Source organism: Serratia sp. NCCP-200 (assembly GCF_059697885.1).
Genome location: NZ_BAAKUJ010000010.1, coordinates 57,672 through 113,904 on the forward strand (window position 1 = coordinate 57,672; position 56,233 = coordinate 113,904).

The following is a 56,233-nucleotide window of genomic DNA, read 5'->3' on the forward strand; positions in this document are numbered from 1 at the left end:
TAACTAACATCCGTTTTCATACCGGTGCTCCGCTGGCGACCCGGCAGGAAGATATCCATCTGGCGGTATGGGATGACCAATTACGGCCTGCCGAGCTGAGCGCATTACCTCACGGCAATGAAGTCTCACCGGAGTTCGGTGCCACGCTGGTGGTACAGGTTACCGCATTGGCAGGCAGCCACACACTGCGCCTTTCCGGCCCCGGTATTGAAAAACAACGGGAAATCGCCCCGCCGTTGCCAGCTGCGCTACGGGCTTACCTACTCGAACGGCCTCAGCGCTTCCCGCTAGGTCTGGATATTATCTTGACCTGCGGTGAGCGCCTGATGGCGCTGCCAAGAACCACCCGCGTGGAGGAGTGCTGATGTACGTTGCAGTGAAAGGGGGTGAAAAGGCCATCGAGGCTGCCCATCAACTACAGGAAAATCTGCGCCGGGGTGACGAAGCTGTCCCAGCACTTAGCGCGGAGCAAATCGGTGAACAGCTTGGCTTGGCGGTTGACCGGGTGATGACGGAGGGCGGTATTTACGATCGCCAACTGGCCGCGTTAGCGATAAAACAGGCCAGTGGCGACCTGGTAGAGGCTATTTTCCTGCTGCGTGCCTATCGCACTACTCTGCCGCGCCTGGCCGTCAGCGAACCGCTAGCTAGCGAGAACATGCGGTTGGAGCGGCGCATCTCGGCGGTTTACAAAGACTTGCCCGGTGGCCAGGTGCTTGGCCCGACCTACGACTATACCCACCGCCTGCTGGATTTTGCGCTGTTGGCCAACGGTGAAACACCTCCGGCACCACAGGCCGATGAGCCACTACCAGAGAACTGCGCCCACGTGTTCGACCTTCTCAACCAGCAACGGCTGGCGCTGGCAGAAGAGGATGACGGCAGCACTCCGGACGATATTACCCGCAACCCGCCGGTTTACCCCTGCTCCCGCTCGGCGCGCTTACAGCAGCTAGTGCGTGGCGATGAGGGCTTTCTGCTGGCATTAAGCTATTCCACCCAACGCGGCTATGGCCGTAACCATCCGTTCGCCGGAGAGATCCGCAGCGGTTACGTTACCGTGGAGATCGTGCCGGAAGAGTTGGGTTTCGCCGTCGATATCGGCGAGATCCTGCTGACCGAATGCGAGATGGTGAACGGCTTTGTCGACCCGCAGGACCGGCCTGCGCACTTCACCCGTGGCTATGGGCTGGTGTTTGGCCGCTCGGAACGTAAAGCCATGGCGATGGCGCTGGTGGATCGCGCCCTGCAAACCGCCGAGTACGGCGAGGACGTGGCAGGCCCGGCACAGGACGAAGAGTTTGTGCTGGCGCACGCCGATAACGTGGAGGCCGCCGGTTTCGTCTCCCATCTCAAGCTGCCGCACTACGTCGATTTCCAGGCCGAACTGGAGCTGCTCAAACGCCTGCAGCAGGAATTTGCCGCCCTTCAGGAGACCCGCCATGAGTGAAGTATTGACCGGCTATAACCTCGGTTATCTGGATGAACAAACCAAGCGTATGATCCGCCGCGCCATCCTCAAAGCGTTGGCGATCCCCGGCTATCAGGTGCCGTTTGGTGGCCGTGAGATGCCGATGCCTTATGGCTGGGGCACCGGCGGCATCCAGATCACCGCCAGCATCATTGGCCGCACCGACGTGCTGAAGGTCATCGACCAGGGTGCTGACGACACCACCAACGCGGTCTCCATCCGCCGCTTCTTCCAGCGAGTAGCCGGTGTTGCTACCACTGAGCGCACGCCAGAGGCCACGCTGATCCAGACCCGTCACCGTATTCCGGAAACGCCCTTACAGGCGGATCAAATCCTGATTTATCAGGTGCCCATCCCGGAGCCGCTGCGCTTTATCGAACCGCGCGAGACCGAAACGCGCAAGATGCACGCGCTGGAAGAGTACGGCGTGATGCAGGTGAAGCTGTATGAAGATATCGCCCGCTATGGCCATATCGCCACCACCTATGCCTATCCGGTGAAGGTTAACGATCGCTATGTGATGGACCCATCACCGATCCCTAAATTCGATAATCCGAAGATGCACATGATGCCCGCGTTGCAACTGTTCGGCGCCGGGCGTGAAAAACGCATCTACGCCCTGCCGCCGTTTACCAAGGTGGAAAGCCTGGACTTTGACGACCATCCGTTCAGCGTACAGCAGTGGGAAGAACCTTGCGCCCTGTGCGGCTCGCGCCACAGCTATCTGGATGAGGTGGTGCTCGACGACCAGGGCAACCGGATGTTCGTCTGCTCAGACACCGATTTCTGCCAGCAACAACTCAACCAAGAGGTACCGCACTGATGACTTCCGCTCCATTGAGTGCCACGCCGTTGCTGACGGTCGACAACCTCACCCACCTTTACGCGCCGGGCAAGGGTTTCAGCAACGTGTCATTCGATATCTATCCTGGTGAAGTGCTGGGCATCGTCGGCGAATCCGGCTCGGGTAAAACCACGTTGCTCAAGTCGATCTCCGCCCGGCTGGCCCCACAACAGGGGCAGATCCTCTACCGCCCACAACCGGGGCAACAACAGGATCTGTACGCCATGGCAGAAAGCGATCGCCGCCGCCTGCTGCGCACCGACTGGGGCGTGGTCCATCAGCATCCGCTCGACGGTCTGCGGCCACAGGTGTCTGCCGGTGGCAACATCGGTGAGCGCCTGATGGCTATCGGCCAGCGTCATTACGGTGATATTCGCCAGCAGGCTAAACAATGGCTGGAAGACGTGGAGATCCCGGTTTCTCGTCTGGATGACCTACCCACCACCTTCTCCGGCGGTATGCAGCAGCGTTTGCAGATCGCCCGCAATCTGGTAACCCATCCCAAGCTGGTGTTTATGGATGAGCCGACCGGCGGGCTGGACGTTTCCGTGCAGGCGCGCCTGCTGGATCTGCTGCGCAATCTGGTGGTGGAAATGCAGCTGGCGGCGGTGATCGTCACCCACGATTTGGGAGTAGCACGTCTGCTGGCCCATCGTTTGCTGGTGATGAAGGAAGGTGAAGTGGTGGAAAGCGGTCTGACCGATCGGGTGCTGGACGACCCGCACCATCCGTATACCCAACTGCTGGTCTCTTCGGTTCTGTCATAACACAGGTGAAATCATGACAATTAAAATCCGGGTTGAACACCTGAGCAAAACCTTTGTCCTGCACCAACAACACGGCACCCGCCTGCCAGTGTTGCAGGATGCCAACCTGACCGTCAGCAGCGGCGAATGCGTGGTGCTGCATGGCCACTCCGGCAGTGGGAAATCCACCCTGCTGCGCTCGCTGTATGCCAACTATCTGCCAGACAGCGGCAAGATCTGGATCCATCACCAAAACGACTGGCTGGAGCTGGTTCAGGCCGAGGCTCGTCAGATCCTGGCTGTGCGCCGCCACACCATCGGCTGGGTCAGCCAGTTTCTACGGGTGATACCGCGTATCAGCGCGCTGGAAGTGGTGATGCAGCCCTTGCTGGAATCCGGCGTTGAGCGTAGCGAATGCCGTGAACGTGCCGAAGCCCTACTCAACCAGCTCAACGTGCCGCAGCGCCTATGGCAGTTGGCCCCTTCGACCTTTTCCGGTGGTGAGCAACAGCGGGTGAATATCGCCCGTGGCTTTATCAAGGATTACCCCATTCTGCTGCTGGACGAGCCGACCGCCTCCCTCGACAGCCGCAATAGCGCGGCGGTGGTGAACCTGATCGAACAGGCCAAACAGCGTGGCGCTGCCATCGTCGGTATTTTCCACGACGCAGGCACCCGTCAGCAGGTGGCAGACCGTTTACATACCATGCAGGCCCCACAGGTTCTGGAGACGCCATGATTATCAATAACGTCAAGCTGGTGCTGGAACACCAGATCGTTGCAGGTTCACTGGAAATGACCGACGGCGTGATCCGCAGCTTTGCCGATACCCCAAGCCAGTTACCGCAGGCGCTGGATGGCGAAGGCAACTGGTTATTGCCGGGGCTGATTGAGCTGCATACCGACAATCTGGACAAGTTTTTCACTCCGCGCCCCAATGTGGACTGGCCAGCGCATTCGGCCATGAGCAGCCACGACGCGCTGATGGTCGCCAACGGCATCACCACGGTGCTGGATGCGGTGGCGATCGGTGACGTGCGCGACGGCGGGCACCGGCTGGAAAACCTGCAAAAAATGATCGACGCGGTGATCTACAGCCAGCGAGCCGGAGTGAACCGGGCCGAACACCGGCTGCACCTGCGCTGCGAGCTGCCCCATAGCAGTACCCTGCCGCTGTTCGAACAGTTGATGGATAAACCGGGCGTGTCTTTGGTGTCGCTGATGGACCATTCGCCGGGTCAGCGGCAGTTCGCCTCACGGGAGAAATATCGTGAATACTACCAAGGCAAATATCACCTCAATGACCAGCAGATGAGCGAGTTTGAGGTGGAGCAGATGAGCCTGTCCGAACGCTGGGCCACACCGAACCGCGAGGCGATCGCCGCCCACTGCCGGGCGCGTAATATCGCCCTGGCCAGCCACGACGATGCCACCGCCGATCACGTCAGCGAATCCAGTGCGCTGGGCAGCGTGATTGCCGAATTCCCGACCACCGAAGCGGCAGCCCGGGCCTCGCATCAGCAAGGTTTGCAGGTGCTGATGGGCGCACCGAATATCGTGCGCGGGGGGTCACACTCCGGCAACGTGGCGGCACATCATCTGGCGGCCCTTGGCGTGCTGGATATCCTCTCTTCCGATTATTACCCTGCCAGCCTGTTGGATGCCGCGTTTCGTCTGGCAAACGACGATCGCAACGCTTTCAGCCTGCCGCAGGCGGTACAGCTGATCACCCGCAACCCGGCACGGGCGTTGGGTTTGCAGGATCGTGGCCTGATCGCTGAGGGGCTGCGCGCAGATCTGGTATTGGCCAGGCCGCACGGCGAGCATATCTACGTGCAAAACGTCTGGCGTCAGGGCAAACAGGTGTTCTGATGGCTTATCTCATCTATCTGATGGGCCCGTCTGGGGCAGGCAAGGACAGCCTGCTCGAGCGGCTACGGGCATCTACCGGCGCCGGGCCTCTGGTGGCGCACCGTTACATCACCCGCCCGGCCAATGCTGGCTGCGAGAACCATATCGCCCTAAGCGAACAGGAGTTTCTGCGCCGCCGTGCCAAAGGGTTGTTCGCCCTGGACTGGCAGGCGCATGAGCACCATTACGCCTTTGGTATTGAGGTCGATCTGTGGCTATTGCAAGGGATCGACGTGGTGGTTAACGGATCCCGCGCTCATTTGCCACAGGCGCTGCAACGCTATGGCGCTCAACTGTTGCCGGTTTGTCTGCAGGTTTCCCCGACGGTGCTGCGCCAAAGGCTAGAACAGCGCGGGCGGGAGAACGCGATACAGATCGAGCAACGGCTGGCGCGGGCGGCCGACTATCAGCAGACTCTGCCGGTTGGCTGCCGCCTGTTGGATAACAATGGCGATCTCGGGCATACCCTCGACGCACTGCTGGCCTTAACCACCGGGCAGCCTGCAATGCAGTAAAAAAAGAGGAAACCAACTTGCAACTGACCTTTCTTGGTACCGGCGGCGCTCAGCAGGTGCCTGCCTTTGGCTGCGAATGCCTAGTGTGCCAACGGGCGCGGCGTGAACCGGCATTTCGGCGGCGAGCGTGCAGCGCGATGATCACATTTCAAGGGGAAACGACGTTATTGGATGCGGGATTGAGCTCGTTGGAAAGGCGTTTTGCGGCGGGGGAAATTCAACGTTTTTTACTGACACATTACCACATGGATCACGTTCAGGGGTTATTTCCTTTGCGCTGGGGGTGCGGAAATGCGATCCCGGTCTACGGCCCAGCCGATGAACAAGGCTGTGACGACCTGTTCAAACACCCCGGTATTCTGGCGTTCCAACCCCCGTTGCCCCCCTTTGAAACGGTCGAACTAGGTGGGCTGCACGTCACGCCGTTGCCGTTGATCCATTCCAAACTCACCCACGGCTATCTGATCCAGGCCTCAGGCAAAGCCCTGGCCTATCTGACCGACACCGTCGGCCTGCCGCCAGAAACCACACGCTACCTGCAACAGGTCACTCTCGATTTACTGGTGTTGGATTGCAGCCTGCCGCCGCAGCCACAGACACCGCGTAATCACAACGATCTGCCCCGCGCGCAGGAGATCCAGCAACGCTTGCAGCCGCGGCGTACGCTGCTGACGCACATCAGCCATCACCTCGATTTGTGGTTGATGACCAACGAACTGCCGCCAGGCATGGAGCTGGCATTCGATAATCTGTGCGTTGAGCTATAAACGGTGCGAGCAGTGCAACTGGTCAGATTCTAAAATCTTGACGCCGCTGCCAGGGCTGAAGGCCTGTGTCAGCAGCGTTTGCGCCACATCTTTGGCAGCAACGCCCTTCCATTTGCCAGGCAGCAGGCCGAACAACGGTTGACTGAGCCGCTCCAGCAAACGCGGTTCAGCACGGGAACCGAACAACATTGAAGGACGTACCAACGTCAGGCGCGGCCAGTTCTGCTCACGCAGCGCCTGCTCCATCTGCCCTTTGGTGCGGTTGTACAGAAATAAGGATTTCGAGTTGGCCCCAATTGCGCTCACCACCAGGCAATGCTGCGCGCCGAGGCGCTGCCCGGTAAGGGCCGTTTCAACCACCAATTGATAGTCGACATGGCGGAATGCCTCTGCGCTCCCGGCCTGACTGCGCGTGGTGCCCAGGCAGCAGAATACCGCATCGACCGGCTGTGCCAACTGCGTCAACAACTCGTGCAGATCGCCCCCGACCGGATTGTGCAATTTCGCGTGTGGTGGCAACGTCTTACGCGTGGGAGCAATGACCGAAGTGACCTGCCTATCTGCCAACAACAGACGCAGCAGTTCACTTCCCACCAGCCCGCTGGCGCCTGTGATCAGTACCCGTGCCATATGTTTTCCTCCTCACCCTCTGTTTGCCCAAGGCACAGAAACGCCCGTGGAGACTCTCTAGTTCTTTTACTGCGCCGCTTTCACCTCGGCGACGTACGTCGGTAAATCCCAGGTTCCGCCCGCATGGATTAAACGGCACAGACCGGTGGTGGCTTCGTTGCTTTGACGGAACGCCGTGCCATCCCATACCCAACTGGCAGTGGCCCAGCAATCACCCAACCCACGCCCCTTTTGCCCCATTGAGATTATCCCCTCCTCATAGCCAGAGCCGGAATTGGTCACCAATACCGGAGCCTGCTTCAGGGCGCTGTCGATCACCCAATAACCGTAACCTTCGTTATAGGCCGCCCGCCAACACACGGCGGTGATCAGGGCATGCCCATTACCGAGCGGGGTCAGCGTGATGCCATCCTCGCTTGCGCCATCGTTATCCTCTGGGGACTGCATGCGGTCGCAATCATCCGGTTGCAGCGTCGCCAGCAGTTTAGGTGTCAGCGCGGCGATCTCGGGTGCCGTAAGCGGACGTTCTTCCGCCTTGGGCACCTTCACTGCCTGGATCACCGGGGCAGGAATGGCTGCTGGCACGCTGCTTTCCGGCTTGTCGCCTTTTTTAGTCAAAGCACCAGGCGTGCCGATACGCCCCTGCACATCATCCATCTTCAATAAGGTGGCCGAAGCCCCCTCGCCTGACAGCACGAAAGGTGCGGGGCCGCCTTTAAATTCAACCGTGCCGCTGCCTTTGATTGCGCCGATCAATGCCAGAGTCTGGCTTGCTGACAGGTTCCAGTTTCCCTCCTTGGTCGGTTTGAGCGCACCAACCGCCTTGCCGTTGATCCACAGCCTCAGCTTTGCCACCGCGGCTGAATCACCCTCTTCGTAGTCCGCCAAGGTCACTTCCCCCGTTGGGACAGTGCCAGGGCCAGCAATGCGCGTGATCAGCACCGAACCGTTCGAAGCGCTTGGCTCATCTTCATTAGCGTAGCCCGCCGCACGACAGGTATTGGTGTTGTCACAGGCCAATTCCCAGTTCTTATGGCTAAAGGAAACTCCACTGTCTTGCGCCATCGCCGGGGAAACCAATGCCGCCAATAACGATAAAGCAGCTATCTCGGTGTTTTTCATGCCATCGATCCTTAATATTCAGCTCGATTATCAACGTGCCCAGTGCAGCTTTTTGCCAAAGCCCAGGGTGTTATCGGTCATCTTCACTTCCTGCAACGCGATCTGCCAAATAGGCGCTTTCATCACCTTGGCCACCGGGAAGCGTTTGCAGTAACGCGTTCGGGCCAGTTCGGCCTCGTCCCCGGCCAACAGCGTGATTTCCCCCGCGTATTGTACCCCTTTGATCAGCGCAACGGTCTTGGGCTGCGGCGCAATAGTGCCCACAATCCGGTTGTTGCGTTGCATCAGTTCGCCATGGCGAGTGTGCGGTTCGGTCATCAGCCATAGCGCCATGCGCTCGGCATCGAATACGTAAAAGCAGTTGGCGCACCACATCGCCGTGCCATCACCGGCACAAAGCGTGAGCACATGCTGCTTACTGAGAAAACGGATAATGTGCAGCCGATCTTCGATCTGATCCAACGTAAGTTCTCCTTATCACCTCCGCCATCTTACCTGCAGATTTGAAGACAGTCACAATTAGCGACAAATTATGCTCAACATAAAACTAGCATATTAATTAGCAATTCATGCATCTTTATGCAAGATAAGCCTGACTACAGTAATAACAAATAAAAAACATCCTAGCTTTATTTCTGCTATTACCCGCTTTTATTGAGGATGATTTACAGGAGCTTGGTTAGCCTAAACCAAATTTATCCAGTCCGTTGGTTCCATTTGTAGCAATTACTTCACATATACCCTCACGGTAGATTTCATAGCTATTCACTCCGGTGCATAGAAAATGAATAGTTAAGTATAAATCGCATGATTAACGTGATCTGCATCACTTTATTTCCGTATTTAGGGGATAAAATAGCGCCAAGTCCGAAACCCATAGGTAGATGGAAAATGGAAAACAACAACAGAAAGATGGCTCATATCCGACGAACTACACATATTATGATGATGGCTCACCGCAGCTGCTTTAGCTTTGCCTTTTTTAACTTCAGATAAACTCCCTCCTCTGCGTTCTTATTACGTCTTGCAGCCAGACCTATGCCAACGATCATTCCCTGCGCCTGATGGCGATGGTATCGCTTTGTTTTGCTTAAAAACAGAGTGGATCCGGCATCATTGCAACCTCGTTTAAGAACCCAAAAAATTTCGTCAAAATAAACTCGTAACCTAATTATGTTTTATGAACATGATTACGCTCACGCATACCTTTATTTTAACGAAAATACTTTCTGGCAAAGACCTTATTTGCCGGCGGGATATTTTCGCCTGAAGAATGACAAAAATGAACAAACTAAAAATTGCAGCGAACCCAAAAACTCTCTCTTGCTTTGAAACCACGCGTGAAATTAGCGATGTGCACCACAGCGACTTTAATGACGTAGCCGCCATCGTGCTTTCCGTGGAAGACGTACAGCAAGGCCTGGTGGCACAGCTGGAAGAAACCGGGTTAAACATTCCGATCTTTGTCGCCGTCTGCTGTGAAGAAGAACTGGATAACGCCGTATTACCGGCGCTGAACGGCGTATTTGAACTCTGTGGCAAGAACACTCAGTTCTACGGCAAGCAGCTGGAAGCCGCTGCGGTAAAATATGAAAGCGAGCTGCTACCACCGTTCTTTAATACCCTGACCCAATATGTAGAGATGGGTAACGCCACCTTCGCCTGCCCAGGACATCAGGGCGGTGAGTTCTTCCGCAAGCACCCCGCAGGCCGCCAGTTCTTTGATTTCTATGGTGAAACGCTGTTCCGCTCCGATATGTGCAACGCCGACGTTAAGCTGGGCGATCTGCTGATCCACGAAGGCGCACCTTGCGATGCACAAAAACACGCCGCCAAGGTGTTCAACGCCGATAAAACCTATTTCGTGCTGAACGGGACTTCGGCTTCCAATAAAGTGGTAACCAACGCCCTGCTGAGCCGTGGCGATCTGGTCCTGTTCGACCGTAACAACCATAAGTCCAACCACCATGGCGCGCTGATCCAGGCCGGGGCAACGCCGGTATATCTGGAAACGGCACGTAACCCGTTCGGCTTTATCGGCGGCATCGATGCTCACTGCTTTGAAGAAGGCTATCTGCGCCAGCAAATCCGCGAGACCGCACCGGAACGCGCCAACGACGCGCGGCCATTCCGCCTGGCGATTATCCAACTGGGGACTTACGACGGCACGATCTATAACGCTCGCCAGGTCGTCGACAAAATTGGCCACCTGTGTGATTACATCCTGTTTGACTCTGCCTGGGTCGGCTATGAGCAGTTCATCCCAATGATGAAAGACTGCTCGCCGCTGCTGCTGGAACTGAACGAAAACGATCCGGGGATCATCGTTACCCAATCGGTACACAAACAGCAGGCCGGTTTCTCACAGACCTCGCAGATCCATAAAAAAGACAGGCACATCAAAGGGCAAGATCGTTACTGCAACCATAAGCGTTTCAATAACGCCTTTATGCTGCACGCGTCCACCAGCCCGTTCTACCCGCTGTTTGCCGCACTGGATGTGAACGCTAAAATGCATGAAGGCAAGAGCGGCCAACGCCTGTGGAAAGAGTGTGTGCGCATCGGCATTGAGTCACGCAAAATGCTGTTGGACACCTGCACCATGATCAAACCTTTTGTCCCAGAGCAAATTGACGGTAAACCTTGGCAGTCCTACAGCACCGAAGCCATGGCCAACGATCTGCGCTTCTTTAACTTTATCCCCGGCGAAAAATGGCATGCCTTCGAGGGTTATGAGGAATCACAATACTTTGTGGATCCCTGCAAGCTGCTGTTGACCACACCGGGCATCGATACCACCAGCGGCGAATACAGCAGCTTTGGTATCCCGGCGACCATTCTGGCTAACTACCTGCGTGAAAACGGTATTGTGCCGGAGAAATGTGACCTGAACTCTATCCTGTTCCTGCTCACCCCGGCGGAAGATATCGCCAAAATGCAACATCTGGTGGCGCTGATTGCCCGCTTCGAAAAACACGTCGAACAAGACTCCTTGCTGAGCGAAGTCCTGCCAACCGTGTACAAGAACAACGAAAAACGTTACCAGAACTACACCCTGCGCCAGCTGTGCCAAGAGATGCACGATCTGTACGTCAGCTATAACGTGAAAGAATTGCAGAAGGAAATGTTCCGTAAAAGCCATTTCCCACGCGTCGCCATGGACCCACAAACCGCCAATACCGAATTCGTACGTGGCAAGGTGGAACTGGTTTCTCTCGCTAAAGCCGAAGGCCGAATTGCCGCCGAAGGTGCGTTGCCTTACCCACCGGGCGTGCTGTGCGTAGTCCCAGGGGAAATCTGGGGGGGGTCTGCTCAACGCTATTTCCTGGCGTTGGAAGAAGGGATTAATTTATTACCCGGATTTGCTCCAGAATTACAAGGCGTTTATATCCAGCAGGATGAAGATGGCTGGAACCGGGCTTACGGTTATGTCATGAAAGCATAATTAACTCCAGGGAGGCGGCATATTTTTGCCGCCAGACATACAGAGATATTCCTCGAATTTGAAGCGGAATGGATATGGCTGGAAAAAATTCGAGAAATATAAGAGCGAGAACGATCATGAGCAAATCCAATAATAAGATGGGGGTTGTGCAATTAACGATCCTGACAGCGGTCAATATGATGGGATCCGGCATAATTATGCTGCCAACCAAGCTGGCCGAAGTGGGGACGATTTCTATCGTTTCCTGGCTGGTGACCGCCGTGGGCTCGATGGCCCTGGCCTATGCGTTTGCCAAATGCGGCATGTTCAGCCGTAAATCCGGCGGGATGGGCGGCTATGCCGAGTATGCCTTCGGTAAATCCGGCAACTTTATGGCCAACTACACCTACGGCGTTTCACTGCTGATCGCCAATATCGCCATCGCCATTTCTGCCGTGGGTTATGGCACCGAACTGTTCGGCGTTGCCCTGACACCATTGGGCATCTGTATAGCCACTATCGCCGTGCTGTGGCTGGCTACGGTTGCCAACTTTGGTGGCGCACGCATCACCGGGCAGATCAGCGGGATCACCGTCTGGGGGGTGATTATCCCGGTGGTTGGCATCTCGATTATCGGTTGGTATTGGTTCAGCGGTACCGCTTATCTAGCCGCCTGGAACCCGCATGCGGTGCCTACCTTTGAAGCCATCGGGTCTTCTATCTCGATGACCCTGTGGGCCTTCCTGGGTCTTGAATCTGCCTGCGCCAATACCGACGTGGTAGAAAACCCGGAACGTAACGTGCCTATCGCCGTACTCGGGGGCACATTAGGTGCCGCAGTGATCTACATTGTTTCCACCAACGTGATCGCCGGTATCGTGCCGAATATGGAACTGGCTAACTCCACCGCGCCGTTTGGCCTGGCGTTCTCACATATGTTCAACCCAACGGTCGGTAAAATCATCATGGCATTGATGATCATGTCCTGCGTGGGTTCGCTGCTGGGCTGGCAGTTCACTATCGCGCAGGTATTCAAATCCTCTGCCGACAGCGGCTTCTTCCCGAAAATTTTCTCTAAAGTCAGTAAATCTGATGCGCCAGTGAAAGGCATGCTGACCATCGTGATTATTCAGAGCGTGATGTCGCTGATGACCATCAGCCCGTCGCTGAATAAGCAGTTTAACGTGCTGGTTAACCTGGCCGTAGTGACCAATATTATTCCGTACATTCTGTCGATGGCCGCGCTGATTATTATCCAGAAAGTAGCCAAAGTACCGGAGAACAAGGCGCGTATTGCCAACGTGATTGCCGTGATTGGGGCGCTGTATAGCTTCTATGCGCTTTATAGTTCCGGTGAAGAGGCGATGATGTGGGGCGCTATTGCTACCTTCTTCGGCTGGACGTTGTATGGGTTGGTTTCACCTCGCTTTGAGATGACTGAGAAGAAGGTATGAGTTTTGATTACAAAGGGCGCTGCATGCAGCGCCCATAAAGTTGATGTCTAAATGGGCACTTCGGTGCCCTTTTTGCTAACTCAAATCCGCCCCATTGCTGGCAATCACCTTCTTATACCAGTAAAAGGATTTCTTTCTGGTTCTGGCCAAGGTGCCATTGCCCTGATCATCGCGGTCCACATAGACAAAACCATAGCGCTTACTCATTTCCCCGGTAGAAGCAGAAACCAAATCGATGCAGCCCCAGGAGGTGTAACCCATCACCGGAATACCATCCTCGATAGCGTCCGCCATGGCTTTGATATGCTCACGCAAATAACTGATGCGGTATTCGTCGTCGATCTCGCCCTGCGGGTTGATTTCGTCCTTCGCTCCCAGCCCGTTCTCCACCAGGAACAGCGGCTTCTGGTAACGGTCATACATCATGTTCATAGTAATACGCAGGCCCAACGGATCGATACCCCAGCCCCACTCACTGGCTTGGATATGCGGGTTTTTCAGCGATTTGACGATATTGGCCGCACTGCTGTTATGCTCGTTCATATCAGCCGAGGCGCAGCGGGAGGCGTAATAGCTAAAGGAGACAAAATCGACGCTGTTTTTGAGGATCTCACTGTCGCCTGGCTCCATTGTTATAGTGATACCCTTTTCCTTAAATAGGCGCTTGGTGTATGACGGGTAAGCGCCGCGAGCCTGAACGTCGATGAAGAACAGGTTCTCGCGGTCTTTCTCTAACGCAGCCCAAACGTCTTCGGGTTTACAGGACCACGGGTAGAAATTGCCCCCAGCCAGCATGCAGCCAACCTGATTGTGCGGGTTAACCTCATGGGCGATTTTGGTCGCCAACGCGCTAGCCAACAGTTCATGATGCGCAGCCTGATATTTCACCTGCTCCTGATTATCGCCTGGCTCGAACACCAGCCCCGCGCCGGAGAACGGGCTGTGCAGCAGAATATTGATTTCATTAAACGTCAGCCAGTATTTCACTAGCCCGTCAAAGGCCTCAAAACAGGTACGAGCATAGTGGGTGAAAAACTCCACCATTTTCCGATTGCGCCAAGAACCGTATTCCCGCACCAGATGCATCGGCACATCAAAGTGGCATAGCGTGACCAGCGGTTCGATGCCGTGCTTTTTGCATTCGGTAAACACGTCACGGTAGAAAGCGATCCCTTCCGCGTTCGGCACCCTTTCATCCCCGTTAGGGAAAATGCGGCTCCAGGCGATCGAAGTACGGAATACGCTGAATCCCATCTCTGCCATCAGGGCAATGTCATCTTTATAGCGATGATAAAAATCTATGCCGACATGGCTAGGGTAGAACTCGTCTTCACGCAGCTCAAAGCGTTTTTCCTGGCCCAGCTTTACCGCCAGCCGATCTTTGCCATGAGGGATCATATCCACCGTGGTCAGCCCTTTGCCGCCCTCAAGATAAGCGCCTTCGGCCTGGTTAGCCGCTAGTGCACCACCCCATAAAAAGTCTGCGGGGAAAACAGATGCTGGCATAAGATACCTCTTCTCAAATATGCATTTTTACAACAGGTTATACGGATAACGCGGGCGCCGATTTGGCTTTTTCGCTTTCCGCCTCTTCAGTCACCGGGATATCTTCAAAGCCCAGCAACAGCGTGAGGATAAAGGAAAGCACCACCGCCAAAATCATCACGCCAAACACCCAGACAATGGTCATTGGGTTGGCCGGATCAAAGAACTGCACGCTGGTAAATAGACCCGGAGAGGCCATCGAGTGGCTCGCCAACCCGGCAATTCCGGCCACGCCGCCGCAGACAAAACCACTGATCAGCGCGGCGATAAGCGGGCGCTTCAAGCGTATTGCCACCCCGTAGAGCGCGGGTTCGGAAATCCCGGCCACAATCGCCGATGCCGCAGCGGCCAGCGCCGTCTGACGCAGCTCCGGGTTTTTGGTCCGCCAGGCTACCGCCAACGATGAACCGCCCAGCGAGAGGTTGGCACCAATTTCAGAGGGCATCACCATGCCTTCTTTGCCGGTTTCCGCGATGGTTTGAATGATGGTTGGCGTAAATACGCGGTGCATCCCGGTCATCACCAGCAGCGGCCATAGCCCGCCCATAATCGCTACGGATAACCACCCCAGATAGCTGTGAATGGTGTACACCAGCGCGGAAATGCCGCTACCAATCCAGATGCCCAGTGGGCCAATCAATAGGATGGCGATTGGCGCAGAGATCAGCACGATCAGCATCGGTTTGAGGAAGTTTTTCGTCACGGCTGGCGTGATGCGATCGACCCATCTTTCAATGTAGGAGAGCAACCAGGTCATGAACAACGCCGGGATCACCGTGTAGGTGTATTTTACCGCCGTGACCGGTATGCCCATAAATTCAACCTGTTGGCCCTGCGCGGCTTTCGCCATCAGATCGATAAATGCGGGATGAACCAGTACCCCGGCAATGGCGATCGCCAGCGACATATTGGTTTTGAATTTCACCGCTGCGGAAGCGGCAACCATCACCGGCAGGAAGAAGAACGCCCCGTCGCCAATGACGTTGAGGATAATCAGCGTCGAGGAGCCTTTGCCGAACACGCCGGTCATATCGAGGATCATGGCGAGCAGTTTCACCATCGAGCCGCCGATAATGGCCGGGATCAGCGGTGACATGGTGCCAATCAGCGCGTCCAGGATCCCCGCACCGATACGTTTGAGAGTGATCTTGTTCTTTTCCGGCGCCGGTGGCTTGGCTACCGACCCTTCGGGCAACAGTTTCAACACCTCGGCATAGGCCTGTGAAACGGTGTTGCCAATGATCACCTGGCACTGATTTTCGCTTCTTACCACGCCCAGTACGCCGCCAATTGCCTTCAGCCTGGCAGCATCGACGAGGGTGTCGTCGTTGAGCACAAAGCGTAAACGCGTCATGCAATGAGTCACCGCCGCGACGTTACTCGCTCCCCCAACTGCATCCACTATCGATCTTGATACTGCCGCATAATTCTTAGACATGAGGACAACTCTCATAGATAGGTAACCGGTTTCACATAAGAGTGTTGATATTAAGATTGCAGATCAACTTATAAATTTTTTTATTGTCTATTTTGTGATTGTGATCGACATGAATGGGTTCGAGAAGCTGCAAAGGCTCTGCTCTAATGCGGCGGAATGTGTAGAATGGGGATAATTGTTAAAAGCCGGGAAAACCCTATGTCTACCATGCAGGAAGTGGCAAAAAAGGCAGGCGTCTCAAAAGCCACTGTTTCACGCGTTCTTTCCGGCAAAGGGTACGTCAGTGAAGCCACCAAAGATCAGGTATTTAAAGCCATCGAAGAGGCAGGCTATCGCCCCAACCTGCTGGCGAGAAATCTGGCCACCAATAAATCCCAGTGCATTGGTCTGGTGGTCACCAACACCCTCTATAACGGCAGTTATTTCAGCGAGATACTTTCCCAGGCGGCGCAAAAGCTGGAAGACAACGGCCGCCAGTTGATCCTGGTGGACGGCAAACACAGCGCCGCAGAAGAGCAAGAGGCTATCCGATTCCTGCTCGATTTACGCTGCGACGCCATCATCATCTACCCACGTTTCTTAACCATCGAAGCGATGGACAACATCATTGAGCAGCACAAGCAACCCATCATGGTGGTTAACCGCAGGCTGAGAAAACACCAAAGCCACTGCATCTGCTGCGACCACAAAGGGGCCAGTTTTAAGGCAACAAAATACCTGATTGAGCAGGGCCACAGGAATATCGCCTTTATTACCGGTTCACTGGATTCGCCAACGGCGATTGAGCGACTATCCGGCCATAAAGAAGCCTTAAATCAATACGATATCGAACTGGATGATAAGCTCATCATCAAAGGAAAGTGGACGCCAGCCAGCGGTGCGGCGGCGATGGAGTCCTTGCTCAAGGATAAGATCACCTTTAGCGCGGTACTCTCCAGCAACGATGATATGGCCGTTGGTGCCATCAAGAAATTGAACGAGGCGGGCATTGCCGTGCCCAATGACGTCTCGGTTATCGGCTTCGATAATATTCCAACGGCTCCCTATCTCTCCCCCGCGTTATCCAGCGTTAAAGACCCGGTGAGCGATATGATGAGCGAAGTGATCGACCGGCTGATTGCCATGCTCGACGGCGGCTATCTGTCGAAGGACAACGTTTTTACTTCGGAGCTGCTGGTTAGGGATTCGGTGGGCCCGGGTCCTTTTTGGCATAGGTAACTCTTTGAACCATTACGCAGGCCATTATGAGTGAAATAACCTGGCATCTCTATATGCTGCGAATGCCAAGCGGGATGCTGTACACCGGTATCACGACAGACGTCGCCCGGCGAGCGGCGCAGCATCAGGCCGGTAAAGGGGCTAAAGCCCTGCGCGGCAAAGGGGAGCTGAAACTGGTTTTTCACTGCCAGGTGGGGGATCGCTCGATGGCTTTGCGGCTGGAATATCGGGTGAAACAGTTGAGCAAAAAACAAAAAGAGGAGCTGATAGTGAATCCGCCCCTCTCATTGGAATACCTGCTACCGGTAGTTAAAAGCGACTAAAAGGCGCCGAATACTCCACCAGCCCATTCACACCGCTCAGTGCATCTTCCGCCAACGGATAAACCTGGAATGCGGCTTCCGTTCCTGGCCAGCGGCAATGCAGATCGAACTGGGCAGCCGTTTTAAAGCCGAAGCGCCCGTAGTAAGCCGGTTCGCCCAGCACCACTACGGCAGCATAGCCGAACTCATTCAGCGCATCCAACCCTTCGTAAACCAGCTTTTCGGCCAGCCCTTGACGACGCAGGCTTTCCTCTACTGCCAACGGCGCGAGACCAACCCATTGGCGATCCTCACCCGCAACGTCAACCGGGCTGAATGCAGCATAACCGACCACGCCACCCTCTTCGTCGGTAGCAACGATACCCAGCGTCAACAACCCGTCTTCACGCAGTTGTTGCACCAGCTCGGCTTCGTCATCACGGCCAAAGGCGTTACGCAGCAGCGCATCAATACCTGCGGCATCCACCGGAATTTCAACGCGGATCAGCATGGCTGCGGCACACGGGAAGTTTGCGCCGTGCCCTCCTGCAAACCGGCTTCCACAAAGTCCGCTAACCGCAGCAGCCCAACGCGTAACGGCGTAGGCATCGCATCCAGATCGATAGCATCCATCAGATTTTTTACATACAGGCCCAATTCGGTATCTCCTTCAATCTGCAACCGACGCTGGAAAAACAGCGTGTCGGGATCTTGCTTACGTGCCGCAATCAAGATCAGATCGTTGGCTTCGCCGCTGAAGCTGACGTCCGCCTCAGCCTGTTGGCTCACCACCAGCCTATCGTTTTCTACCGTCATAAACCATTGCAGTGCCAGATCGCGCACTTCAATCTTCAGCCAGCGCGATTCGAGAAATTCTAAATCTCCCTCAGCCAGCGCCTGACGGAACTGCCAGCTCAGCACCTGTTGCAAAACCTGACGCTGCAGAGCAAACGGCGTGAATTTTAACGGTACGCGCAACAGCGACGGCCCTTGACGCACAATGCGTGCTCGTAGTTTTTCCAACACTGTTATTCACTCCTTTCTACTCAGTCTGAGGTTATTTTGCCACATTGCGGCTACGCGTAACCGGTCTATATCAACAAATGGTGCAATTAACGCTCATCTTGCCCTACAGATTTCAAGTTACTGCTTGAATATCAATACGCCAGAAGCTGCCTCAAATCAAAGCTTGTTAACCTCGGGTTCACTAAAATTGTCTCCCCTTTTACATCATTGCCAGGCGAATCAATGGCCCGGCAACGTTTATCACAGCATATACCTGGCCAGGTATATGGCTGGAATCAGGATAGATCTATGGAGCTGCTTTGCCCCGCTGGCAACCTGCCGGCCTTGAAAGCCGCGGTAGATAATGGCGCAGACGCCGTTTACATCGGCCTGAAAGACGATACCAATGCGCGCCACTTTGCCGGGCTGAACTTTACCGAGAAGAAGCTGCAGGAAGCGGCTGACTATGTGCACCGGCATGGCCGCAAGCTGCATATCGCCATCAACACCTTTGCTCACCCCGATGGCTACGCACGCTGGCAGAGAGCCGTGGATATGGCCTCCCAGTTGGGTGCCGACGCGCTGATCCTGGCTGATTTGGCAATGCTGGAGTACGCAGCGGAACGTTATCCGCAAGTGGAGCGCCATGTTTCGGTGCAAGCCTCTGCGACCAATGAAGAAGCCATCCGTTTTTATCAACGCCACTTTGATGTGGCCCGCGTGGTGCTGCCTCGTGTGCTGTCGATGCACCAAGTGAAGCAATTATCACGCACCAGCCCAGTACCGTTGGAAGTGTTCGCCTTTGGCAGCCTGTGCATCATGGCCGAAGGGCGGTGTTACCTCTCCTCTTATCTGACCGGGGAATCGCCTAACACCGTGGGCGCCTGCTCACCTGCCCGCTTTGTACGCTGGCAACAAACACCGCAGGGGATGGAATCGCGCCTGAATGACGTGCTGATCGACCGTTATCAGGACGGCGAAAACGCCGGTTACCCAACGCTGTGCAAAGGCCGCTATCTGGTGGATAACGTGCTCTATCACCCGCTGGAAGAGCCCACCAGCCTGAATACGCTGGAGCTGCTGCCAGAGCTACTGGCCGCCAATATTGCCTCGGTGAAGATTGAAGGCCGCCAACGCAGCCCTGCCTATGTCAGCCAGGTTGCGCGCGTCTGGCGCCAGGCCATAGATCGCTGTATGGCCAACCCGGCTGGCTATCAAGCCGACGCAGCCTGGATGGAAACGCTCGGCGCAATGTCCGAAGGCACCCAGACCACGCTTGGCGCGTACCACCGCAAATGGCAGTAGGAGAAACCATGAAATATGCATTAGGCCCGGTGCTCTACTACTGGCCAAACAGCGAAATAGAAGCCTTCTATCAGCAGGCGATAAGCAGCAGCGCCGATATTATCTATCTTGGCGAGAGCGTCTGCACCAAACGGCGTGAAATGAAAGTAGGTGACTGGCTGGCGCTGGCGCAGGAGATCGCCAAATCGGGTAAGCAGGTGGTGATCTCTACCCTGGCTTTGCTACAGGCACCCTCAGAGCTGAATGAGCTGAAGCGTTATGTGGAGAACGGCGAATTCCTGATCGAAGCCAACGATCTTGGTACGGTGAATATGGCCACCGATCGCGGTTTGCCGTTTGTCGCCGGGCATGCCCTCAATTGCTACAACGCCTACACTCTGCGCCTGCTGCACAAGCAGGGCATGATGCGCTGGTGCATGCCGGTGGAGCTTTCACGCGACTGGCTGGCCAATTTACTGCAGCAATGTGATGAATTGGGGTTCCGCCAGGGGTTTGAAGTGGAAGTGTTGAGTTACGGGCACTTGCCACTGGCCTATTCGGCGCGCTGTTTTACTGCACGCTCGGAAAACCGGGGCAAGGATGAATGCGAAACCTGCTGCATCAAATATCCGCAGGGGCGCATCGTCAATTCTCAAGAGAACCAACAGGTGTTTGTGCTCAACGGTATCCAGACCATGAGCGGTTACTGCTACAACCTGGGCAACGAACTGACCAGCATGCAGGGGTTGGTGGATATTGTACGCCTGTCGCCAAAGGGCGTAGAAACACTGGCGATGCTCGACAGCTTCCGAGCTAATGAGCAAGGTCAGCAGCCGCTGACGTTAACTGACCATACCGAATGTAACGGTTACTGGCGGCGCGTAGCCGGGTTGGAGCTGGTGCAGTAATAACTCATGGGGCCAGCATTCTGGCCCCATGTTTATCAGGAAGTCCGACGTTTACGAAATAGATTGCGCAGCCCCACGCGGTTACGCACGGCTCCAACGCCAATACCAATCAGCGTATAAATCGCCCCCAATAGCAGCAGCATTGCCACGTCCCCGCCAACATCACGCAGCGATAGCCCCATCTGATTCACGCCAGCAATGGCTTTGGTCGCCCAGGTTGAGGGGATCATCGATGAAATCGCCCTGACCCACTGCGGCATCGCTTGCAGCGGCCAGATAGTGCCAGAAAGGTAAAACACCGGGGTGGTGATAAACGACAGCGTCAGGTAGATCATTTCCACGCTGCGCAAGCATTCGGTCACCAGCTTGCCTAGCCCAAGCACCGCAAGCAGGAACGGGAAGGTCAGCAGCAAGATCTCGGGGATCGTCGCAGTCTGTCGATAGCCCAAAACCCAGGGCCACAGCACAAATAACACAATCGACAGGAACAGCCAGATCGGCAGCAGGGCCGATAGCCCCCCCAGATAAACAGGAAGCGACGGCTTGCCGCCCGGCGTTCCTTTCAACACAATGCTGACGCGCACGCAGGCAATCAACAGCGAGTGCTGCAATAACATCACCAACAACCCTGGGAAGATAATCGCCGCAAAGCTGATACCGGGGTTGAATACGTCCAGCGTTTGGCTCTGGATCGGCATCATAATCACCTGAGCCTGCCGTTCACTGAAACCACTTCGCATCAACAGTGAGGTGTTGTACTGGCCCAGCAACTGCTGATAGGCCGCCACCACGTCCTGCTGGATCTGGCCGTTTGCCAGCCGGTTGGTGGCATCACCGAACACCGGGATCTCAATGTTTTTGCCATTGAGGATCTTCTTCTCCAGATCCACCGGCATGATGATCACCGCAAACAGTTTGCGCCAACCCAGATCGCGTTTTGCCTCGTCCAAGCTGTCGTAGGTTTGGATGGCGATCTTCGGGGTGGCATCCAACTGGCGGATAAGCTGGCGGCTGGCAGTGCTGTGATCCTGATCGATCACCGCCACCGGTAGATCCCACACCGTGCGGTTGGCATAAACCGTGCTCATGATGCACAACGACAGGATCAACATCAGCCACATCGGCCGTTCCAACATGCTCGTCAATACTTTGCGGAAGGTGAGCCAATAGCTTTTCATCCCACCGTCTCCTCTTTTGCCAGCCGCTTCAGCAGCCGGTTACGCACCAACAGTGCGGTCACCAACGGGTAGACAATCAGCAGCGCACATACGCTGAGGATGGCGCTGGCGGGCACCTGCCGCAGGAAGACGTCGAACATGGCGTACAGCGCGTGGGTAAGAGGCTCGATATTGGAGATGATGCGTGCGGGTAGCGGCATGGAAAGCTCGGGTACTGCCATGCCAGAGAAAGTCAGTGCAATACTCACCAACATGCCAATCAGGGTGTAGGCGGTAATGGCGCTGCCGGTAAAGGTGTACAGCAACAGGCCGATGCTTTGTGCCGCCATCACGTAGAAGAAACCAATCATCAGCATAAACAGCGGGTTGCCGCTGACGCGAGCGTCAAAAATGCCCACCAGCGCAGCAATCTCAACCATCAGCAAAGTGGTAAAGCACAGGGTGTAAGGGGCCAGTTTCCCCAGCAGGGCCAGGCTAAAGGGCTTGGCTTTCAGCAAGGACTTGCTGCGCGCCATCACGTAAATCATGCAGGTCACCACAAACAGCTGCAGCATATGAATGGTAGCGGCAAACTGCTGATAATAGATATAGCTGCCACTGGCATTGAACAGGCTGCCGTAGTTGAGGGTGACATCCGCCAGCGGCGGCAGCGACTTGCCCATGGCCCCGGCAATGATCGAGCGGTAATTGGCGTTGGCCTCGGTCATCAAGCCGCTGAAATCTTGAGTAGAATACAGCCCGGCACCGTAAAACAGCGCGTTGTAATACAGCACCACGCTCGGCTGATTGCCCGCCAGCGCGTCCGCCTCAAAATCGGCCGGGATAGACAGCAAAGCATAATCCTGCGCGCTACGCAGACGGCGCAACGACTCATCAAGACCGCCGTCATAGGCTTGCACATGGGCATGAGAACCCGCATCCAGCTTGCGGATCAGATTTTTGGATAGCGGGCTGTGATCGTTATCCACCACCGAGACCGGCAGATCGAGCAAGGTCCCTTCCGAGAAGTTACTGCTGATCAGGCCAAACAGGATCAACGGGAAGATCCACCCCAGCCAGTGCACCACCGGCCGGCGAAAAGCGATGCGGCACTCGTTGCTGAACGCGTGGCTGAAGCAGCGCCAACCTGCCCTTACTCTTTCCATTGCCATAAGGTGCTCATCCCTGGGCGCAGGCCATCTATCGGCTGCGACGGATACAAACGAACTTCAAAGGTTTTCAGATCAAAGTCACCGGTGGCTCGCGTGGCACGTTTGGTAGCGTAATCCCCCAACGGGGCGATATAGCGCACTTCTGCCTCGATCGTTTGGTCTTTCAACGCTGGGACGCGCAACTGGACCTTATCCCCCTTGCGGACATGCGCCAGAATATCTTCCCGCAGGTTAAACACGAAATAGGCGTCCGGTACTCGGATCAACGTCATCAACGGGCTGGAGGCGTTGAGCAACTCACCCACTTCTGCCGGGATCGGCCCCACTTCGCCATCAACCGGAGCTTTAACCAGTAGATCATCGGTCTGAGCTTGAATTTCTAGCAGGTCTTGCTCGGAAGCCCGCAGGGCTGCTTCATATTTCTGCCGCAGTTCGATGCGATCGCCATTGATGCCTTCGTCCAAATTGGCTTTGGCGGCCTGCACCTGTTGATAGGCGGTATCACGCGCACGGCGTGAGCTGTCCAATTCAGATTTGGATACGTAGCCTTTACTGGCGACGCTCAGATTACGGTCGTAATCGTGTTGGGCATTCTGGTATTGCGCCTCGGCCTGTGCCAGGTTGGCGCGCAGGTTACGGATGCTTTCTTCACGGGTGCCATGCAGCGATTGATCCAACTGCGCTTGGGCCTCATCCCGCGAAGCCTGCGCCGAACGTAGCTGGGCCATCAGTTCCGGGCTTTCCAGCCGCAGCAGCAGTTGCCCGGTTTTCACATCGTCCCCGCGCTCTACCAGGCGCTCGATCACCCGGCCCTTGGCTTTGGAAGCGACGATCACTTCGGGGGCATCCACTTCGCCCTGCAACAACAAATCCTGATTATGCGCGCGGAATAGCACCGCCATGGCGATAGCTATCCCCATCAGCAGCAGGGTAAACAGCGTCTTCTTTTTCATTACTTCAGCCCCTTGAACATCAGCGTGCAAACAAAAACCATCATAGCTGTAAAAAAACCATTATTCTCATAAGGATATTGCGAGCACATATATCCCCTTTTATAACCGTATTTTCGATTATGCTTTTAACACAAAAAGCATAATCGCTTTTTTAGTTGCAGATCCCTGCAATCGCCCTTTAAGCGATCAACCTGATAAGCACAATGGACGATGAAATGACTGAACACACACGGGTACCGCTTTCGGTACTGGATTTATCCCCGATTCCTCAGGGAGCCAAGGCACGCGATGCGTTTCACTGCTCGCTGGATTTGGCGCAACATGCCGAAAAGTGGGGCTATCAGCGCTACTGGCTAGCGGAACACCACAATATGACCGGCATCGGCAGTGCCGCGACATCGGTATTACTGGGTTATTTAGCCTCCGGTACGCAGAGCATTCGCCTCGGTTCAGGTGGCGTGATGTTGCCAAACCATGCGCCGCTGGTGATCGCCGAACAGTTCGGCACCTTGGAATCACTCTATCCTGGGCGTATCGATCTGGGGCTTGGCCGGGCACCGGGTACCGACCAACGCACCATGATGGCGCTGCGTCGCCACCTCTCTGGCGAGGTAGATAACTTCCCGCGTGACGTGCAGGAACTGCAACATTACTTTGGCGAAGTACAGCCGGGGCAAGCAGTGCAGGCAGTACCGGGCCAAGGGCTACATGTGCCAATCTGGCTGTTGGGTTCCAGCCTGTACAGTGCGCAGTTGGCGGCACAGCTCGGCTTGCCGTTTGCCTTCGCCTCGCACTTTGCGCCAGATATGCTGTTCCAGGCACTGAATGTGTACCGTGAGAACTTTACGCCGTCTGAGCAGTGCCAGCAGCCGCACGCGATGGTGTGTGTCAACGTGGTCGCCGCAGACAGCGATCAAAACGCCCGTTTCCTGTTCACTTCCATGCAGCAGCAGTTTATCAACCTGCGCCGTGGCTCACCAGGCCCACTGCCACCGCCGGTCGATAATATCCACGCGCTGTGGACAGCAGGCGAGCAGTATGGCGTCGATCAGGCACTGCGCATGTCGATCGTCGGTAGCGAAATCACCATCCGCCATGGCCTGCAAAGCCTGCTGCGTGAAACCGGCGCGGATGAGATCATGGTTAACGGCCAGATTTTCGATCATCAGGCGCGTTTACGGTCGTTTGAGATTGTTGCCGGGGTGAAAGGTGATTTAGTGAAGGGATAGGGGTTACATGTTGGTGACGCCCCTCACCCTAACCCTCTCCCACAGGGAGAGGGAACCGATCGAGTATGTTTGAAATTAGTGTGATTCACCTTGGATGAGAAAGCGATCGGGTTTGCCGAGATTGTATTGACTCACCTTGAATGAGGAGACGATCGAGTTTGCTAGGATTATCTCTTTACTGCCAAACGAGCAGGGGCTATCAGCTCCCTCTCCCTTCGGGAGTGGGTTGGGGTGAGGGGGCTCAGCGCTGGATCAGGTAGCGAATGGTTGGCCCATCCTGCTGAATATCCAGCACCTTGTAGCCGTGGTTACGGGCATCGAGTGGAATATTATTGATCGACTGCGGACAGTCGCTGATCACTTCCAGTATTTCGCCCGGTTTCAGCTGCGGCATAGCCTCTAACGTAGCCACCGCCGGATAAGGACAAGGCTCTCCCACCATATCCAACCGGTAATCCGGCACGATCTCGGTCTGTTTCATGCTTCACTCCTTAAATTCACCACCTGCGCATCTGGCTTGGCGCGGAAAAAGCGTTTCTCCCACCACAGCATCGCGGCAAAGGCTATGGCCAGCAGCAGATAGGTCACCAGCAGGCCACCGATCGGCCCGAAGGTATCCAGCAGGTTAATCTTGTCGTAGTTGGTCGCCAGGGCTGGCGCCAGATCGTCCCAGTAGTAGGCTAACAGCGTGGCGCCGATAATGTTGCCCAACCCCACCCACCAGTAATGGACCTGGCCTTCTACCGCACGATACATCCAGCCGGTTTCGCAGCCGCCCGCCAGCACAATACCGAAGCCAAACAGCAGGCCGCCCAGTACCGCATTGGGCCCTGCCCACATGATCTTCGGCGAGACGCCCAATTGCACATAGCTGAAGATGCCGATGGCGCTGACCGCCATGCCGATAATAATCGCTTTGGCCATATGCGTACGGCCAGTGATCCACAGATCGCGGAACGCTGAGGTAAAGCAGATCTGTGCCCGTTCAATCAGCAGACCAAAACCGATACCAAACAGCATGGCAATGCCGAGTTTCGGCGCATCAAATAACGTCCATAATGACCAAGCCACCGTGAGGCAGAAAATCACCATTCCCAAACGGAAACGGCGGCGTGCCTGCTCAGGTTTTTGCGTCAACGGTGAGGCCGCTTTCACTCTTTGCAGCTTGACCGGAATACGGAACATCGGCAGCAAGGTGAATTTGGCACCGAAGTAAGAACCCGCCGCCGTTGCCAGCGCAAAAAACCAGGCATGCAGCGAGAACTGTGGAATACCGGTAAAGAAGGCCGCCAGGTTACACCCCATCGCCAAACGCGCACCAAAACCGGCGATGATGCCGCCAAGCAACGCCTGTGCAATGCGGATGCGGTGCTGTGGCATACGTAATTTGATGTTGTTGGCCCACAGCGCGGCGGCGATACAACCCGCAAACATACCGATTATCATGCGCCCATCGATACGATCGAGTGGTGTGCCCTGTAGGCCGATCACCTTAAAGTAGCCCCACTGCTCGGGGTGGAAACCCAACCACTGCAAGATATGGCCGCCCCAGCGGGTAAATTCACCGGTGACCGCCCAGAAGGTGCCGGTCATGCCGAAATAGTAGGTCGAGAGGATCCCGGCTGCGATCACCGCCGGTAAAGGCGCCCAAAAGCGCACCAGGTATTGAGATTTGAATTGTTGCCAGTTCACGGCAGCTCCTGTGCATCCGTAAGATAAACCTTGCGAATGATACGCCCTTTAGCGGTATTGACTGAGATGCCAGGCAAAAAAAACCAGTCCGAAGACTGGTTTCTTAAGCTGATTAACCGTATACGGTCAAATCAACGGTTATGCATCACCGAAACGACGACGTGGTGCGGCAGGAGCTGCTGCATCGTCACGGCGTGGTGCTGGCTTGTCACGGTTGAAGTTACCGCCACGGCGTTCGCCACCGGCAGCATTACCGCCTTCACGACGCTCACCGAAAGAACGGCGTGGTGCTGGTGCACCTTCGCGACGCTCGCCATTGAATGGACGGGCACCGCCACGGCGCTCACCGCCGTTACCACTGGCAGGACGCTCACGACGCTCATGCGGCTGTGCATCGCCCAGCAGTTGCATGTTCATCGGCTTGTTCAGAATGCGAGTGCGAGTGAAGTGATTCAGGATCTCGCCCGGCATGCCTTTTGGCAGCTCGATGGTGGAGTGGGAAGCAAACAGCTTGATGTTACCGATGTAACGGCTGCTGATGTCACCTTCGTTAGCGATCGCGCCAACGATATGACGAACTTCCACGCCGTCATCACGGCCAACTTCAATGCGGTACAGCTGCATTTCACCCACGTCACGGCGTTCGCGACGTGGACGCTCAGCGCCACCATCACGGCTGTCTGGACGTGCATCACGACGACGGTCGTTGCTACGCTCGCCACCGCGATCGTCACGGTCGTTGAACTCACGACGTTGACGCGGTTTGAACACTGGATCGGGTGGCAGGATCAGAGGACGCTCGCCCTGTGCCATTTTCAGCAGTGCAGCGGCCAGAGTTTCCATATCCAGATCTTCACCCGGTTGCAGCTTAGCCAGCAGCGCACGGTACATATCCAGATCGCTGCTTTCCAGCTGCTGCTGAACTTTAGCGGCAAACTTGGCCAGGCGGCGCTCACCCAGCAGATCTGCGTTTGGCAGCTCGACTTCAGGGATGGTCAGCTTCATGGTGCGTTCGATGTTGCGCAGCAGGCGACGTTCGCGGTTTTCTACGAACAGCAGCGCGCGGCCAGCACGGCCAGCACGACCGGTACGGCCGATACGGTGAACGTAAGACTCTGAATCCATAGGGATATCATAGTTTACTACCAGGCTGATACGCTCAACGTCCAGACCACGAGCGGCAACGTCGGTGGCGATCAGAATATCCAGACGGCCACTTTTCAGACGCTCCAGGGTCTGCTCACGCAGCGCCTGGTTCATGTCACCGTTCAGTGCGGCGCTGTTGTAACCGCTGCGCTCCAGCGCTTCGGCCACTTCCAGGGTCGCATTTTTGGTACGCACAAAGATGATCGCCGCGTCAAAATCTTCCGCTTCCAGGAAACGCACCAGCGCTTCGTTTTTACGCATGCCCTGCACGGTCCAGTAGCTCTGGCTGATGTCTGGACGAGTAGTGATGCTGGACTGAATGCGCACTTCCTGTGGATCTTTCATGAAGCGACGGGTAATACGACGGATCGCTTCCGGCATGGTCGCAGAGAACAGCGCGGTCTGATGTTCAGCCGGGATCTCCGCCATGATGGTTTCTACGTCTTCGATAAAGCCCATGCGCAGCATTTCGTCGGCTTCGTCCAGAACCAGGCCTTTCAGGCCAGAAAGGTTCAGGGTGCCACGTTTCAGGTGATCCAGCAGACGGCCTGGGGTCCCTACTACGATTTGCGGGCCCTGACGCAGAGCGCGCAGCTGCACGTCATAACGTTGGCCACCGTACAGGGCCACCACGTTAACGCCATGCATGTGCTTGGAGAAATCGGTCATGGCTTCAGCTACCTGAACCGCCAGTTCGCGGGTTGGAGCCAGTACCAGGATTTGTGGTGCTTTCAGGGCTGCATCGAGGTTGTGCAGCAGGGGCAGCGAGAACGCCGCAGTTTTACCACTACCGGTCTGCGCCATGCCCAGCACGTCGCGACCGTTCAACAGGTGAGGAATACACTCAGCCTGGATCGGTGATGGTTTTTCGTAGCCCAGATCGGTCAGGGCAGCAATGATCGGAGCAGACAGCCCCAGGTCAGCAAAAGAGGTTTCAAGCTCAGTAGTCATGTACACGTGCCTCATTAATAATGGCAGCCAGTCTACATAACTCGTCGAGAAAATTTTCAGTCATTTTCATTGAAAAGTGTGAACCGGCTCAAATTAGATTATAAAACAGACAAAAAAGCCCTCGCCCGTTAAGGCGATTACTTTGGTCAAAAAACCAATGTAAATCAGGCTGATAAGTGTCCGTCAGCTATTGCTGGTCCGATTCCGATAGGTCGTCTTGTTCTTGGCCCAACAGCGCCAATTCCAACAATGCATAGCGGTGCTCAACAAAGTTATGAACGTTGTTAGCCACCGTCAGTTTGAACAGCGCCGAAGCGGTGTCCTTGTCCCCCAGACTTAGGTAGTGCTTACCTAAATAGAAGTCAGTTTCACTGAGATGCTCAGCGAGCGAAGTGTTATCCGTTGCATCTGCCTTGAGGCGTTCCATCAGCGTTTTTTCGCTGATTTTGCCCAGGTAGAATTCGACAATATTCCATCCCCATTGCCCTCTGTCCGATTTGTCATAACGCTGCTGGAGCGATACGGTAGCCATCTTGGGATCGATTTCTCTCTCCACCAGATAAAGCCACAGCGAACGGAAGGGATCGTTTGGGTCGTCTTGATAAAACGCCTGCAGATCATCCTGCGCCAACGGGAAGCGGCCGCCATAATACAGTGCGATGCCCCGGTTTAAACGCGCGTAATTGTAAGTTGGATCAAGCTCTAGTACAGAATCAAACGCTTCATAGGCAGCATCAAAATTGCCTGCCTGCGTTAAGTAAATGCCCAGGTAGTTGAAAACTTCTGGCATATCAGGACGTATCGCTAGCGCTTGTGAAAAATCATTGCGCGCTAGAGCACGTAAACCTAGGCTATCATACAGCACACCGCGCTCATATAAAAGCTGTGCTCGCTCATCGTCCGTTAATGCCCGGCTGGCAAGTATTTGTTCCATGCGCGCCAGGATGACTTCCTGCTGCAGCGTAGGCTGCAACGGAATAGCCAGAACTTCGTCTTTACGCCAATCATGGTTGCTGCATCCTGCCAGCAATAGTGCTGTCGCAACGTAACACCAGCGCAAGAAAGGCTTCATTTCCCACTCCCGAAGACAAACATTGGATGAACGTCCTGTCCTCCGCTTGCTAATACGCGAGTATCCTACCCACGCGATAAGGACAGCCCCCAACCCTAACGGCAGGGAGCTGTAAAACTGCTGATACAGTTATTCTGCTTCTGGTGCAGGAGCCGCAGCGGATTCTGGCGCTGTGGCTTCTTTGATGCTCAGGCGCACGCGGCCCTGGCGATCAACTTCCATTACCTTAACCGGTACTTCCTGACCCATCTGCAGATAGTCGGTCACTTTCTCAACGCGCTTGTCAGCGATTTGAGAGATGTGCACCAGGCCTTCTTTACCGCCGCCGATGGCCACGAAGGCACCAAAATCAACGATACGGGTCACTTTACCCTGATACACACGGCCAACTTCGATCTCAGCGGTGATCTCTTCGATGCGGCGGATAGCGAACTTCGCTTTGTCGCCGTCGGTTGCAGCAATCTTCACTGTACCGTCATCTTCAATTTCGATGGTGGTGCCAGTTTCTTCGGTCAACGCACGGATGACTGAGCCACCTTTACCGATCACATCTTTGATCTTGTCTGGATTGATCTTGATGGTGTGAATACGCGGTGCGAACTCAGAGATATCGCCACGTGGCGTGCTGATAGCCTGTTCCATCACGCCCAGAATGTGCAGACGAGCACCTTTGGCCTGATTCAGAGCCACCTGCATGATTTCGCGGGTGATACCTTCAATTTTAATGTCCATCTGCAGCGCGGTGATACCCTCGCGACTACCGGCCACTTTGAAGTCCATGTCGCCCAGGTGATCTTCGTCACCCAGAATATCTGACAGTACGACAAAGTTTTCTTCTTCTTTCACCAGGCCCATTGCGATACCCGCAACGGCGGCCTTGATTGGCACACCTGCGTCCATCAGTGCCAGAGAAGCACCACAAACGGAAGCCATTGAAGAAGAACCGTTGGATTCGGTGATTTCAGACACCACACGTACGGTGTACGGGAAATCTTCTGGTTTAGGCATCATAGCTAAAACGCCACGTTTTGCCAGACGACCATGGCCGATTTCACGACGCTTCGGTGAACCTACCATGCCGGTTTCACCAACAGAGTACGGAGGGAAGTTGTAGTGGAACAGGAAGCTGTCGGTTTTCTCGCCCATCAGCTCGTCGATGTTCTGTGCGTCACGCGCGGTACCCAGAGTGGCGGTAACCAGCGCCTGAGTTTCACCACGGGTGAACAGTGCGGAACCGTGGGTACGTGGCAGAACGCCAGTGCGCACGTCCAGACCACGGATCATGTCTTTCTCACGGCCATCGATACGCGGCTCGCCACGCAGCACACGGCTACGTACGACGTTTTTCTCAACGGTGCCGAGGATGTCCTGAATTTCAGACGCGTCCAGAGTTTCGTCTTGCGCCAGCAGAGTTTCCACTACGCTGTCTTTAATCGCATCAACCTGAGCGTAACGCTCTTGTTTTTCGGTGATGTGGTAAGCATCGCCCAGACGGCTTTCAGCCAGCTCAGCTACGCGCGCATGCAGCGCTTCGTTAACTGCAGGTGCCTGCCAATCCCACTTCGGCTTGCCAGCTTCGGCAACCAGAGCGTTAATGTTTTCGATAACGATTTGCTGTTGGTCATGGCCAAACACGACTGCGCCCAGCATCTGATCTTCGCTCAGCACGTCAGCTTCGGATTCCACCATCAGTACTGCACCAGCGGTACCGGCAACCACCAGGTCCAGACGGCTTTCTTTCAGCTCATCGGTAGTTGGGTTCAGTACGTACTGATCGTTGATGTAACCCACGCGTGCAGCACCGATTGGGCCATTGAACGGAATACCGGACAGGCTCAGGGCAGCAGAGGCACCGATCATCGCTACGATGTCTGGGTTCACCTGTGGGTTCACGGAAACCACGGTAGCGATCACTTGCACTTCGTTCAGGAAGCTATCTGGGAACAGTGGGCGGATCGGACGGTCGATCAGACGGGAAGTCAGGGTTTCGCCTTCGCTCGGACGGCCTTCACGACGGAAGAAGCTACCCGGGATACGGCCAGCAGCGTAGGTACGCTCCTGATAGTTCACGGTCAGAGGGAAGAAGCTCTGGCCTGGTTTGGCCTTCTTCTGGCCTACTACGGTGACGAATACTGCGGTGTCATCCATGCTCACCATCACGGCGGCAGTGGCTTGACGTGCCATCATACCGGTCTCAAGCGTCACGGTGTGTTGGCCATACTGGAATTTGCGAATAATCGGAGTCAGCAAAATTTAATCCTTAATTGGGGGCGCGCAATCGTTCTTCGACTCGACACGCCTGTGGTTCACTGACCTTCTCACTACATCCTCGCGACTAATGACAATCCTTATCTCTCATGAGATAAAGCCTCTCATTAGCCGCGCGAACCTCTGTAACGGAAGATCCTCAGTAATACATTAACCTGATTTGCTTATGCTTCCTAGAAGAAAGGGGCCAAATTTGGCCCCTTTCTACTGAAACTTGCTCGATTAGCGACGCAGACCCAGACGCTCGATCAGGCTGGTGTAACGTGCTACATCTTTACGCTTCAGGTAGTCCAGCAGCTTACGACGCTGAGAAACCATACGCAGCAGACCACGACGGCTGTGGTGATCTTTTTTGTGCTCTGAGAAGTGGCCTTGCAGATGGTTGATCTGCGCAGTCAACAGGGCAACCTGAACTTCGGTAGAACCGCTGTCGTTAGTACCACGACCGAAGTCAGCTACGATTTTAGCTTTAGCTTCAACACTTAGAGACATTGTCATACTCCAAAATTATAGATAATAAATACAGGCGCCGATCTCTAATTCAGCAACCCAATGCATAAGCTGCGCCATTCTACTCTTAGCGCAGGGCGATCGCAAGGCGGGCAGGTCAGTCGAAATATTCGACAACCAGGCGGCGCGGCGCGACTCGACCATCATCGGCAATCTCACCAATGCCGATAAATTTACGTTCTTCGCCTTCGGTAATGCGCACCAGACCCGAGGCCGGGGCCCCTGCGGCCTGCACCGGCTGCCCCTGTTTGACGTAACCCGCTACCGCTGGCAGCAGGTTCACCTCAGGGAAATCTTCGGCCGGGCTATCCATCGGCATCAGCAACGGATCGAGCAGTTCGCTCGGCGCGATACTCTGCTCCTGTGCCTGCTCCACTAACGCGTTCAGCTGTTCCAGCGTGACCATGCGGGCGATCGGGTACTTCGCCACTTGCAGGCGGCGCAGATAAATCACGTGTGCGCCACAGCCCAGCAACTCACCGAGGTCATCCGTGATAGTGCGGATGTAGGTGCCTTTTGAGCAGTGAATTTCCAGCTCAAGCTCATCCCCTTCCCAGCGGATAAACTGCAACTCATACACGGTGATGCTGCGTGCTTCACGCGGGACTTCGATACCCTGGCGGGCATATTCATACAGCTTTTTGCCCTGGTATTTCAGTGCGGAATACATCGAAGGCACCTGCTGGATGTTACCCCTGAAGGTGTCCAGCGCGGTATCGAGCTGCGCTTGGGTGAAGTTTACCGGCCGCTCCTGCACGATCTGACCATCGGCATCCGAGGTGTCCGTGCGCTGGCCCAAACGAGCAATCACGCGGTAACGCTTGTCGGAATCGAGCAGATATTGGGAGAATTTGGTGGCCTCACCCAGACAGATTGGCAGCATACCGGTCGCCAGTGGATCGAGCGCGCCGGTGTGGCCCGCGCGGTTGGCATTGTAGATACGCTTTACTTTTTGCAGGGCATCGTTAGACGACAGGCCCTGCGGTTTGTCCAGCAGCAGTACACCGTGAATGTCACGGCCGCGACGGCGAGGGCGACTCATTAAGCCTCCTCTTCATCGCCTGATGCATTGCGACGTTCGGCATCGTTCTTCACTACGTTGGTCACCAGGTTGGACATACGCATGCCTTCAACCAGTGAGTTGTCGTAGGAGAAGGTCAGTTCCGGCACGACGCGCAGGCGCATCGCTTTGCCCAGCAGCGTACGGATATAGCCAGAGGCATCCTGCAACGCTTTAATGCCGTTGGTCACCAGATCCGGATCGTGGTTTTCGGTCAGCACGTTCAGGAAGGTGACGTAAACTTTGGCGTAAGCCAGATCGCGAGACACTTCAACACCTGAAACGGTAGCCATGCCGACACGCGGATCTTTGACTTCACGCTGCAAGATCATCGCAATCTCTTTTTGCATTTCTTGTGCCACGCGTTGACCGCGGCTGAATTCTTTTGCCATTTGGAAACCCTCCAGACAAATCGGGGGGCACAAGGCCCCCCTAAAAACAGATTTAAGCGTTTTTCGAGGCTTAAGCGATAGTACGCTGGATCTCGATGATTTCGAACACTTCGATCATGTCGCCAACGCGCACGTCGTTGTAGTTCTTAACGCCGATACCACATTCCATACCGTTACGGACTTCGTTAACGTCATCTTTGAAGCGGCGCAGGGATTCCAGCTCGCCTTCATAGATAACCACGTTGTCACGCAGCACGCGGATTGGGTTGTGACGCTTGATGTTGCCTTCGGTCACCATACAGCCGGCTACAGCACCGAACTTAGGTGATTTGAACACATCACGTACTTCAGCCAGACCGATGATCTGCTGTTTGTACTCAGGCGCCAACATACCGCTCATCGCCTGCTTCACTTCGTCGATCAGGTTATAGATCACGGAGTAGTAACGCAGATCCAGGCTTTCTGACTCGATCACGCGGCGGGCAGAAGCATCCGCACGCACGTTGAAGCCCAGGATGATGGCGTTGGATGCCGCAGCCAGGGTCGCGTCGGTTTCGGTGATACCACCTACGCCAGAACCCACAATCTTCACCTTCACTTCGTCGGTGGAGAGTTTCTGCAGTGAATCGGAAATCGCTTCACAGGTACCCTGTACGTCGGTTTTCAGCACGATGTTCAGTTCAGAAACTTCACCTTCGGTCATGTTCGCGAACATGTTCTCCAGTTTAGATTTCTGCTGGCGAGCCAGTTTGACTTCGCGGAACTTGCCTTGACGGTACAGCGCAACTTCACGGGCTTTCTTCTCGTCACGCACTACGGTCGCTTCGTCACCCGCAGCAGGAACGCTGGACAGACCCAGGATCTCAACTGGGATAGAAGGACCTGCTGAGGTCACTTCACGGCCCAATTCGTCACGCATCGCACGAACACGGCCATACTCGAAGCCACACAGGACGATATCGCCCTTGTTCAGCGTCCCTTCCTGTACCAGTACGGTAGCCACTGGGCCACGGCCTTTATCCAGGAAGGATTCGATTACCACACCGCTCGCCATGCCGCTACGAACCGCTTTCAGTTCGAGAACTTCGGCCTGCAGCAGGATAGCGTTCAACAGTTCGTCGATACCGGTACCGGCTTTCGCAGATACGTGGACGAACTGAGCTTCACCGCCCCACTCTTCTGGCATAACGCCATACTGAGACAGCTCTTGCTTAACGCGATCTGGATCGGCTTCTGGCTTGTCAATTTTGTTAACCGCAACCACCAATGGCACTTTAGCCGCCTGAGCATGCTGAATGGCTTCGATGGTTTGTGGCATCACGCCGTCGTCTGCTGCTACTACCAGAACCACGATATCGGTCGCCTGAGCACCACGAGCACGCATTGAGGTAAACGCTGCGTGACCTGGGGTATCCAGGAAGGTGATCATGCCGTTTTCGGTTTCTACGTGGTAAGCACCGATGTGCTGGGTAATACCACCGGCTTCGCCAACTGCCACCTTGGTGGAGCGGATGTAGTCGAGCAGAGAGGTTTTACCATGGTCAACGTGGCCCATGATGGTCACGACTGGTGCACGAGACTCGGCACCGGCGCCGGTATCACGGTCGCTCATCAGCGCTTCTTCCAGCTCGTTCTCACGACGCAGGATAACTTTGTGGCCCATCTCTTCGGCAACCAGCTGTGCGGTTTCCTGGTCGATGACCTGGTTGATGGTGGCCATGGCGCCCAGCTTCATCATCGCTTTGATGACCTGAGACCCTTTTACCGCCATCTTGTTAGCCAGTTCGGCAACGGTGATGGTCTCGCCGATCACCACGTCACGGTTCACTACCTGAGCTGGCTTGTTAAAGCCCTGCTGCAGGGTGCTTGGCTTACGCTTGCCTTTACCGCCACGGGTCATGGTGCGAGCTTCTTCGCGGTCTGCTTTAGACTCGGAGAGCTTGTTGCCTTTCTTCTGTTTGGTCGCTTTGCCACCGCGAGTACGGCTACGGCGCTCACCTTCAACTTTGGCGTCGTTTTCGTCTTCGGCAGCACGAGCGTGCTCGGAGGTGGTTACGTGGTAGTCGGCTGTTTCAACCGCAGCACTTGCTGCTTCGGCTTCGGCCCACTTCTCACCGTTTTCTTCGGCCATACGGCGCGCTTCTTCCGCTACGCGTTTGGCGTCTTCTTCCACCTTACGGCGTACTTCTTCTTCCGCTTTACGTTTCAGTTCGGCGGCTTCGGCTTCACGGCGTGCTTTTTCTGCCTGAGCTGGCTTGGTCATTTCGTCGGTATGTTGATTGGTCACTTTTTCTTTTTCCGCTGAATTACGCTTAGCAATCTCCGCGGCCTCACGTTTGGCTTGCTCTTCGGCTGCGCGCTTAGCTTCTGCTTCGCGTTTCGCTAGCTCTTCCGCTTCGCGCCTTGCCTGCTCTTCCGCTTCACGCTGTGCCTGCTCAGCCGCTTCAGCCTGTTGGGCTTCCTGCGGATCGCGATTTACATAAGTGCGTTTCTTGCGGACCTCAATTTGCACCGATTTACTCTTACCGCCGGTGCTCGGAATATTCAAGGTGCTGCGCGTTTTGCGCTGCAACGTGAGTTTGCTTGGCGCACTACCGTGTTCACGGTTCAGGTGCGCCAATAAGGTTTCTTTCTCGTGCTGTGTCACAGAGTCGGTCTCAGACTTGTTGATCCCTGCATCAGCAAACTGCTGTACCAGGCGATCAACCGGTGTCTGTATCTCTGCTGCCAGCGATTTTACGGTTACATCTGTCGTCATGCTGTTCCTTCCTGCTACAGTTATTACGCGTTGTCGCCAAACCAACAGATATTACGTGCGGCCATAATCAGCTCGCCGGCTTGCTCATCGCTAAGCCCTTCAATATCAGCCAGATCGTCAACACCCTGCTCGGCAAGATCTTCCAGCGTACAAACCCCACGCGCGGCCAGTTTAAAGGCCATGCTGCGCTCAAGACCTGGAAGGTTGAGCAAATCATCAGCAGGTTTTTGGTCGCCCAGGCTTTCTTCCTGTGCCAGGGCCAGCGTGGTCAATGCAGCTTTGGCGCGATCGCGCAACGCTTCAACCATATCTTCATCCAGACCGTCGATTTCCAGCAGCTCTTTGATTGGCACGTAAGCCAGTTCTTCCAGAGTAGAGAAGCCTTCTTCGACCAGAACGGTGGCGAAATCTTCGTCGATATCAAGATACTTGGTGAAGGTATCAATGGCGGCATGAGCCTCGGCCTGATGCTTGGCCTGCAGATCGTCCGCCGTCATCACGTTCAGTTCCCAGCGATCATCATCACGATGCTGTTTCAACAGTTGGGAAGCTAAACGCACGTTTTGGCCATTACGGCCGATCGCCTGTGCCAGGTTGCTGGCTTCAACGGCGATATCCATCGTGCACCGATCTTCATCCACCACGATCGAGGCAACATCTGCCGGGGCCATGGCGTTAATGACGAACTGTGCAGGGTTATCATCCCACAGAATGATATCAATACGTTCCCCGCCAAGCTCGCTCGAAACGGCCTGGACGCGGGCACCGCGCATACCGACACAGGCACCGACCGGGTCGATACGCTTGTCGTTGGTTTTCACGGCAATTTTTGCACGGGAGCCAGGATCGCGGGCTGCCGCTTTAATCTCAATCACTTCTTCGCCAATTTCCGGCACTTCGATGCGGAACAGCTCTTTGAGCATATCCGGGCTGGAACGGCTGACGAACAGTTGCGCACCGCGCGCTTCCGGACGTACTGCGTACAGTACACCGCGGATACGGTCACCTGGGCGGAAGTTTTCGCGTGGCAGCATGTCTTCACGGCCAATGACCGCTTCGGCGTTGCTACCCAGATCCAGCGCAATGCTGTCACGGTTAACTTTTTTCACCACGCCGGTGACGATCTCACCTTCGTGTTGGCGGAAGGCGTCAACCACCATCGCGCGCTCGGCTTCACGCACTTTCTGTACGATAACCTGCTTAGCGGTCTGAGTGGTGATACGGTCGAAGGTCACAGATTCGATCTGATCTTCGATATAACCGCCCAGTTCTATGGACGGATCTTCATACTGTGCAGCTTCCAGCGTGATCTCACGCGTTGGCTGGGTCACTTCATCAACGGCAACCCAACGGCGGAAGGTATCGAAATCGCCAGTCTTACGGTCAATGCTGACACGGACCTCGATTTCCTGCTCATATTTTTTCTTGGTGGCGGTGGCTAAAGCGGTTTCCAGGGCTTCGAAAATCTTCTCACGTGGTAGGGATTTTTCATTGGAAACTGCTTCAACAACAGCCAGAATCTCTTTGTTCATCCTAGTTGCCTCATCCAAACTTTAAAAGTGGGGTACCAGGTTCGCTTTCTGAATATTGCTCAGCGCGAACACTTCATCTTTCCCATCCACAGTAACCGTGATCATCTCGCCTTCTACAGACTTGATGATGCCCTGCCATTTGCGGCGGTTTTGTATCGCCATACGCAGAACAACGCTGACTTCTTCACCGAGAAAACGTTGATAGTGTTCCGCGGTGAACATAGGGCGCTCAAGGCCAGGAGAGGAAACTTCCAGGTTGTAAGCGACCGTAATCGGATCTTCGACGTCCAGCACAGCGCTGACCTGGTGGCTGACATCAGCGCAATCATCAACATTGATTCCGTTGTCACTATCAATATAGATGCGTAGTGTCGATTGGCGCGCCCGAATAAATTCGATGCCTACGAGCTCAAAGCCCAACGCCTCTACCGGTGCGGAAAGCATCTCTGTTAATTTTTGCTCTAATGTGGACAAGCCCACCCCCAAGACATAAAAAAAGGGCCTAATAGCCCAGTGATTCTGTTGCCAAATAACAAAAAACCCCGAAAATTCGGGGCTTTATGCAACTGGACCCTGTTTGCCGCAAAGCGGCTTCGGTGCAACTTTCTAGCAAGTGTCATTTTCAAATGTTGATCGAGAAAAGCGGAATTCAATCGAAAAGTGTATTTGAAAATAGACACTTAAAGGAAAGTGGTTGCGGGGGCCGGATTTGAACCGACGACCTTCGGGTTATGAGCCCGACGAGCTACCAGGCTGCTCCACCCCGCGTCCGAAAACGTGGCAAATATTACGCTGATAATTGCAAAAACGCAAGTTATCTCTGGGATTTGGTACCGAGGATGGGACTCGAACCCACAAGCCCGTTAGGGCACTACCACCTCAAGGTAGCGTGTCTACCAATTCCACCACCTCGGTACTGATTTTTACTGCTAACGGCTGTTTCTATTGAGGTCGAAAACAACCGTGTTCAAACTTTTCAGCGGCTTATTGCGGGATATCACTGACCGGTTTAGCGGGTGCTGCCGGAGTGCTGGTCTGCTCAGTTTGCGCTGGCTGACCCAGGTTTTCCCACTCGCTGCCTTTCTTGCCCTGATTGGTGCTCAGGTTGCCCAGGATCAGACTGATGACGAAGAACAGCGTCGCCAGAACAGCCGTCATGCGGGTCATAAAGTTGCCTGAACCGGTCGATCCGAAGAATGTGCCAGAAGCACCTGCTCCGAATGAGGCTCCCATATCAGCGCCTTTACCTTGCTGTAGCATGATCAGAGCGACTAGCCCGATCGATATCAGCAAGAAAATTACCAGAAGAGCTTCGTACATAGTGGTACCTGTATCCTTGCGGGTTCACCGCGTGCCAAATGCTTCTCACCCCAGATGCTTCCAAACTAAAGAAGGCGTGGCGTGTCACTAAAACAGCCCACTGAAGCGGGTGTGAATACTAACCAAAGCCATCAAAACGCGCAAGGGCAATTTGCAACCGCCGATGCGTTTGCGGAAAAAAACAGCAAAAACAGGGCTGTTTGGGAAATTACGCAGGCACTGACAGCGTACCTGCGTAAAAACAGCGTGTTAACCTGCCAGCTTGACCGCATCGGCGATACGGTGCGCCAGCGCGATTACCTGCTGTTCATCTTCACCTTCCACCATCACGCGGATCAGTGGCTCAGTGCCCGATTTACGCAGCAGCACGCGGCCACGACCGGCCAACTCGGCTTCGACCTGCTCTGCAACCTTCAACACCGCCTCTGACTCCAGCGGGTTATGCTCACCGACAAAGCGCACGTTGACCAGGATCTGTGGCAATAATTTCATCCCGCTGCACAGATCGTGCAGGCTCATGTTATTACGCACGATTGCCGTCAACACTTGCAGGCCTGCGACGATACCATCCCCGGTGGTGGTTTTGTCCAGCAGGATCACGTGGCCGGAGTTTTCCGCCCCAATGCGCCAGCCCAGCTCTTGCAGTTTTTCCAGTACGTAGCGATCACCCACCTTGGCACGGGCAAACGGGATGCCGAGCTGCTTCAGTGCCAGCTCTAGGCCCATGTTGCTCATCAGGGTGCCCACGGCACCGCCGCGCAGTTGCCCTTGGCGCAGGCCTTCACGAGCGATAATGTAGAGGATCTGATCGCCGTCGACCTTGTTACCCAGGTGATCCACCATCATCACGCGATCGCCATCGCCATCAAAGGCCAGGCCAACGTGTGCCTGTTCTTCCAGCACGCGCGCCTGCAGTTGGCGTACATCGGTAGCGCCACACTCTTCGTTGATGTTCATGCCATCCGGCTCACAGCCGATAGCGATCACCGTGGCGCCCAGCTCACGCAAAACGCTTGGAGCAATGTGATAGGTAGCGCCGTTGGCGCAGTCCACCACGATCTTCAGCCCGTTCAGGCTCAGTTCGCTCGGGAAGGTGCCTTTACAGAATTCGATATAGCGCCCTGCGGCATCGACAATGCGGCTGGCTTTACCCAACTCGGCAGATTCGACGCAGGTCAGCGGTTTTTCCATTTCCGCTTCAATCGCTTCTTCCACATCGTCTGGCAGTTTGGCGCCATCGATGGAGAAGAACTTGATGCCGTTATCGTAAAACGGGTTATGTGAGGCAGAAATCACGATCCCGGCTTCCGCACGGAAAGTTCGGGTCAGATAAGCCACCGCAGGGGTTGGCATCGGGCCGGTAAACGAAGCAGACAGCCCCGCCGCCGCTAAACCGGCCTCCAGCGCTGACTCCAGCATATAGCCTGAGATACGGGTATCTTTACCGATGATGATTTTACGGGAACCATGGCGCGCCAATACCTTACCAGCCGCCCAGCCCAACTTGAGGACGAACTCTGGGGTTATCGGGCTGTCACCCACCTTGCCACGAATGCCGTCGGTACCAAAGTATTTGCGTTCGCTCATGTTTCTACTATCCCTTAGCTGAAAGTGTTGCCTCGACGACACGCATCGCCTCGACGGTTTCTTTGACATCATGCACTCTGACTATCTGCGCCCCCTGCATCGCGGCAATCACCGCACAGGCCACGCTGCCGATAACCCGCTGTTCGGGTGGGACATTCAATAGCTGCCCAATCATCGACTTACGCGACATCCCCACCAACAGTGGCAAGCCAAAGTGATGAAATTCCGCCAATCGGGCCAGAAGCTGATAATTATGCGCTAAATTCTTACCGAAACCGAAGCCTGGGTCGAGCAACAATTTCTGTTTTGCTATGCCACCAGCAATACAGCGGTCGATATGCTGCTGGAAAAACGCATTTACGTCCGCCATCAGGTCATCGTAATGCGGTGCCTGTTGCATGGTACGCGGCTCGCCTTGCATGTGCATCAGGCAGACTGGCAGACCGCTTTCGGCGGCTGCCTGCAGCGCGCCAGGCTCCTGCAATGAGCGAACGTCGTTGATCAGGTGAGCGCCCGCTTTGGCGGATTCGCGGATCACTCCGGCTTTTGAAGTATCCACCGAGATAAAAATCTCAAACCGCTGCGCCAAGGCTTCCACTACCGGCACAACGCGCTCTATCTCTTCCTCTTCACTGACCTCGGCAGCACCCGGGCGCGTGGACTCGCCCCCCACGTCGATCATCGTTGCCCCCGCCGAAATCAGCGCATGTGCATGCAGCAGGGCATCATTCAGCGAATTATGCCGCCCGCCGTCAGAGAAGGAGTCTGGGGTAACGTTGAGGATCCCCATCACCCGAGGATGGTTGAGATCGAGGATTTGGTCGCGCACGGTTAACTGCATGATTAATCTACCTTGGAGTCAATACAACTGTGTTGCCTGGAGTGGATCCCGCCCCTCTCATCCAAGGAGAGGCAGCAATTTTCAGCCAGCAATAAAAAACCCCGGCTGGCCGGGGTTTTATTTTACGCTACAGCCGATGTTACTTGTCGAGCTGTTCAGACATGGTGTTGCCTGGGTTTGGCGTACGCGGCTCATCTACCGGCGTTGGCGCTTGTGGTTTGCCACCGTTGTCAGAGTTGTTGCTTTTCGCCACGTCGTCCCAACCGGCTGGCGGACGCACATCTTTACGGTTCATCAGGTCGTCGATCTGCGGTGCATCGATGGTTTCATATTTCATCAGTGCATCTTTCATCGAATGCAGGATGTCCATGTTTTCCATCAGCAACGAACGAGCGCGAATGTAGTTGCGCTCAATCAGGGATTTGACTTCCTGGTCGATGATACGCGCGGTTTCGTCCGACATGTGTTTCGCCTTGGCCACAGAACGGCCCAGGAACACCTCGCCCTCTTCTTCCGCATACAGCAATGGCCCCAGCTTCTCAGAGAAGCCCCATTGGGTCACCATGTTGCGGGCGATCGAGGTAGCAACTTTAATGTCGTTCGATGCACCGGTAGAGACTTTTTCCGGCCCGTAAATAATTTCTTCTGCCAGACGGCCACCGTACAGGGTAGAGATTTGACTTTCTAGCTTCTGACGGCTGGCGCTGATCGCATCCCCTTCCGGCAGGAAGAAGGTCACGCCGAGCGCACGGCCACGAGGAATAATCGTGACTTTATGCACCGGGTCATGCTCAGGAACCAGGCGGCCAATGATGGCGTGGCCCGCTTCGTGATAGGCGGTCGATTCTTTCTGTGCTTCCGTCATCACCATGGAGCGACGTTCCGCCCCCATCATGATCTTGTCTTTGGCCTTTTCGAACTCCACCATCGACACCACGCGCTTGTTGCCACGTGCTGCGAACAAGGCCGCTTCGTTGACCAGGTTGGCCAAGTCCGCACCGGAGAAGCCCGGAGTACCACGTGCAAGCACAGAAGCATCAACATCTGGCGCCAACGGCACACGACGTGAGTGCACCTTCAGGATTTGCTCACGGCCACGCACGTCTGGCAGCCCAACCACCACTTGGCGGTCGAAACGGCCTGGACGCAGTAACGCAGGGTCGAGTACGTCAGGACGGTTGGTTGCCGCGATGACGATAATACCTTCGTTGCCTTCAAAGCCGTCCATCTCAACCAGCATCTGGTTCAGCGTTTGCTCACGTTCATCGTGACCACCGCCCAGACCTGCGCCACGTTGGCGACCTACGGCGTCGATTTCATCGATAAAGATGATGCACGGTGCCGCTTTCTTGGCCTGTTCGAACATGTCACGGACACGGGATGCACCCACACCGACGAACATTTCGACGAAGTCAGAACCGGAAATGGTGAAGAACGGGACTTTCGCCTCGCCGGCAATCGCTTTCGCCAGCAGGGTTTTACCGGTACCCGGAGGGCCAACCATCAGCACGCCTTTCGGGATCTTACCGCCCAGCTTCTGGAAACGGCTCGGTTCGCGCAGGTAGTCTACCAGTTCACTCACTTCTTCTTTTGCTTCGTCACAGCCTGCAACGTCGGCAAAAGTGGTTTTAATCTGGTCTTCCGTCAGCATACGCGCCTTGCTCTTGCCGAAGGACATCGCGCCCTTGCCGCCGCCGCCCTGCATTTGCCGCATGAAGAAGATCCAGACCCCAATCAACAACAGCATTGGGAACCAGGAAATAAAGATGGAAGCCAGCAAACTTGGCTCTTCCGGTGGCTCACCAACAACTTTCACGTTTTTGGTTAACAACGTATCCAGTAACTTCGGATCGTTGACCGGGATGTAAGTGGTGTACTTGTTGCTGTCTTTACGGACAACGTTGATTTCACGCCCATTAATGCGCGCTTCACGGATCTGATCTTGGGTCAGTTCGGTCATGAAGGTAGAGTAATCTACCCTTCGGCCATTAGACTCGCTGGGCCCAAAGCTCTGGAATACCGACATCAAAACGACCGCGATGACTAGCCAGAGAATTAGGTTTTTCGCCATGTCACTCAAGGGATTAACCTCATATTACAACTGTGTTAACAAACAGCGTTAGGGTACTACAGTTTCCGCCCTGTCGCTACAATGTACACTTCACGCGAACGTGCGCGAGAAGCGTCTGGCTTACGAATCTTAACCTTCGTAAACAGGGAGCGAATTTCCCGTAGGTACTCGTCAAAACCATCTCCCTGGAACACCTTCACCAGGAAACTACCGCCTGGTGCGAGAACATCACGACACATTTCCAGTGCTAATTCCACCAGATACATCGATTTTGGGATATCGACCGCCGGGGTGCCGCTCATATTCGGGGCCATGTCAGACATGACTACCTGAACCTTACTATCACCTACACGTTCCAACAGTGCCTTGAGGACCAGTTCATCACGAAAATCGCCCTGAAGGAAATCGACGCCAACGATAGGATCCATTGGCAAAATATCACAGGCAATGATACGCCCGTTACCACCAATCTGGGTTACCACATATTGCGACCAACCGCCCGGCGCAGCCCCCAAATCAACGACCGTCATACCCGGTTTGAACAGTTTGTCACTTTGCTGTATTTCATCAAGTTTAAACCAGGCGCGCGAGCGCAGCCCTTTTTTCTGCGCCTGCAGTACATATTTATCGCTAAAGTGTTCTTGGAGCCAGCGACTGGAACTGGCCGAACGCTTTTTATTTGCCATCGAGTATTCCAACTATCCTAAAAAGAGTCTCATGCCAGGTTCGCTTCTCACGTAAACTCAATTCGGTGCAGACCGATTTGGTGATACACATGAGATGGCGGTAGAATGTACCGTTTTCAATCCCAACTTAAGCAAAAAAGACAATGAATCTGAATAATAAACAAAAACAACACCTGAAAGGCCTGGCACATCCGTTAAAACCGGTGGTCATGCTGGGTAATAACGGTCTCACCGAAGGGGTGTTGGCTGAAATTGAGCTGGCTCTGGAGCATCACGAGCTGATCAAAGTAAAAATTGCAGCTGAAGATCGCGAAACCAAAACCCTGATCGCCGACGCTATTGTGCGTGAAACGGGTGCCTGCAATGTGCAAGTGATCGGCAGTACGCTTATTCTTTACCGCCCGTCGAAAGAGCGCAAGATCACTTTGCCGCGCTAATCCGCAATCTGTTTGCTGAGACGGTGCCATGCGCCGGGCTCAGATAAAAGGCCGCTTGCGGCCTTTTTCCTTTCTTTACAAAACCCTGCTGAACTTTTAACCAACTCGGGCGAAATTAAAGATATTCCACTTTCAGGATTTCGTATTCTACATCACCACCCGGGGTTTTGATGACAACAACATCATCCTGCTCTTTGCCAATCAGGCCACGAGCCATCGGTGAGTTGACAGAAATAAGATTTTTCTTAAAGTCTGCTTCATCATCACCCACGATGCGGTAAGTCACCTGATCTTCGCTATCCAGGTTCATCACCGAGACGGTTGCGCCAAAAATCACGCGGCCAGTCTGAGGCATTTTGGTGATGTCGATCACCTGCGCATTGGACAGTTTGGCCTCGATTTCCTGGATACGCCCTTCACAGAAACCCTGCTGTTCACGAGCGGCATGGTACTCGGCGTTTTCTTTCAGGTCACCGTGTTCGCGTGCGGTGGCGATGTCGGCAATGATTTTCGGGCGACGCACACCTTTCAAATATTCTAGTTCTTCACGCAGCTGTTCTGCGCCAAACAAGGTCATCGGGATCTGTTTCATCGTTAAATACCTCTAAATCTATCCTGTTCAAATATACCCGTGGTGTTGCAAGCTAACCGCAGCTCGACATCCCCAGGGCATTAGCGTCATCCTGACGTGTTCGTATGAAATTACGGCAAGCGTTGCGCCTTCCGTCTCCAGGCGATAAACAAAAGAAACCGAGCTCGGAGGTTTGCTCCAAGTCAGCGTCGATTTTGCATTTTGATACGCATTTTAGCCTAGAGTTCCTTAAGGGTCATCGTTTACTTTATCCCTTGATGCACCGTAGTATGACAGCACGTTATCCAGCTGTTACCCCGAGATTATGCGTTTTTCACGAATTGTCAGTGTATTGGCCTGCGCATTTGCTGTTAATGCCCATGCGGCCCCGGTTGAAGATTACACCCAATATTTGCCTGATGGGGCGAACCTGGCCCTGATAGTTCAGAAGATTGGCGCGACCACGCCAACCATCGACTATCACTCACAGCAAATGGCACTCCCGGCCAGCACCCAGAAGGTGCTTACCGCGCTGGCGGCTTTGTTGCAGCTCGGGCCGGACTATCGCTTCACCACGACACTGGAAAGTCAGGGCAACATCACGGATGGCGTGTTGCGTGGCAACCTTATCGCCCGTTTCAGCGGAGATCCCACCTTCAAGCGGCAGAATCTGCGCAATATGGTGGCGGAATTGAAAAAACAGGGAGTGCGCGAAATCAGCGGCGATGTGCTGGTCGATACCTCGGTATTTGCCAGCCATGACAAAGCGCCCGGCTGGCCCTGGAACGATATGACCCAATGTTTCAGCGCCCCGCCAGCAGCGGCGATTGTCGATCGCAACTGTTTCTCGGTTTCCCTTTACAGCGCCCCTAACCCCGGTGAGATGGCGTTTATTCGCGTGGCCTCATTCTACCCGGTCAATATGTTCAGCCAGGTAAGAACGCTGGCGAAAGGCTCTGCGGATGCCCAATATTGTGAACTGGATGTGGTGCCGGGCGAATTGAACCGCTTTACACTGACCGGATGCCTGACCCAGCGCAGTGAACCACTGCCGTTGGCATTCGCCATTCAAGACGGAGCCAGCTATGCCGGTGCCATCCTGAAAGATGAGCTGGTCAAGTCAGGGATCCAGATTGGCGGCCATTTGAAACGCCAAACCCAGCCAGGCATGACGGGCACGGTGATTGCCCAGACGCAGTCTGCACCGTTGCATGACCTGCTGAAAATCATGCTGAAGAAGTCGGACAACATGATTGCCGATACCGTGTTTCGCACTATCGGCCATGAACGCTTTGGCGTACCGGGCACCTGGCGCGCGGGGGCAGATGCAGTACGCCAGGTTCTGCGCCAGAAGGCAGGGGTAGATCTGGGTAACAGCATCGTGGTGGACGGCTCTGGCCTGTCGCGCCACAACCTGCTGGCGCCCGCAACCATGATGCAGGCGTTGCAATATATTGCTCAGCACGACAGCGAGCTCAACTTTATCTCGATGTTGCCGCTATCCGGTTATGACGGCACGTTGCGCTATCGCGGTGGCCTGCACGAAGCCGGGGTCGACGGTAAGGTTTCTGCCAAAACCGGGGCGCTGCAAGGGGTCTATAACCTGGCAGGCTTTATCACTACGGCCAGCGGTCAGCGCCTTGCCTTCGTTCAATATCTATCAGGTTACGCAGTGCCGCCAGAAGATCAGAAACAGCGCCGAGCGCCGCTGGTGCGGTTCGAAAGCCGGTTGTATCGGGATATCTATCAGAACAATTGAGGCCCAAGGGCATGAAGCTACTGATTGTTGAGGATGATGAGTTATTGCAGCAAGGCGTGGCGTTGGCAATGTCCAACGAAGGCTACGCCTGCGATTGTGCGGCCAGTGCTGCGCAGGCCAATAGCCTGATCGTCACCAGCCAGTACAGTATGGTGATCCTCGACCTCGGCCTGCCAGATATCGACGGTGCCACCCTGCTGCGGCAGTGGCGCCGTCAACACATCAGCATCCCGGTGTTGATCCTCACCGCACGCGACGCGTTGCAAGACCGTGTCGATGGCCTGGACGCCGGTGCCGATGACTATCTGGTCAAACCCTTTGCGCTGATTGAGCTGCAAGCCCGGGTTCGGGCGTTAATCCGCCGCTATCAGGGCCACAGCGATAACCTGCTGCAACAGGACGATCTGACACTCAACCTGTCCAGCCAGCAGGTGTATCTGCAACAGCAGGCGATAGACGTCACGCCGAAAGAGTTTGCCATTCTGTCGCGTCTGATGATGCGGGCCGGGCAAACCGTCAACCGTGAGCTGTTGCAACAGGATCTCTATACCTGGAACGACGATCTGGGCTCGAATACCCTCGAAGTCCATATGCACAACTTGCGCCGTAAACTGGGCAAAGATCGTATCCGTACCGTTCGTGGCATCGGTTACCGACTGGAGCCAGCATCTTGATCAGCATGCGCCGTCGTTTGCTGCTGATGTTGGCCCTGATCCTGCTGGTCACTCAACTCATCAGCGCGTTTTGGTTATGGCACGAAAGCCAGGAGCAAATCAGTTTCCTGGTGGATGAAACCCTGTCGGCCAAGGTCCGCAACGAACGGGTCGATACCGAGATTGCCGAAGCGATCGCTTCCCTGCTAGCCCCTTCGTTGATCATGATGGTGGTGACCCTTCTGGCCTCCTTCTGGGCCATCAGCTGGATTATCCGGCCACTGAATCAACTGCAGGAAAAGCTGGAGAAACGTTCGGCAGATAATCTGACCCCTTTGCCAGTATCTAACGACAGCCTAGAGGTGGTGGCGGTCACCAAGGCATTGAATCAGTTATTGTCACGCCTTGACCATACCATCCAGCAGGAACGCCTGTTTACTGCCGATGCGGCCCATGAATTACGCACGCCGCTGGCGGGGATCCGTTTGCATCTGGAACTGATGGAGCAACAGGGGATCACGGGTAGTAAGCAACTGATCGCCCGCATTGACCAACTAATGCACGTGGTTGAGCAATTGCTGATGCTATCGCGCGCCGGGCAGGATTTCGCCAGCGGCCATTACCAGCAGTTTGACTGGGTAACTAACGTCATCAAGCCATTGCAGGGTGAGCTGGAGGAGCTTGCCGCTCTACGCGGGCAAAAGATTGTCTGGCAACTGCCAGCCAGTGCCCCAACCCATGGCGATCCGGTGCTGCTACGCCTGATGCTGCGTAATCTGGTTGAAAATGCGCACCGCTATGGCCCTGAGAAGAGTGTCATTCGTGTTCAGCTCACCCCCGAGAATAATGGGCAACGCTTACAGGTGCTCGACGAGGGACCGGGTATCAAGCAAGAGATGGCGGGAGAGTTGACTCAGGCCTTCCGCCGGATGGATCAGCGTTATGGCGGTAGCGGGCTGGGATTGAATATCGTGATCCGTATCGTTCAGTTGCACCGCGGCTGCCTACGTCTGGAAAACCGCACCGATGCCAGCGGCCTGGATGCACAGTGCTGGTTACCCGATCATATTTTGAATCACTAGCGTCGCATCATCGATTGAGGTTTCAGCAACCTCAATAAACAGCAAGGGCCCGGTTCATCGAACCGAGCCCTTACTTTATTACGCAGAATTACTTCTGGTAGACGATTTCGACGCCTTCGTCGTCATCTTCATCCCAGTCATCATCCCAATCGTCATCCGCTTCAGCTTCCACTTCAGCGATTTGCTCACGGTGGTAATCATCCCACATGAACTCGACTTTTTCTGGCGCGCTTTCTTCGATCGCCATGGCTTTAGGTTGCGTATTGATGAAGTTCATCACGTCCCAGCACAGCGCGTTAACGCCTTCGCGGTTCGCGGCGGAGATCATGTAGTACTTACCTTCCCAACCCATGCCTTCTACGATCGTCTTGGCGCGCTCGGCGGCCTCTTCCTCGTCCAGCAGGTCAACTTTGTTGAACACCAGCCAGCGTGGCTTGTGCGACAGATTCTCGCTGTACTGGTTGAGCTCGTTAATGATGACCTTGGCGTTCTCTACCGGATCGGACTCGTCGATCGGAGCAATGTCCACTAGGTGCAGCAACACGCGACAGCGCTCCAGGTGTTTCAGGAAACGGATCCCCAGGCCAGCACCTTCATGTGCGCCTTCGATCAGGCCAGGAATGTCCGCCACCACGAAGCTTTGTTCATGGTCCATACGTACCACGCCCAGGCTCGGTACCAGCGTGGTGAACGGGTAGTCCGCCACTTTTGGCTTGGCGGCAGAAACCGCGCGAATGAAGGTCGACTTACCGGCGTTCGGCAGGCCCAACATGCCCACATCCGCCAGCAGCAGCAGCTCCAGCAGGATATCGCGCATCTCGCCTTTGGTACCCAGCGTTTTTTGGCGCGGGGCACGGTTTACCGAGGATTTGAAACGGGTGTTGCCCAGGCCGTGCCAACCGCCCTTCGCCACCATCAGACGTTGCTGATGACGGGTCATATCACCGAGGATCTCACCGGTGCCCTGATCCTGCACACGGGTACCGACCGGTACCTTGATTTCAACGTCTTTACCGCGTTTACCGGTACAGTCACGGCTCTGACCATTCTGGCCACGTTCGGCCCGGAAAGATTTTTCAAAGCGGTAATCGATCAGGGTATTCAGGTTTTCGTCTGCCACCAGGTAAACGTCACCGCCGTCACCGCCGTCACCGCCATCTGGCCCACCGTTCGGGATGTATTTTTCGCGGCGGAAGCTGACGCAACCATTACCGCCATCACCTGCCACGACCAGGATCGCTGCTTCATCTACAAACTTCATTTACCGTCTCCGTAACTCATTCACCGGGCCGCTTCAAAGAAGCAACCAGGTTGGTTTCTGCCCGTCGCGGCCACCAACGGTGACCAATTGCGGAAAACATGGCGCCTGCAACCACCACAAAAGCACCTACATAGCCAACGACATTCAATGCCGGGGCGGTAAATACCTGTGGCCAGGCCAGCGCCAATAAATCTGAAAACAGCAGGGTAAACAGGGGAGTCAGCGTGATTAACGCACTCACCTGGGCCGCCTGCCAGCGCGCCATCGCTTCCGCCAGCGCACCATAACCAATCAGCGTGTTAGCACCACAGAACAGCAGACAGGCCAACTGCCAGCCGCTGAGCTGGAAAATCACCGCTGGCTTCGCAAGCGGGAATAACGCGATCGCACATAAAGTGTACAACAAGACCAGGATCTGCGGTGAGGCCAATCGACGCAGTAATACTTTCTGCGCCACGCCATAGGTCACCCAAACCATGGCTGCACACACGCCCAACAATACACCGAGCGTGTAGTCTGTGAACTGAGTGAAGATCTCGATCAGGCTGACGTTGAAAAACAACATCAGCCCGCAGATCAGCATCAGAGCGCCAATCACCTGAGTGATACGCATCCTTTCTTTCAGGATCAATACGCTGGCGAACATCATGCCCACCGGCGAGAGTTGGCCGATAACCTGCGAGGCCGTCGGACTCAAATATTGCAGCGAAGAGCTGAAGAAGACAAAGTTGCCCAACAACCCGGCAGTGGCGATCGCCAGCAACAGCAACCAGCGGGGTTGGCGGAACATTTTCACCGGAGGTAAACGCCCGCGCACTGCCAGGATCATCCCCAGGCCGATGGCGGCAATCGTAAAGCGATACCAGACGATGGTAAACGGCTCCATCACTTCCAGCACTTCTTTCATTGCGATAGGCAGTGCGCCCCAGCAAACCGCTGTGGTGACCGCCAGAAAAATACCAACGCCAGCCTGCTGTTTTTTTTCCATCTTCTCACTGTCTGTGCGTTGTGCCGTCTGGCACAAGCAATCTATAAATGTAAAAAGCCCCGCAACGAATTGCGGGGCTTAACATCTATTTCGTAAGGCTCGAAAAATTATTCAGCTTCGATGCTGATAAATTTACGATTGCTCGGGCCTTTAACTTCGAATTTGACTTTACCGTCTTTCAAAGCAAACAGAGTGTGGTCTTTGCCGCAACCCACGTTGGTACCAGCGTGGAATTTGGTGCCGCGCTGACGAACGATGATGCTGCCTGCCAGTACTGCTTCGCCGCCAAAGCGTTTTACGCCCAGACGTTTAGCTTCTGAATCGCGACCGTTACGAGTCGAGCCGCCAGCCTTTTTGTGTGCCATTAATCCGCTCTCCTAACTTAAGCGCTGATGCCGGTGATTTTAACATCAGTGAACCACTGACGGTGACCTTGCTGCTTACGATAGTGCTTACGACGACGAAACTTAACAATCTTGATCTTTTCGCCACGACCGTGAGCAACCACTTCAGCTTTGATCTTACCGCCATCGACGAAAGGAACGCCGATTTTGATATCTTCGCCATTAGCGATCATCAGAATCTGGTCAAACTCAACCGCTTCACCAGTTGCGATGTCCAGCTTTTCCAAGCGAACGGTCTGACCTTCGCTTACTCGGTGTTGTTTACCACCACTTTGGAAAACCGCGTACATATAAAACTCCGCTTTCCGCGTGCCCAACTGTTCAGTACAGAGCGCGCTATAAATATTCACAATAGGGCGCGAATTCTACGCAATAATCCCGCATATGACAAGAGCAGATTAGGGCCAGAAGGTGAAAAAAGAAGAAAAAAAACACAGTTTCTCTCACAACGTTTATCTGGGCCGATTTTCAAGTACAATCAACAGGACAGTTACCGCCATGTACCGATGTGAGCAGCGTTCTCATCGCGGTCAACAGAAACACAGCTGAAAAAAATACAATGAACCTAGAACAAATTACTGAGTTAACCGCGCAAGATATGGCGGCCGTGAACGCAACAATTCTCGAACAGTTGAATTCCGATGTCACGCTCATCAATCAACTTGGCTATTACATTATCAGCGGTGGCGGTAAGCGCATTCGCCCGATGATCGCCGTTCTGGCGGCACGGGCCTTGCACTATCAAGGCAATAAACACATTGCCGTCGCTGCTCTGATAGAGTTCATCCATACCGCTACCCTGTTGCATGATGACGTGGTGGATGAGTCCGACATGCGCCGTGGCAAGGCGACCGCCAACGCGGCGTTTGGCAATGCCGCCAGCGTGTTGGTGGGTGATTTCATTTATACGCGTGCTTTCCAGATGATGACCAGCCTGGAATCGCTGCGCGTGCTGGCAGTGATGTCCGAAGCGGTCAACGTCATCGCCGAAGGTGAAGTGCTGCAGTTGATGAACGTCAACGATCCGAATATCAGTGAAGAAAACTATATGCGGGTCATCTACAGCAAAACCGCTCGTCTGTTTGAAGCGGCAGCCCAGTCATCAGCCATCCTCTCCGAGGCTAACCCGGCCGAAGAGCAGGCGCTGCAAGACTATGGCCGCTATCTTGGCACCGCATTCCAGCTGATCGACGATCTGCTGGACTACAGTGCAGACGGCGTGACCCTGGGTAAAAATACCGGCGATGACTTGAACGAGGGCAAGCCGACGCTGCCGTTGTTGCATGCGATGCATAATGGCAATGCCGAGCAGTCTGCGATGATCCGTGGCGCGATTGAACAGGGGAATGGCCGCCATCTGCTAGAGCCGGTTCTGGCTACCATGCAGGAGTGTGGCTCACTCACCTATACACGTCAGCGCGCAGAAGAAGAAGCGGACAAGGCGATCGCCGCATTGCAGATTTTGCCCGACTCGCCTTATCGAACCGCCCTGGAAGGATTAGCGCATCTGGCGGTTCAACGAGACTTTTAAGAAATTTAAGTTTCTTAATATTCAAATAGGCCTGCAATGCGGGCCTATTTATTTGCCCTGCTAATGAGATCCAGTAGCCCCGCAGCCCCATTCTCCGCCAGAAAACTCAATAAAACCGCGTATTCGTCAGGTTTCATACCTGCCAGATAGCTCTGCAAACGTACCCAAGGATCGCTATCACAGGAGACGGTATAAGCCGCCGATTCCTCTGCGGCAAGGAGATACCGCTGGGGATACAACTCGTTTTGAGTCGAGAGGGGCAGGCTGCTGATATGATACTCCTTGGTCACCCCCTGCTTGCCAAAACGCCGCTGCCAGCGCCAGTTTTGCTCACGTGCCCGCTTATTGATCCCTTGCGGGGAGCTGCCCAATTCGCCCTTCTCTTTCAGTTCGTTGGCGGTAAACCACTCCTTGTCCATTCCCTCTCCTTGATCTCGGCGTTGCCCCTAACTGACTTATCAGATCTTCCAGTTGCATGAACCACTAATGCCAAAAAGTTAGTTATAACATTAACCAGGCCATTGCCAATAACCAAAAAACTGGCGAAATACTCAAGAAATACTTACCAAACAAGGAGAGGGAAACACAGAGGCGACGCAGAAAGGAGCCTGGTGGGAGCAGCATGCGGCCCCCTTACTAAGTGCAATTCAGCCGAGGAGATTTACTGTTTGTTCTTTTCAGCAATCCAGGCCAGCAGGCTATCCATACCTTCACGCATCAAAAACGCCATCACTTGGCCACGCTCACTGTCTGAAAGCTGGTAATAGTATTCGACCCACACCGCAAGCGGGTCCTGACGCCCGGCCTCATAGATCGCAGGCTCTTCGCGCAATACCAGCAGGTTTTTGACGCCGGTAGGCAAGCTGTCGATATGGTATTCCAGCGCCTTGCCTTGTACGCCTTTGCGGCGACGGCTGAGCCAATTTTCGCGCCGGGCCATTAGGTTGATTCCCTGTGTAGAGGACGGTAATCCTGCGATGCCTATCAGCTCCTTGGCAGCAAACCACTCGTTTTTCATAGCCATGATCTCGGGACAATAGTGTGGCAAGACAAATTTTTCAGAAACCATAAGGTATTTTTGGGAAACTTGGTGGTATCCTAGTTTCTGAATAAACGCTTCACGTTGTTCAAACGATTAATACTGACCTGTTAGTTATACCACTAACAGAACTTTCTCTAATCAAAAAAGGAATGAAAATATGAATCCACGGGACCCAGATTGGCATCCAGCAGACGTCATCGCGGCTTTGAAGAAGAGAGGTACCACTCTGGCAGCGGTTTCACGGGGGGCAGGGCTAAGTTCATCGACGTTGGCCAACGCGTTGTTACGGCCTTGGCCCAAGGGAGAGTGGTTGATTGCTGATGCACTAAACGTACATCCAGCAGAGATCTGGCCGAGCCGGTATTTTGATCCGCTTACCCATCATCTGCGAGATCGGAAAAGTCGAATCAAATCATGATAAACATAAGAAAGCCGCCGGATTCGGCCCGGCGGCTTATCAAAACATCACATTCTGAGGGATCAGTTGTTGATAAACTTCTCGCCCAGTTCGATATCTTTGTGCAGCACGTCCAGCATTTCGCTCAGCGCTTTTTGCTCGAAGGCACTCAGGGTACCGATGTCTTTACGCTCTTCGATACCGTTTTTACCCAGTAGCAGCGGCTGTGCAAAGAAGCGGGCATATTTGCCATCCCCTTCAACATAGGCACATTCCACTACGCCTTTCTCACCGCTCAGCGCACGCACCAGAGACAGACCAAAACGTGCAGCAGCCTGGCCCATAGACAGGGTTGCAGAACCGCCACCGGCTTTGGCTTCAACCACTTCGGTACCCGCATTCTGGATGCGTTTGGTCAAATCAGCCACTTCCTGATCGCTAAAGCTTACGCCTGGGATCTGCGACAGCAGAGGCAAGATGGTCACGCCTGAATGGCCGCCAATCACCGGTACGTTCAGTTCTTCCGGTTGTTTGCCTTTCAGTTCTGCGACGAAGGTGTTGGAACGGATGATATCCAGCGATGTGATGCCAAACAGTTTGTTTTTGTCATACACACCCGCTTTCTTCAACACTTCTGCCGCAATGGCTACCGTGGTATTCACCGGGTTGGTGATGATACCGATGCAGGCTTTCGGGCAGGTTTTGGCCACTTGCTCAATCAGGTTGCGTACGATGCCAGCGTTAACGTTGAACAGATCGGAACGATCCATCCCTGGTTTACGCGCAACGCCAGCAGAAATCAGCACCACGTCCGCACCGTGCAGCGCAGGGGTTGCATCTTCGCCACTGAAGCCTTTGATTTTAACTGCGGTTGGGATGTGGCTTAAGTCAACGGCAACGCCTGGGGTAACAGGGGCAATGTCGTAGAGGGAGAGTTCAGAACCTGAAGGAAGCTGGGTCTTGAGTAGAAGGGCGAGGGCCTGGCCGATACCGCCAGCAGCACCGAGAACTGCAACTTTCATCCTATACTCCTTTATTGTCTTAAATATAAAAGCGCCGTGAATTCTTTGGTCACGGACCTTAATTTATCACGCCTTTAAAAACAACCTCTTAACAGTCGGTTTTAG

General features: G+C 54.7%; 57 protein-coding genes and 2 tRNA genes (1 of these 59 running past the window's edge). 22 read left to right on the top strand and 37 right to left on the bottom strand.

Going from position 1 to position 56,233, the window contains the following annotated elements:
* The 8 genes in view from phnH to phnP are tightly spaced (at most 17 nt apart) and all read left to right on the top strand, a layout consistent with a single transcriptional unit that may run on beyond the window.
* Positions 1 to 365, top strand: the 3' portion of a protein-coding gene (phnH, locus tag AC6HVW_RS23635; RefSeq protein WP_059199560.1) for a phosphonate C-P lyase system protein PhnH. It extends 217 nt beyond the left edge of the window; only the last 365 of its 582 coding nucleotides appear in the window; its start codon lies beyond the left edge, outside the window; its stop codon occupies positions 363 to 365.
* Positions 365 to 1,450: a carbon-phosphorus lyase complex subunit gene (locus tag AC6HVW_RS23640; protein WP_021807490.1), complete on the top strand. Its 1,086-nt coding sequence runs from the start codon at positions 365 to 367 to the stop codon at positions 1,448 to 1,450. Before phnH ends, AC6HVW_RS23640 begins: the two co-directional genes overlap by 1 nt.
* Entirely contained in the window at positions 1,443 to 2,294 is an 852-nt protein-coding gene (locus AC6HVW_RS23645; protein ID WP_497569719.1) for an alpha-D-ribose 1-methylphosphonate 5-phosphate C-P-lyase PhnJ, read from the top strand. The genes AC6HVW_RS23640 and AC6HVW_RS23645 overlap by 8 nt, the downstream gene beginning before the upstream one ends.
* A complete protein-coding gene (gene phnK, locus AC6HVW_RS23650) occupies positions 2,294 to 3,082 on the top strand; it encodes a phosphonate C-P lyase system protein PhnK (RefSeq protein ID WP_024483394.1) in 789 nt (262 codons plus the stop codon). Before AC6HVW_RS23645 ends, phnK begins: the two co-directional genes overlap by 1 nt.
* Before the next feature lie 13 nt (positions 3,083 to 3,095).
* Positions 3,096 to 3,800: a phosphonate C-P lyase system protein PhnL gene (phnL, locus tag AC6HVW_RS23655; protein WP_021807493.1), complete on the top strand. Its 705-nt coding sequence runs from the start codon at positions 3,096 to 3,098 to the stop codon at positions 3,798 to 3,800.
* Positions 3,797 to 4,933: an alpha-D-ribose 1-methylphosphonate 5-triphosphate diphosphatase gene (gene phnM / locus AC6HVW_RS23660; protein WP_186486540.1), complete on the top strand. Its 1,137-nt coding sequence runs from the start codon at positions 3,797 to 3,799 to the stop codon at positions 4,931 to 4,933. Before phnL ends, phnM begins: the two co-directional genes overlap by 4 nt.
* The gene (gene phnN / locus AC6HVW_RS23665; protein ID WP_186486539.1) at positions 4,933 to 5,487 is read left to right on the top strand and encodes a ribose 1,5-bisphosphokinase; all 555 of its coding nucleotides are present in this window, start codon (positions 4,933 to 4,935) and stop codon (positions 5,485 to 5,487) included. Before phnM ends, phnN begins: the two co-directional genes overlap by 1 nt.
* A 17-nt stretch (positions 5,488 to 5,504) precedes the next feature.
* The gene (gene phnP, locus AC6HVW_RS23670; RefSeq protein WP_071681256.1) at positions 5,505 to 6,254 is read left to right on the top strand and encodes a phosphonate metabolism protein PhnP; all 750 of its coding nucleotides are present in this window, start codon (positions 5,505 to 5,507) and stop codon (positions 6,252 to 6,254) included.
* Here the strand turns inward: phnP and AC6HVW_RS23675 are convergent.
* From AC6HVW_RS23675 to AC6HVW_RS23685, 3 genes are all read right to left on the bottom strand, one after another.
* Positions 6,249 to 6,884 (bottom strand): NAD(P)H-binding protein, encoded by a 636-nt coding sequence (locus tag AC6HVW_RS23675; protein ID WP_071681255.1) that lies wholly within the window; start codon positions 6,882 to 6,884, stop codon positions 6,249 to 6,251. The genes phnP and AC6HVW_RS23675 overlap by 6 nt on opposite strands.
* A 66-nt stretch (positions 6,885 to 6,950) precedes the next feature.
* On the bottom strand, positions 6,951 to 8,006 hold the full coding sequence (locus AC6HVW_RS23680) for a DUF1176 domain-containing protein (RefSeq protein WP_186486538.1): 1,056 nt from the start codon (positions 8,004 to 8,006) through the stop codon (positions 6,951 to 6,953).
* A gap of 30 nt (positions 8,007 to 8,036) precedes the next feature.
* Positions 8,037 to 8,468: a YhbP family protein gene (locus tag AC6HVW_RS23685; protein ID WP_021807499.1), complete on the bottom strand. Its 432-nt coding sequence runs from the start codon at positions 8,466 to 8,468 to the stop codon at positions 8,037 to 8,039.
* A 429-nt stretch (positions 8,469 to 8,897) separates the two neighbouring features.
* Between AC6HVW_RS23685 and speFL the strand changes: the two genes are divergently transcribed.
* From speFL to potE, 3 genes are all read left to right on the top strand, one after another.
* Positions 8,898 to 9,002 (top strand): leader peptide SpeFL, encoded by a 105-nt coding sequence (speFL, locus tag AC6HVW_RS23690; RefSeq protein WP_112363015.1) that lies wholly within the window; start codon positions 8,898 to 8,900, stop codon positions 9,000 to 9,002.
* Between the two features lie 286 nt (positions 9,003 to 9,288).
* Positions 9,289 to 11,451, top strand: coding sequence for an ornithine decarboxylase SpeF (gene speF, locus AC6HVW_RS23695; RefSeq protein ID WP_071681251.1), 2,163 nt, complete (start codon positions 9,289 to 9,291; stop codon positions 11,449 to 11,451).
* Positions 11,452 to 11,567: 116 nt separating this feature from the next.
* Complete coding sequence (potE, locus tag AC6HVW_RS23700) at positions 11,568 to 12,884, top strand: putrescine-ornithine antiporter (protein WP_021807501.1); 1,317 nt, start codon at positions 11,568 to 11,570, stop codon at positions 12,882 to 12,884.
* A 75-nt stretch (positions 12,885 to 12,959) separates the two neighbouring features.
* Here potE and AC6HVW_RS23705 read toward each other — a convergent pair whose 3' ends face one another.
* Together AC6HVW_RS23705 and ascF are read right to left on the bottom strand one after the other, a co-directional pair.
* Entirely contained in the window at positions 12,960 to 14,390 is a 1,431-nt protein-coding gene (locus tag AC6HVW_RS23705; RefSeq protein WP_059199552.1) for a 6-phospho-beta-glucosidase, read from the bottom strand.
* Positions 14,391 to 14,427: 37 nt separating this feature from the next.
* Positions 14,428 to 15,867 carry a PTS cellobiose/arbutin/salicin transporter subunit IIBC gene (gene ascF, locus AC6HVW_RS23710; RefSeq protein WP_186486537.1) on the bottom strand — a complete coding sequence of 480 codons (1,440 nt, stop codon included), beginning with the start codon at positions 15,865 to 15,867 and terminating at the stop codon, positions 14,428 to 14,430.
* 198 nt (positions 15,868 to 16,065) lie between these two features.
* Here ascF and AC6HVW_RS23715 point away from each other — a divergent pair, with 198 nt between their 5' ends.
* Complete coding sequence (locus tag AC6HVW_RS23715; protein ID WP_186486536.1) at positions 16,066 to 17,085, top strand: LacI family DNA-binding transcriptional regulator; 1,020 nt, start codon at positions 16,066 to 16,068, stop codon at positions 17,083 to 17,085.
* A gap of 26 nt (positions 17,086 to 17,111) precedes the next feature.
* Entirely contained in the window at positions 17,112 to 17,408 is a 297-nt protein-coding gene (locus AC6HVW_RS23720; protein ID WP_141131017.1) for a GIY-YIG nuclease family protein, read from the top strand.
* Here the strand turns inward: AC6HVW_RS23720 and AC6HVW_RS23725 are convergent.
* Together AC6HVW_RS23725 and ubiT are read right to left on the bottom strand one after the other, a co-directional pair.
* Entirely contained in the window at positions 17,395 to 17,898 is a 504-nt protein-coding gene (locus AC6HVW_RS23725; RefSeq protein WP_024483382.1) for a GNAT family N-acetyltransferase, read from the bottom strand. The genes AC6HVW_RS23720 and AC6HVW_RS23725 overlap by 14 nt on opposite strands.
* Entirely contained in the window at positions 17,892 to 18,413 is a 522-nt protein-coding gene (gene ubiT, locus AC6HVW_RS23730; RefSeq protein ID WP_024483381.1) for a ubiquinone anaerobic biosynthesis accessory factor UbiT, read from the bottom strand. Before ubiT ends, AC6HVW_RS23725 begins: the two co-directional genes overlap by 7 nt.
* Before the next feature lie 288 nt (positions 18,414 to 18,701).
* On the opposite strand from ubiT, the gene ubiU reads away from it, so the two are divergent.
* Both ubiU and AC6HVW_RS23740 read left to right on the top strand, forming a co-directional pair.
* Entirely contained in the window at positions 18,702 to 19,697 is a 996-nt protein-coding gene (gene ubiU / locus AC6HVW_RS23735; RefSeq protein WP_071681248.1) for a ubiquinone anaerobic biosynthesis protein UbiU, read from the top strand.
* Positions 19,698 to 19,705: 8 nt separating this feature from the next.
* The gene (locus AC6HVW_RS23740; RefSeq protein WP_186486535.1) at positions 19,706 to 20,584 is read left to right on the top strand and encodes a U32 family peptidase; all 879 of its coding nucleotides are present in this window, start codon (positions 19,706 to 19,708) and stop codon (positions 20,582 to 20,584) included.
* A gap of 35 nt (positions 20,585 to 20,619) precedes the next feature.
* On the opposite strand, the gene AC6HVW_RS23745 is transcribed toward AC6HVW_RS23740, so the two are convergent.
* From AC6HVW_RS23745 to AC6HVW_RS23755, 3 genes are read right to left on the bottom strand one after another with little or no spacing between them, the layout of a single operon-like run.
* Positions 20,620 to 21,762 carry an ABC transporter permease gene (locus AC6HVW_RS23745; protein WP_021179063.1) on the bottom strand — a complete coding sequence of 381 codons (1,143 nt, stop codon included), beginning with the start codon at positions 21,760 to 21,762 and terminating at the stop codon, positions 20,620 to 20,622.
* Positions 21,759 to 22,913: an ABC transporter permease gene (locus AC6HVW_RS23750; RefSeq protein ID WP_186486534.1), complete on the bottom strand. Its 1,155-nt coding sequence runs from the start codon at positions 22,911 to 22,913 to the stop codon at positions 21,759 to 21,761. Before AC6HVW_RS23750 ends, AC6HVW_RS23745 begins: the two co-directional genes overlap by 4 nt.
* Entirely contained in the window at positions 22,895 to 23,866 is a 972-nt protein-coding gene (locus AC6HVW_RS23755) for an HlyD family secretion protein (protein ID WP_021179061.1), read from the bottom strand. Before AC6HVW_RS23755 ends, AC6HVW_RS23750 begins: the two co-directional genes overlap by 19 nt.
* Positions 23,867 to 24,069: 203 nt before the next feature.
* On the opposite strand from AC6HVW_RS23755, the gene AC6HVW_RS23760 reads away from it, so the two are divergent.
* Positions 24,070 to 25,095, top strand: coding sequence for a luciferase-like monooxygenase (locus AC6HVW_RS23760; protein ID WP_071681246.1), 1,026 nt, complete (start codon positions 24,070 to 24,072; stop codon positions 25,093 to 25,095).
* 241 nt (positions 25,096 to 25,336) lie between these two features.
* Here AC6HVW_RS23760 and yedF read toward each other — a convergent pair whose 3' ends face one another.
* The 19 genes from yedF to rlmE form a co-directional block, all read right to left on the bottom strand.
* A complete protein-coding gene (gene yedF, locus AC6HVW_RS23765) occupies positions 25,337 to 25,576 on the bottom strand; it encodes a sulfurtransferase-like selenium metabolism protein YedF (RefSeq protein WP_021179059.1) in 240 nt (79 codons plus the stop codon).
* Complete coding sequence (gene yedE / locus AC6HVW_RS23770) at positions 25,573 to 26,787, bottom strand: selenium metabolism membrane protein YedE/FdhT (protein ID WP_021807513.1); 1,215 nt, start codon at positions 26,785 to 26,787, stop codon at positions 25,573 to 25,575. The genes yedF and yedE overlap by 4 nt, the downstream gene beginning before the upstream one ends.
* A 138-nt stretch (positions 26,788 to 26,925) precedes the next feature.
* Positions 26,926 to 28,884 carry a DEAD/DEAH family ATP-dependent RNA helicase gene (locus AC6HVW_RS23775; RefSeq protein WP_071682899.1) on the bottom strand — a complete coding sequence of 653 codons (1,959 nt, stop codon included), beginning with the start codon at positions 28,882 to 28,884 and terminating at the stop codon, positions 26,926 to 26,928.
* Complete coding sequence (yrbN, locus tag AC6HVW_RS23780) at positions 28,874 to 28,954, bottom strand: protein YrbN (protein ID WP_096335046.1); 81 nt, start codon at positions 28,952 to 28,954, stop codon at positions 28,874 to 28,876. Before yrbN ends, AC6HVW_RS23775 begins: the two co-directional genes overlap by 11 nt.
* A 117-nt stretch (positions 28,955 to 29,071) precedes the next feature.
* Entirely contained in the window at positions 29,072 to 29,956 is an 885-nt protein-coding gene (gene nlpI, locus AC6HVW_RS23785; RefSeq protein WP_021179056.1) for a lipoprotein NlpI, read from the bottom strand.
* Positions 29,957 to 30,085: 129 nt separating this feature from the next.
* Positions 30,086 to 32,206: a polyribonucleotide nucleotidyltransferase gene (gene pnp / locus AC6HVW_RS23790; protein ID WP_021179055.1), complete on the bottom strand. Its 2,121-nt coding sequence runs from the start codon at positions 32,204 to 32,206 to the stop codon at positions 30,086 to 30,088.
* Between the two features lie 240 nt (positions 32,207 to 32,446).
* Entirely contained in the window at positions 32,447 to 32,716 is a 270-nt protein-coding gene (gene rpsO / locus AC6HVW_RS23795; RefSeq protein WP_010279698.1) for a 30S ribosomal protein S15, read from the bottom strand.
* 115 nt (positions 32,717 to 32,831) lie between these two features.
* Positions 32,832 to 33,776 (bottom strand): tRNA pseudouridine(55) synthase TruB, encoded by a 945-nt coding sequence (truB, locus tag AC6HVW_RS23800; RefSeq protein WP_021807515.1) that lies wholly within the window; start codon positions 33,774 to 33,776, stop codon positions 32,832 to 32,834.
* Positions 33,776 to 34,186, bottom strand: a complete 411-nt coding sequence (gene rbfA, locus AC6HVW_RS23805) for a 30S ribosome-binding factor RbfA (protein WP_021179053.1) — start codon at positions 34,184 to 34,186, stop codon at positions 33,776 to 33,778. Before rbfA ends, truB begins: the two co-directional genes overlap by 1 nt.
* 70 nt (positions 34,187 to 34,256) lie before the next feature.
* On the bottom strand, positions 34,257 to 36,944 hold the full coding sequence (infB, locus tag AC6HVW_RS23810; protein ID WP_021807516.1) for a translation initiation factor IF-2: 2,688 nt from the start codon (positions 36,942 to 36,944) through the stop codon (positions 34,257 to 34,259).
* A 23-nt stretch (positions 36,945 to 36,967) separates the two neighbouring features.
* Positions 36,968 to 38,476 carry a transcription termination factor NusA gene (nusA, locus tag AC6HVW_RS23815; protein ID WP_021179051.1) on the bottom strand — a complete coding sequence of 503 codons (1,509 nt, stop codon included), beginning with the start codon at positions 38,474 to 38,476 and terminating at the stop codon, positions 36,968 to 36,970.
* 21 nt (positions 38,477 to 38,497) lie between these two features.
* Entirely contained in the window at positions 38,498 to 38,950 is a 453-nt protein-coding gene (gene rimP / locus AC6HVW_RS23820; protein WP_024529072.1) for a ribosome maturation factor RimP, read from the bottom strand.
* 217 nt (positions 38,951 to 39,167) lie between these two features.
* Positions 39,168 to 39,244 (bottom strand) — tRNA-Met (locus AC6HVW_RS23825).
* 60 nt (positions 39,245 to 39,304) lie between these two features.
* A tRNA-Leu gene (locus tag AC6HVW_RS23830) sits at positions 39,305 to 39,391 on the bottom strand.
* Between the two features lie 69 nt (positions 39,392 to 39,460).
* On the bottom strand, positions 39,461 to 39,796 hold the full coding sequence (gene secG / locus AC6HVW_RS23835; RefSeq protein WP_024483369.1) for a preprotein translocase subunit SecG: 336 nt from the start codon (positions 39,794 to 39,796) through the stop codon (positions 39,461 to 39,463).
* A gap of 249 nt (positions 39,797 to 40,045) precedes the next feature.
* Complete coding sequence (gene glmM, locus AC6HVW_RS23840; RefSeq protein ID WP_024483368.1) at positions 40,046 to 41,383, bottom strand: phosphoglucosamine mutase; 1,338 nt, start codon at positions 41,381 to 41,383, stop codon at positions 40,046 to 40,048.
* A gap of 7 nt (positions 41,384 to 41,390) precedes the next feature.
* Positions 41,391 to 42,224, bottom strand: coding sequence for a dihydropteroate synthase (gene folP / locus AC6HVW_RS23845; protein WP_024483367.1), 834 nt, complete (start codon positions 42,222 to 42,224; stop codon positions 41,391 to 41,393).
* Positions 42,225 to 42,363: 139 nt separating this feature from the next.
* On the bottom strand, positions 42,364 to 44,295 hold the full coding sequence (gene ftsH / locus AC6HVW_RS23850) for an ATP-dependent zinc metalloprotease FtsH (RefSeq protein ID WP_037376529.1): 1,932 nt from the start codon (positions 44,293 to 44,295) through the stop codon (positions 42,364 to 42,366).
* 56 nt (positions 44,296 to 44,351) lie between these two features.
* Positions 44,352 to 44,981: a 23S rRNA (uridine(2552)-2'-O)-methyltransferase RlmE gene (gene rlmE / locus AC6HVW_RS23855; protein WP_021179046.1), complete on the bottom strand. Its 630-nt coding sequence runs from the start codon at positions 44,979 to 44,981 to the stop codon at positions 44,352 to 44,354.
* A gap of 143 nt (positions 44,982 to 45,124) precedes the next feature.
* Here rlmE and yhbY point away from each other — a divergent pair, with 143 nt between their 5' ends.
* Complete coding sequence (yhbY, locus tag AC6HVW_RS23860) at positions 45,125 to 45,418, top strand: ribosome assembly RNA-binding protein YhbY (protein WP_021807520.1); 294 nt, start codon at positions 45,125 to 45,127, stop codon at positions 45,416 to 45,418.
* A gap of 115 nt (positions 45,419 to 45,533) precedes the next feature.
* Here the strand turns inward: yhbY and greA are convergent, their stop codons facing one another.
* Entirely contained in the window at positions 45,534 to 46,010 is a 477-nt protein-coding gene (greA, locus tag AC6HVW_RS23865) for a transcription elongation factor GreA (protein WP_021179044.1), read from the bottom strand.
* Between the two features lie 304 nt (positions 46,011 to 46,314).
* On the opposite strand from greA, the gene dacB reads away from it, so the two are divergent.
* From dacB to pmrB, 3 genes are read left to right on the top strand one after another with little or no spacing between them, the layout of a single operon-like run.
* Entirely contained in the window at positions 46,315 to 47,748 is a 1,434-nt protein-coding gene (gene dacB, locus AC6HVW_RS23870; RefSeq protein ID WP_059199541.1) for a serine-type D-Ala-D-Ala carboxypeptidase, read from the top strand.
* Between the two features lie 11 nt (positions 47,749 to 47,759).
* Positions 47,760 to 48,422: a two-component system response regulator PmrA gene (gene pmrA, locus AC6HVW_RS23875; RefSeq protein WP_021179042.1), complete on the top strand. Its 663-nt coding sequence runs from the start codon at positions 47,760 to 47,762 to the stop codon at positions 48,420 to 48,422.
* Positions 48,419 to 49,483 (top strand): two-component system sensor histidine kinase PmrB, encoded by a 1,065-nt coding sequence (gene pmrB, locus AC6HVW_RS23880; protein WP_071682900.1) that lies wholly within the window; start codon positions 48,419 to 48,421, stop codon positions 49,481 to 49,483. Before pmrA ends, pmrB begins: the two co-directional genes overlap by 4 nt.
* Before the next feature lie 88 nt (positions 49,484 to 49,571).
* On the opposite strand, the gene cgtA is transcribed toward pmrB, so the two are convergent.
* The 4 genes from cgtA to rplU form a co-directional block, all read right to left on the bottom strand.
* Entirely contained in the window at positions 49,572 to 50,744 is a 1,173-nt protein-coding gene (gene cgtA, locus AC6HVW_RS23885; RefSeq protein WP_071682901.1) for an Obg family GTPase CgtA, read from the bottom strand.
* 16 nt (positions 50,745 to 50,760) lie between these two features.
* The gene (locus AC6HVW_RS23890; RefSeq protein WP_021807524.1) at positions 50,761 to 51,732 is read right to left on the bottom strand and encodes a DMT family transporter; all 972 of its coding nucleotides are present in this window, start codon (positions 51,730 to 51,732) and stop codon (positions 50,761 to 50,763) included.
* 107 nt (positions 51,733 to 51,839) lie between these two features.
* Positions 51,840 to 52,097: a 50S ribosomal protein L27 gene (gene rpmA / locus AC6HVW_RS23895; RefSeq protein WP_004933559.1), complete on the bottom strand. Its 258-nt coding sequence runs from the start codon at positions 52,095 to 52,097 to the stop codon at positions 51,840 to 51,842.
* A 17-nt stretch (positions 52,098 to 52,114) separates the two neighbouring features.
* Positions 52,115 to 52,426, bottom strand: coding sequence for a 50S ribosomal protein L21 (gene rplU, locus AC6HVW_RS23900; protein WP_004955927.1), 312 nt, complete (start codon positions 52,424 to 52,426; stop codon positions 52,115 to 52,117).
* Positions 52,427 to 52,695: 269 nt separating this feature from the next.
* On the opposite strand from rplU, the gene ispB reads away from it, so the two are divergent.
* Positions 52,696 to 53,667 carry an octaprenyl diphosphate synthase gene (ispB, locus tag AC6HVW_RS23905; protein ID WP_071682902.1) on the top strand — a complete coding sequence of 324 codons (972 nt, stop codon included), beginning with the start codon at positions 52,696 to 52,698 and terminating at the stop codon, positions 53,665 to 53,667.
* Between the two features lie 44 nt (positions 53,668 to 53,711).
* Here ispB and AC6HVW_RS23910 read toward each other — a convergent pair whose 3' ends face one another.
* Positions 53,712 to 54,086: a DNA-binding protein gene (locus AC6HVW_RS23910; RefSeq protein ID WP_368438733.1), complete on the bottom strand. Its 375-nt coding sequence runs from the start codon at positions 54,084 to 54,086 to the stop codon at positions 53,712 to 53,714.
* Between the two features lie 242 nt (positions 54,087 to 54,328).
* On the bottom strand, positions 54,329 to 54,685 hold the full coding sequence (locus AC6HVW_RS23915; RefSeq protein ID WP_039995487.1) for a DNA-binding protein: 357 nt from the start codon (positions 54,683 to 54,685) through the stop codon (positions 54,329 to 54,331).
* Between the two features lie 181 nt (positions 54,686 to 54,866).
* On the opposite strand from AC6HVW_RS23915, the gene AC6HVW_RS23920 reads away from it, so the two are divergent.
* Positions 54,867 to 55,127 (top strand): helix-turn-helix domain-containing protein, encoded by a 261-nt coding sequence (locus AC6HVW_RS23920; protein WP_071682904.1) that lies wholly within the window; start codon positions 54,867 to 54,869, stop codon positions 55,125 to 55,127.
* 62 nt (positions 55,128 to 55,189) lie between these two features.
* Here the strand turns inward: AC6HVW_RS23920 and mdh are convergent, their stop codons facing one another.
* On the bottom strand, positions 55,190 to 56,128 hold the full coding sequence (gene mdh / locus AC6HVW_RS23925; RefSeq protein WP_021179035.1) for a malate dehydrogenase: 939 nt from the start codon (positions 56,126 to 56,128) through the stop codon (positions 55,190 to 55,192).
* Positions 56,129 to 56,233: the final 105 nt, after the last annotated feature.

What these genes read in the sequence shown, in the direction of transcription:
- AC6HVW_RS23640 (WP_021807490.1), top strand. Translation starts at nt 365, where the DNA reads ATGTACGTTGCAGTGAAAGGGGGTGAAAAGGCCATCGAGGCTGCCCAT.
- AC6HVW_RS23645 (WP_497569719.1), top strand. Translation starts at nt 1,443, where the DNA reads ATGAGTGAAGTATTGACCGGCTATAACCTCGGTTATCTGGATGAACAA.
- phnK (WP_024483394.1), top strand. Translation starts at nt 2,294, where the DNA reads ATGACTTCCGCTCCATTGAGTGCCACGCCGTTGCTGACGGTCGACAAC.
- phnL (WP_021807493.1), top strand. Translation starts at nt 3,096, where the DNA reads ATGACAATTAAAATCCGGGTTGAACACCTGAGCAAAACCTTTGTCCTG.
- phnM (WP_186486540.1), top strand. Translation starts at nt 3,797, where the DNA reads ATGATTATCAATAACGTCAAGCTGGTGCTGGAACACCAGATCGTTGCA.
- phnN (WP_186486539.1), top strand. Translation starts at nt 4,933, where the DNA reads ATGGCTTATCTCATCTATCTGATGGGCCCGTCTGGGGCAGGCAAGGAC.
- AC6HVW_RS23675 (WP_071681255.1), bottom strand. Translation starts at nt 6,884, where the DNA reads ATGGCACGGGTACTGATCACAGGCGCCAGCGGGCTGGTGGGAAGTGAA.
- AC6HVW_RS23680 (WP_186486538.1), bottom strand. Translation starts at nt 8,006, where the DNA reads ATGAAAAACACCGAGATAGCTGCTTTATCGTTATTGGCGGCATTGGTT.
- speFL (WP_112363015.1), top strand. Translation starts at nt 8,898, where the DNA reads ATGGAAAACAACAACAGAAAGATGGCTCATATCCGACGAACTACACAT.
- speF (WP_071681251.1), top strand. Translation starts at nt 9,289, where the DNA reads ATGAACAAACTAAAAATTGCAGCGAACCCAAAAACTCTCTCTTGCTTT.
- potE (WP_021807501.1), top strand. Translation starts at nt 11,568, where the DNA reads ATGAGCAAATCCAATAATAAGATGGGGGTTGTGCAATTAACGATCCTG.
- AC6HVW_RS23705 (WP_059199552.1), bottom strand. Translation starts at nt 14,390, where the DNA reads ATGCCAGCATCTGTTTTCCCCGCAGACTTTTTATGGGGTGGTGCACTA.
- ascF (WP_186486537.1), bottom strand. Translation starts at nt 15,867, where the DNA reads ATGTCTAAGAATTATGCGGCAGTATCAAGATCGATAGTGGATGCAGTT.
- AC6HVW_RS23715 (WP_186486536.1), top strand. Translation starts at nt 16,066, where the DNA reads ATGTCTACCATGCAGGAAGTGGCAAAAAAGGCAGGCGTCTCAAAAGCC.
- AC6HVW_RS23720 (WP_141131017.1), top strand. Translation starts at nt 17,112, where the DNA reads ATGAGTGAAATAACCTGGCATCTCTATATGCTGCGAATGCCAAGCGGG.
- AC6HVW_RS23725 (WP_024483382.1), bottom strand. Translation starts at nt 17,898, where the DNA reads ATGCTGATCCGCGTTGAAATTCCGGTGGATGCCGCAGGTATTGATGCG.
- ubiU (WP_071681248.1), top strand. Translation starts at nt 18,702, where the DNA reads ATGGAGCTGCTTTGCCCCGCTGGCAACCTGCCGGCCTTGAAAGCCGCG.
- AC6HVW_RS23740 (WP_186486535.1), top strand. Translation starts at nt 19,706, where the DNA reads ATGAAATATGCATTAGGCCCGGTGCTCTACTACTGGCCAAACAGCGAA.
- AC6HVW_RS23745 (WP_021179063.1), bottom strand. Translation starts at nt 21,762, where the DNA reads ATGAAAAGCTATTGGCTCACCTTCCGCAAAGTATTGACGAGCATGTTG.
- AC6HVW_RS23750 (WP_186486534.1), bottom strand. Translation starts at nt 22,913, where the DNA reads ATGGCAATGGAAAGAGTAAGGGCAGGTTGGCGCTGCTTCAGCCACGCG.
- AC6HVW_RS23755 (WP_021179061.1), bottom strand. Translation starts at nt 23,866, where the DNA reads ATGAAAAAGAAGACGCTGTTTACCCTGCTGCTGATGGGGATAGCTATC.
- AC6HVW_RS23760 (WP_071681246.1), top strand. Translation starts at nt 24,070, where the DNA reads ATGGACGATGAAATGACTGAACACACACGGGTACCGCTTTCGGTACTG.
- yedF (WP_021179059.1), bottom strand. Translation starts at nt 25,576, where the DNA reads ATGAAACAGACCGAGATCGTGCCGGATTACCGGTTGGATATGGTGGGA.
- AC6HVW_RS23775 (WP_071682899.1), bottom strand. Translation starts at nt 28,884, where the DNA reads ATGACTACTGAGCTTGAAACCTCTTTTGCTGACCTGGGGCTGTCTGCT.
- yrbN (WP_096335046.1), bottom strand. Translation starts at nt 28,954, where the DNA reads ATGAAAATGACTGAAAATTTTCTCGACGAGTTATGTAGACTGGCTGCC.
- nlpI (WP_021179056.1), bottom strand. Translation starts at nt 29,956, where the DNA reads ATGAAGCCTTTCTTGCGCTGGTGTTACGTTGCGACAGCACTATTGCTG.
- rpsO (WP_010279698.1), bottom strand. Translation starts at nt 32,716, where the DNA reads ATGTCTCTAAGTGTTGAAGCTAAAGCTAAAATCGTAGCTGACTTCGGT.
- truB (WP_021807515.1), bottom strand. Translation starts at nt 33,776, where the DNA reads ATGAGTCGCCCTCGCCGTCGCGGCCGTGACATTCACGGTGTACTGCTG.
- rbfA (WP_021179053.1), bottom strand. Translation starts at nt 34,186, where the DNA reads ATGGCAAAAGAATTCAGCCGCGGTCAACGCGTGGCACAAGAAATGCAA.
- infB (WP_021807516.1), bottom strand. Translation starts at nt 36,944, where the DNA reads ATGACGACAGATGTAACCGTAAAATCGCTGGCAGCAGAGATACAGACA.
- nusA (WP_021179051.1), bottom strand. Translation starts at nt 38,476, where the DNA reads ATGAACAAAGAGATTCTGGCTGTTGTTGAAGCAGTTTCCAATGAAAAA.
- secG (WP_024483369.1), bottom strand. Translation starts at nt 39,796, where the DNA reads ATGTACGAAGCTCTTCTGGTAATTTTCTTGCTGATATCGATCGGGCTA.
- glmM (WP_024483368.1), bottom strand. Translation starts at nt 41,383, where the DNA reads ATGAGCGAACGCAAATACTTTGGTACCGACGGCATTCGTGGCAAGGTG.
- folP (WP_024483367.1), bottom strand. Translation starts at nt 42,224, where the DNA reads ATGCAGTTAACCGTGCGCGACCAAATCCTCGATCTCAACCATCCTCGG.
- ftsH (WP_037376529.1), bottom strand. Translation starts at nt 44,295, where the DNA reads ATGGCGAAAAACCTAATTCTCTGGCTAGTCATCGCGGTCGTTTTGATG.
- rlmE (WP_021179046.1), bottom strand. Translation starts at nt 44,981, where the DNA reads ATGGCAAATAAAAAGCGTTCGGCCAGTTCCAGTCGCTGGCTCCAAGAA.
- yhbY (WP_021807520.1), top strand. Translation starts at nt 45,125, where the DNA reads ATGAATCTGAATAATAAACAAAAACAACACCTGAAAGGCCTGGCACAT.
- greA (WP_021179044.1), bottom strand. Translation starts at nt 46,010, where the DNA reads ATGAAACAGATCCCGATGACCTTGTTTGGCGCAGAACAGCTGCGTGAA.
- dacB (WP_059199541.1), top strand. Translation starts at nt 46,315, where the DNA reads ATGCGTTTTTCACGAATTGTCAGTGTATTGGCCTGCGCATTTGCTGTT.
- pmrA (WP_021179042.1), top strand. Translation starts at nt 47,760, where the DNA reads ATGAAGCTACTGATTGTTGAGGATGATGAGTTATTGCAGCAAGGCGTG.
- cgtA (WP_071682901.1), bottom strand. Translation starts at nt 50,744, where the DNA reads ATGAAGTTTGTAGATGAAGCAGCGATCCTGGTCGTGGCAGGTGATGGC.
- AC6HVW_RS23890 (WP_021807524.1), bottom strand. Translation starts at nt 51,732, where the DNA reads ATGGAAAAAAAACAGCAGGCTGGCGTTGGTATTTTTCTGGCGGTCACC.
- rpmA (WP_004933559.1), bottom strand. Translation starts at nt 52,097, where the DNA reads ATGGCACACAAAAAGGCTGGCGGCTCGACTCGTAACGGTCGCGATTCA.
- rplU (WP_004955927.1), bottom strand. Translation starts at nt 52,426, where the DNA reads ATGTACGCGGTTTTCCAAAGTGGTGGTAAACAACACCGAGTAAGCGAA.
- ispB (WP_071682902.1), top strand. Translation starts at nt 52,696, where the DNA reads ATGAACCTAGAACAAATTACTGAGTTAACCGCGCAAGATATGGCGGCC.
- AC6HVW_RS23910 (WP_368438733.1), bottom strand. Translation starts at nt 54,086, where the DNA reads ATGGACAAGGAGTGGTTTACCGCCAACGAACTGAAAGAGAAGGGCGAA.
- AC6HVW_RS23915 (WP_039995487.1), bottom strand. Translation starts at nt 54,685, where the DNA reads ATGAAAAACGAGTGGTTTGCTGCCAAGGAGCTGATAGGCATCGCAGGA.
- AC6HVW_RS23920 (WP_071682904.1), top strand. Translation starts at nt 54,867, where the DNA reads ATGAATCCACGGGACCCAGATTGGCATCCAGCAGACGTCATCGCGGCT.
- mdh (WP_021179035.1), bottom strand. Translation starts at nt 56,128, where the DNA reads ATGAAAGTTGCAGTTCTCGGTGCTGCTGGCGGTATCGGCCAGGCCCTC.